Annotated in this window: 68 protein-coding genes and 3 tRNA genes (1 of these 71 running past the window's edge); 30 read left to right on the top strand and 41 right to left on the bottom strand. The window is 40.9% G+C overall.

Annotated features, from left to right (window positions below):
• From QXW63_00355 to QXW63_00340, 4 genes are all read left to right on the top strand, one after another.
• Positions 1–740: the end of an ABC transporter permease subunit gene (locus QXW63_00355; GenBank protein MEM3460352.1), read on the top strand. 943 nt of this gene lie to the left of the window's left edge; only the last 740 of its 1,683 coding nucleotides appear in the window; the start codon falls outside the window, past its left edge; the stop codon is at positions 738–740.
• Positions 741–813: 73 nt separating this feature from the next.
• Positions 814–1,911 (top strand): ABC transporter ATP-binding protein, encoded by a 1,098-nt coding sequence (locus QXW63_00350; GenBank protein MEM3460351.1) that lies wholly within the window; start codon positions 814–816, stop codon positions 1,909–1,911.
• Positions 1,904–2,563 (top strand): DUF47 family protein, encoded by a 660-nt coding sequence (locus tag QXW63_00345; protein MEM3460350.1) that lies wholly within the window; start codon positions 1,904–1,906, stop codon positions 2,561–2,563. Before QXW63_00350 ends, QXW63_00345 begins: the two co-directional genes overlap by 8 nt.
• Before the next feature lie 11 nt (positions 2,564–2,574).
• On the top strand, positions 2,575–2,856 hold the full coding sequence (locus tag QXW63_00340) for a 60S ribosomal protein L22 (protein MEM3460349.1): 282 nt from the start codon (positions 2,575–2,577) through the stop codon (positions 2,854–2,856).
• A 2-nt stretch (positions 2,857–2,858) separates the two neighbouring features.
• Here QXW63_00340 and QXW63_00335 read toward each other — a convergent pair whose 3' ends face one another.
• Both QXW63_00335 and QXW63_00330 read right to left on the bottom strand, forming a co-directional pair.
• A complete protein-coding gene (locus QXW63_00335) occupies positions 2,859–3,254 on the bottom strand; it encodes a hypothetical protein (protein ID MEM3460348.1) in 396 nt (131 codons plus the stop codon).
• Between the two features lie 69 nt (positions 3,255–3,323).
• A complete protein-coding gene (locus QXW63_00330; protein ID MEM3460347.1) occupies positions 3,324–4,226 on the bottom strand; it encodes a DMT family transporter in 903 nt (300 codons plus the stop codon).
• A gap of 144 nt (positions 4,227–4,370) precedes the next feature.
• On the opposite strand from QXW63_00330, the gene QXW63_00325 reads away from it, so the two are divergent.
• Together QXW63_00325 and QXW63_00320 are read left to right on the top strand one after the other, a co-directional pair.
• Complete coding sequence (locus QXW63_00325) at positions 4,371–5,783, top strand: TldD/PmbA family protein (protein ID MEM3460346.1); 1,413 nt, start codon at positions 4,371–4,373, stop codon at positions 5,781–5,783.
• Positions 5,784–5,787: 4 nt separating this feature from the next.
• Positions 5,788–7,125, top strand: a complete 1,338-nt coding sequence (locus tag QXW63_00320; protein ID MEM3460345.1) for a TldD/PmbA family protein — start codon at positions 5,788–5,790, stop codon at positions 7,123–7,125.
• A 38-nt stretch (positions 7,126–7,163) separates the two neighbouring features.
• Here QXW63_00320 and QXW63_00315 read toward each other — a convergent pair whose 3' ends face one another.
• From QXW63_00315 to QXW63_00300, 4 genes are all read right to left on the bottom strand, one after another.
• A complete protein-coding gene (locus QXW63_00315) occupies positions 7,164–9,251 on the bottom strand; it encodes an SMC family ATPase (GenBank protein MEM3460344.1) in 2,088 nt (695 codons plus the stop codon).
• Positions 9,248–10,459, bottom strand: coding sequence for a DNA repair exonuclease (locus QXW63_00310; GenBank protein ID MEM3460343.1), 1,212 nt, complete (start codon positions 10,457–10,459; stop codon positions 9,248–9,250). The genes QXW63_00315 and QXW63_00310 overlap by 4 nt, the downstream gene beginning before the upstream one ends.
• A gap of 308 nt (positions 10,460–10,767) precedes the next feature.
• Positions 10,768–11,451: a DUF3800 domain-containing protein gene (locus QXW63_00305; protein ID MEM3460342.1), complete on the bottom strand. Its 684-nt coding sequence runs from the start codon at positions 11,449–11,451 to the stop codon at positions 10,768–10,770.
• 34 nt (positions 11,452–11,485) lie between these two features.
• On the bottom strand, positions 11,486–14,317 hold the full coding sequence (locus tag QXW63_00300) for an N-6 DNA methylase (protein MEM3460341.1): 2,832 nt from the start codon (positions 14,315–14,317) through the stop codon (positions 11,486–11,488).
• Between the two features lie 438 nt (positions 14,318–14,755).
• Between QXW63_00300 and QXW63_00295 the strand changes: the two genes are divergently transcribed.
• The gene (locus QXW63_00295) at positions 14,756–15,580 is read left to right on the top strand and encodes an AN1-type zinc finger domain-containing protein (GenBank protein ID MEM3460340.1); all 825 of its coding nucleotides are present in this window, start codon (positions 14,756–14,758) and stop codon (positions 15,578–15,580) included.
• Between the two features lie 55 nt (positions 15,581–15,635).
• Positions 15,636–15,908 carry a winged helix-turn-helix domain-containing protein gene (locus tag QXW63_00290; GenBank protein MEM3460339.1) on the top strand — a complete coding sequence of 91 codons (273 nt, stop codon included), beginning with the start codon at positions 15,636–15,638 and terminating at the stop codon, positions 15,906–15,908.
• On the opposite strand, the gene rpsJ is transcribed toward QXW63_00290, so the two are convergent.
• Positions 15,905–16,213 (bottom strand): 30S ribosomal protein S10, encoded by a 309-nt coding sequence (gene rpsJ / locus QXW63_00285; GenBank protein ID MEM3460338.1) that lies wholly within the window; start codon positions 16,211–16,213, stop codon positions 15,905–15,907. The genes QXW63_00290 and rpsJ overlap by 4 nt on opposite strands.
• 129 nt (positions 16,214–16,342) lie before the next feature.
• Between rpsJ and QXW63_00280 the strand changes: the two genes are divergently transcribed.
• Both QXW63_00280 and QXW63_00275 read left to right on the top strand, forming a co-directional pair.
• Positions 16,343–16,987, top strand: a complete 645-nt coding sequence (locus tag QXW63_00280) for an HAD family hydrolase (protein ID MEM3460337.1) — start codon at positions 16,343–16,345, stop codon at positions 16,985–16,987.
• 144 nt (positions 16,988–17,131) lie between these two features.
• Positions 17,132–17,743 carry a hypothetical protein gene (locus QXW63_00275; GenBank protein MEM3460336.1) on the top strand — a complete coding sequence of 204 codons (612 nt, stop codon included), beginning with the start codon at positions 17,132–17,134 and terminating at the stop codon, positions 17,741–17,743.
• 10 nt (positions 17,744–17,753) lie between these two features.
• Here QXW63_00275 and QXW63_00270 read toward each other — a convergent pair whose 3' ends face one another.
• Together QXW63_00270 and QXW63_00265 are read right to left on the bottom strand one after the other, a co-directional pair.
• Positions 17,754–17,942 carry a 50S ribosomal protein L37e gene (locus tag QXW63_00270; GenBank protein ID MEM3460335.1) on the bottom strand — a complete coding sequence of 63 codons (189 nt, stop codon included), beginning with the start codon at positions 17,940–17,942 and terminating at the stop codon, positions 17,754–17,756.
• A gap of 7 nt (positions 17,943–17,949) precedes the next feature.
• Positions 17,950–18,177, bottom strand: a complete 228-nt coding sequence (locus QXW63_00265; protein MEM3460334.1) for an LSm family protein — start codon at positions 18,175–18,177, stop codon at positions 17,950–17,952.
• Positions 18,178–18,257: 80 nt separating this feature from the next.
• On the opposite strand from QXW63_00265, the gene QXW63_00260 reads away from it, so the two are divergent.
• Both QXW63_00260 and sepF read left to right on the top strand, forming a co-directional pair.
• Positions 18,258–18,761: a DUF1947 domain-containing protein gene (locus QXW63_00260; protein ID MEM3460333.1), complete on the top strand. Its 504-nt coding sequence runs from the start codon at positions 18,258–18,260 to the stop codon at positions 18,759–18,761.
• Positions 18,762–18,892: 131 nt separating this feature from the next.
• Positions 18,893–19,252 (top strand): cell division protein SepF, encoded by a 360-nt coding sequence (sepF, locus tag QXW63_00255; GenBank protein MEM3460332.1) that lies wholly within the window; start codon positions 18,893–18,895, stop codon positions 19,250–19,252.
• A 338-nt stretch (positions 19,253–19,590) separates the two neighbouring features.
• On the opposite strand, the gene QXW63_00250 is transcribed toward sepF, so the two are convergent.
• Positions 19,591–19,675, bottom strand: a tRNA-Leu gene (locus QXW63_00250).
• A gap of 172 nt (positions 19,676–19,847) precedes the next feature.
• On the opposite strand from QXW63_00250, the gene QXW63_00245 reads away from it, so the two are divergent.
• The 7 genes from QXW63_00245 (at position 19,848) to QXW63_00215 (ending at position 23,512) form a co-directional block, all read left to right on the top strand.
• Positions 19,848–20,375 carry a winged helix-turn-helix transcriptional regulator gene (locus QXW63_00245; protein ID MEM3460331.1) on the top strand — a complete coding sequence of 176 codons (528 nt, stop codon included), beginning with the start codon at positions 19,848–19,850 and terminating at the stop codon, positions 20,373–20,375.
• A 68-nt stretch (positions 20,376–20,443) separates the two neighbouring features.
• Positions 20,444–20,529 (top strand) — tRNA-Thr (locus QXW63_00240).
• A gap of 145 nt (positions 20,530–20,674) precedes the next feature.
• Positions 20,675–21,001, top strand: coding sequence for a hypothetical protein (locus tag QXW63_00235; GenBank protein MEM3460330.1), 327 nt, complete (start codon positions 20,675–20,677; stop codon positions 20,999–21,001).
• A 309-nt stretch (positions 21,002–21,310) separates the two neighbouring features.
• Entirely contained in the window at positions 21,311–21,874 is a 564-nt protein-coding gene (locus QXW63_00230; protein ID MEM3460329.1) for a class I SAM-dependent methyltransferase, read from the top strand.
• A gap of 57 nt (positions 21,875–21,931) precedes the next feature.
• Entirely contained in the window at positions 21,932–22,639 is a 708-nt protein-coding gene (locus QXW63_00225) for a hypothetical protein (GenBank protein ID MEM3460328.1), read from the top strand.
• On the top strand, positions 22,629–23,333 hold the full coding sequence (gene rpiA, locus QXW63_00220; protein MEM3460327.1) for a ribose 5-phosphate isomerase A: 705 nt from the start codon (positions 22,629–22,631) through the stop codon (positions 23,331–23,333). Before QXW63_00225 ends, rpiA begins: the two co-directional genes overlap by 11 nt.
• Before the next feature lie 71 nt (positions 23,334–23,404).
• Positions 23,405–23,512: transfer RNA gene (locus QXW63_00215), tRNA-Met, on the top strand.
• A 25-nt stretch (positions 23,513–23,537) separates the two neighbouring features.
• Here QXW63_00215 and QXW63_00210 read toward each other — a convergent pair.
• Both QXW63_00210 and QXW63_00205 read right to left on the bottom strand, forming a co-directional pair.
• Positions 23,538–24,245, bottom strand: coding sequence for a flavodoxin family protein (locus QXW63_00210; protein MEM3460326.1), 708 nt, complete (start codon positions 24,243–24,245; stop codon positions 23,538–23,540).
• Between the two features lie 265 nt (positions 24,246–24,510).
• The gene (locus tag QXW63_00205) at positions 24,511–25,671 is read right to left on the bottom strand and encodes an OB-fold nucleic acid binding domain-containing protein (GenBank protein MEM3460325.1); all 1,161 of its coding nucleotides are present in this window, start codon (positions 25,669–25,671) and stop codon (positions 24,511–24,513) included.
• Between the two features lie 100 nt (positions 25,672–25,771).
• Between QXW63_00205 and QXW63_00200 the strand changes: the two genes are divergently transcribed.
• Both QXW63_00200 and QXW63_00195 read left to right on the top strand, forming a co-directional pair.
• A complete protein-coding gene (locus QXW63_00200; protein ID MEM3460324.1) occupies positions 25,772–26,038 on the top strand; it encodes a DUF131 domain-containing protein in 267 nt (88 codons plus the stop codon).
• 6 nt (positions 26,039–26,044) lie between these two features.
• Positions 26,045–26,329, top strand: a complete 285-nt coding sequence (locus QXW63_00195; GenBank protein MEM3460323.1) for a DUF131 domain-containing protein — start codon at positions 26,045–26,047, stop codon at positions 26,327–26,329.
• Between the two features lie 156 nt (positions 26,330–26,485).
• On the opposite strand, the gene QXW63_00190 is transcribed toward QXW63_00195, so the two are convergent.
• The 4 genes from QXW63_00190 to QXW63_00175 are packed head-to-tail and all read right to left on the bottom strand — an operon-like array spanning position 26,486 to position 29,264.
• Positions 26,486–26,905, bottom strand: a complete 420-nt coding sequence (locus tag QXW63_00190) for a hypothetical protein (GenBank protein MEM3460322.1) — start codon at positions 26,903–26,905, stop codon at positions 26,486–26,488.
• A gap of 22 nt (positions 26,906–26,927) precedes the next feature.
• Entirely contained in the window at positions 26,928–27,524 is a 597-nt protein-coding gene (gene hsp20, locus QXW63_00185) for an archaeal heat shock protein Hsp20 (protein MEM3460321.1), read from the bottom strand.
• A gap of 58 nt (positions 27,525–27,582) precedes the next feature.
• Positions 27,583–28,428: a metallophosphoesterase gene (locus tag QXW63_00180; GenBank protein MEM3460320.1), complete on the bottom strand. Its 846-nt coding sequence runs from the start codon at positions 28,426–28,428 to the stop codon at positions 27,583–27,585.
• Positions 28,425–29,264: an inositol monophosphatase family protein gene (locus QXW63_00175; protein MEM3460319.1), complete on the bottom strand. Its 840-nt coding sequence runs from the start codon at positions 29,262–29,264 to the stop codon at positions 28,425–28,427. The genes QXW63_00180 and QXW63_00175 overlap by 4 nt, the downstream gene beginning before the upstream one ends.
• A gap of 157 nt (positions 29,265–29,421) precedes the next feature.
• Between QXW63_00175 and QXW63_00170 the strand changes: the two genes are divergently transcribed.
• Positions 29,422–29,640, top strand: coding sequence for a hypothetical protein (locus QXW63_00170; GenBank protein MEM3460318.1), 219 nt, complete (start codon positions 29,422–29,424; stop codon positions 29,638–29,640).
• Between the two features lie 4 nt (positions 29,641–29,644).
• Here QXW63_00170 and QXW63_00165 read toward each other — a convergent pair whose 3' ends face one another.
• From QXW63_00165 to QXW63_00110, 12 genes are all read right to left on the bottom strand, one after another.
• Complete coding sequence (locus QXW63_00165) at positions 29,645–29,929, bottom strand: winged helix-turn-helix domain-containing protein (GenBank protein MEM3460317.1); 285 nt, start codon at positions 29,927–29,929, stop codon at positions 29,645–29,647.
• Between the two features lie 151 nt (positions 29,930–30,080).
• Entirely contained in the window at positions 30,081–30,476 is a 396-nt protein-coding gene (locus QXW63_00160; GenBank protein ID MEM3460316.1) for a hypothetical protein, read from the bottom strand.
• Between the two features lie 15 nt (positions 30,477–30,491).
• Positions 30,492–31,313, bottom strand: a complete 822-nt coding sequence (locus QXW63_00155; protein ID MEM3460315.1) for a hypothetical protein — start codon at positions 31,311–31,313, stop codon at positions 30,492–30,494.
• Positions 31,314–31,334: 21 nt separating this feature from the next.
• Positions 31,335–31,760: a hypothetical protein gene (locus QXW63_00150; protein ID MEM3460314.1), complete on the bottom strand. Its 426-nt coding sequence runs from the start codon at positions 31,758–31,760 to the stop codon at positions 31,335–31,337.
• 91 nt (positions 31,761–31,851) lie between these two features.
• Positions 31,852–32,295 (bottom strand): archaellin/type IV pilin N-terminal domain-containing protein, encoded by a 444-nt coding sequence (locus QXW63_00145; GenBank protein MEM3460313.1) that lies wholly within the window; start codon positions 32,293–32,295, stop codon positions 31,852–31,854.
• Positions 32,296–32,493: 198 nt separating this feature from the next.
• Positions 32,494–32,829: a hypothetical protein gene (locus QXW63_00140; GenBank protein ID MEM3460312.1), complete on the bottom strand. Its 336-nt coding sequence runs from the start codon at positions 32,827–32,829 to the stop codon at positions 32,494–32,496.
• A 119-nt stretch (positions 32,830–32,948) separates the two neighbouring features.
• On the bottom strand, positions 32,949–34,256 hold the full coding sequence (locus tag QXW63_00135; GenBank protein ID MEM3460311.1) for a tyrosine-type recombinase/integrase: 1,308 nt from the start codon (positions 34,254–34,256) through the stop codon (positions 32,949–32,951).
• Positions 34,257–34,260: 4 nt separating this feature from the next.
• A complete protein-coding gene (locus QXW63_00130) occupies positions 34,261–34,479 on the bottom strand; it encodes a hypothetical protein (GenBank protein MEM3460310.1) in 219 nt (72 codons plus the stop codon).
• Between the two features lie 5 nt (positions 34,480–34,484).
• Entirely contained in the window at positions 34,485–36,263 is a 1,779-nt protein-coding gene (locus QXW63_00125; GenBank protein MEM3460309.1) for a hypothetical protein, read from the bottom strand.
• A complete protein-coding gene (locus tag QXW63_00120; protein ID MEM3460308.1) occupies positions 36,260–37,267 on the bottom strand; it encodes a hypothetical protein in 1,008 nt (335 codons plus the stop codon). Before QXW63_00120 ends, QXW63_00125 begins: the two co-directional genes overlap by 4 nt.
• A gap of 23 nt (positions 37,268–37,290) precedes the next feature.
• Positions 37,291–37,584, bottom strand: a complete 294-nt coding sequence (locus QXW63_00115; GenBank protein ID MEM3460307.1) for a hypothetical protein — start codon at positions 37,582–37,584, stop codon at positions 37,291–37,293.
• 11 nt (positions 37,585–37,595) lie between these two features.
• On the bottom strand, positions 37,596–37,778 hold the full coding sequence (locus tag QXW63_00110) for a hypothetical protein (protein MEM3460306.1): 183 nt from the start codon (positions 37,776–37,778) through the stop codon (positions 37,596–37,598).
• A 95-nt stretch (positions 37,779–37,873) separates the two neighbouring features.
• Here QXW63_00110 and QXW63_00105 point away from each other — a divergent pair, with 95 nt between their 5' ends.
• Positions 37,874–38,584: a helix-turn-helix domain-containing protein gene (locus QXW63_00105; protein ID MEM3460305.1), complete on the top strand. Its 711-nt coding sequence runs from the start codon at positions 37,874–37,876 to the stop codon at positions 38,582–38,584.
• A gap of 169 nt (positions 38,585–38,753) precedes the next feature.
• Entirely contained in the window at positions 38,754–39,020 is a 267-nt protein-coding gene (locus tag QXW63_00100; protein MEM3460304.1) for a hypothetical protein, read from the top strand.
• 422 nt (positions 39,021–39,442) lie between these two features.
• Here the strand turns inward: QXW63_00100 and QXW63_00095 are convergent, their stop codons facing one another.
• The 3 genes from QXW63_00095 to QXW63_00085 all read right to left on the bottom strand — a co-directional run bounded on the left by QXW63_00095 (position 39,443) and on the right by QXW63_00085 (position 41,954).
• Positions 39,443–40,000: an MFS transporter gene (locus QXW63_00095; protein ID MEM3460303.1), complete on the bottom strand. Its 558-nt coding sequence runs from the start codon at positions 39,998–40,000 to the stop codon at positions 39,443–39,445.
• 5 nt (positions 40,001–40,005) lie between these two features.
• Positions 40,006–40,641 (bottom strand): MFS transporter, encoded by a 636-nt coding sequence (locus tag QXW63_00090; GenBank protein MEM3460302.1) that lies wholly within the window; start codon positions 40,639–40,641, stop codon positions 40,006–40,008.
• A 71-nt stretch (positions 40,642–40,712) separates the two neighbouring features.
• The gene (locus QXW63_00085; protein MEM3460301.1) at positions 40,713–41,954 is read right to left on the bottom strand and encodes a glycosyltransferase family 4 protein; all 1,242 of its coding nucleotides are present in this window, start codon (positions 41,952–41,954) and stop codon (positions 40,713–40,715) included.
• Between the two features lie 135 nt (positions 41,955–42,089).
• Between QXW63_00085 and QXW63_00080 the strand changes: the two genes are divergently transcribed.
• Entirely contained in the window at positions 42,090–43,523 is a 1,434-nt protein-coding gene (locus QXW63_00080; protein ID MEM3460300.1) for a phosphoglucomutase/phosphomannomutase family protein, read from the top strand.
• 38 nt (positions 43,524–43,561) lie between these two features.
• Here QXW63_00080 and QXW63_00075 read toward each other — a convergent pair whose 3' ends face one another.
• Together QXW63_00075 and QXW63_00070 are read right to left on the bottom strand one after the other, a co-directional pair.
• Positions 43,562–43,726, bottom strand: a complete 165-nt coding sequence (locus QXW63_00075; GenBank protein ID MEM3460299.1) for a hypothetical protein — start codon at positions 43,724–43,726, stop codon at positions 43,562–43,564.
• 108 nt (positions 43,727–43,834) lie between these two features.
• Entirely contained in the window at positions 43,835–44,251 is a 417-nt protein-coding gene (locus tag QXW63_00070) for an EamA family transporter (GenBank protein ID MEM3460298.1), read from the bottom strand.
• 119 nt (positions 44,252–44,370) lie between these two features.
• Between QXW63_00070 and QXW63_00065 the strand changes: the two genes are divergently transcribed.
• From QXW63_00065 to QXW63_00050, 4 genes are read left to right on the top strand one after another with little or no spacing between them, the layout of a single operon-like run.
• Positions 44,371–45,333 (top strand): hypothetical protein, encoded by a 963-nt coding sequence (locus QXW63_00065; protein ID MEM3460297.1) that lies wholly within the window; start codon positions 44,371–44,373, stop codon positions 45,331–45,333.
• Between the two features lie 21 nt (positions 45,334–45,354).
• Positions 45,355–46,272 (top strand): carbohydrate kinase family protein, encoded by a 918-nt coding sequence (locus tag QXW63_00060; GenBank protein ID MEM3460296.1) that lies wholly within the window; start codon positions 45,355–45,357, stop codon positions 46,270–46,272.
• Positions 46,273–46,309: 37 nt separating this feature from the next.
• Positions 46,310–46,768 (top strand): universal stress protein, encoded by a 459-nt coding sequence (locus QXW63_00055; GenBank protein MEM3460295.1) that lies wholly within the window; start codon positions 46,310–46,312, stop codon positions 46,766–46,768.
• A 9-nt stretch (positions 46,769–46,777) separates the two neighbouring features.
• Complete coding sequence (locus QXW63_00050) at positions 46,778–48,091, top strand: alkaline phosphatase family protein (GenBank protein ID MEM3460294.1); 1,314 nt, start codon at positions 46,778–46,780, stop codon at positions 48,089–48,091.
• Between the two features lie 94 nt (positions 48,092–48,185).
• On the opposite strand, the gene QXW63_00045 is transcribed toward QXW63_00050, so the two are convergent.
• The 5 genes from QXW63_00045 to QXW63_00025 all read right to left on the bottom strand — a co-directional run bounded on the left by QXW63_00045 (position 48,186) and on the right by QXW63_00025 (position 50,822).
• Positions 48,186–48,461 carry a hypothetical protein gene (locus tag QXW63_00045; protein ID MEM3460293.1) on the bottom strand — a complete coding sequence of 92 codons (276 nt, stop codon included), beginning with the start codon at positions 48,459–48,461 and terminating at the stop codon, positions 48,186–48,188.
• A 55-nt stretch (positions 48,462–48,516) separates the two neighbouring features.
• Positions 48,517–49,041 (bottom strand): hypothetical protein, encoded by a 525-nt coding sequence (locus tag QXW63_00040; protein ID MEM3460292.1) that lies wholly within the window; start codon positions 49,039–49,041, stop codon positions 48,517–48,519.
• A 25-nt stretch (positions 49,042–49,066) separates the two neighbouring features.
• On the bottom strand, positions 49,067–49,426 hold the full coding sequence (locus QXW63_00035; GenBank protein ID MEM3460291.1) for a hypothetical protein: 360 nt from the start codon (positions 49,424–49,426) through the stop codon (positions 49,067–49,069).
• A gap of 29 nt (positions 49,427–49,455) precedes the next feature.
• A complete protein-coding gene (locus QXW63_00030; GenBank protein MEM3460290.1) occupies positions 49,456–49,734 on the bottom strand; it encodes a hypothetical protein in 279 nt (92 codons plus the stop codon).
• Positions 49,735–49,997: 263 nt separating this feature from the next.
• Entirely contained in the window at positions 49,998–50,822 is an 825-nt protein-coding gene (locus tag QXW63_00025) for a helix-turn-helix domain-containing protein (GenBank protein ID MEM3460289.1), read from the bottom strand.
• 133 nt (positions 50,823–50,955) lie between these two features.
• Here QXW63_00025 and QXW63_00020 point away from each other — a divergent pair, with 133 nt between their 5' ends.
• The gene (locus QXW63_00020) at positions 50,956–51,570 is read left to right on the top strand and encodes a MarC family protein (GenBank protein ID MEM3460288.1); all 615 of its coding nucleotides are present in this window, start codon (positions 50,956–50,958) and stop codon (positions 51,568–51,570) included.
• An 81-nt stretch (positions 51,571–51,651) separates the two neighbouring features.
• Here QXW63_00020 and QXW63_00015 read toward each other — a convergent pair whose 3' ends face one another.
• The 3 genes from QXW63_00015 to QXW63_00005 form a co-directional block, all read right to left on the bottom strand.
• On the bottom strand, positions 51,652–52,647 hold the full coding sequence (locus QXW63_00015; GenBank protein MEM3460287.1) for a site-2 protease family protein: 996 nt from the start codon (positions 52,645–52,647) through the stop codon (positions 51,652–51,654).
• A gap of 134 nt (positions 52,648–52,781) precedes the next feature.
• The gene (locus QXW63_00010; GenBank protein MEM3460286.1) at positions 52,782–55,202 is read right to left on the bottom strand and encodes a plasma-membrane proton-efflux P-type ATPase; all 2,421 of its coding nucleotides are present in this window, start codon (positions 55,200–55,202) and stop codon (positions 52,782–52,784) included.
• Positions 55,203–55,252: 50 nt separating this feature from the next.
• A partial coding sequence (locus QXW63_00005; GenBank protein MEM3460285.1) for a metal-transporting ATPase occupies positions 55,253–55,823 on the bottom strand: 571 nt, incomplete at its 5' end.

Raw genomic sequence — 55,823 nt, 5'->3', positions numbered from 1 at the left:
TAGTGCTTATTCCATCCCTTTTCGTAGCGTTGCCCGCGCTTCAAGCTATCTTCACTGACACGCTGCCAAAGTCGCTTTCTGGAGGAGGCATTTGGGGAGACTATTGGCAGAGTATTCTCATCTCATATTTTCTGGGTGCAGTAGTCACAATTTTAAATGTTGTGATAGGATTGCCAATGGCGATACTTATTGCACGAAGAAAGTTTGGAAAACTGCTCTCGGGGACGCTGGATGTGCTCGTGAATATTCCGTTAATCGTTCCTTCAATAGCCCTCGGCGTCTCGCTTAAATTTTTCTGGAAAGACACCTTTGCCTTCATGCCTGAAATGCTGCTGCTAATTTTTGCGCACTTAGCAATTACTTACCCATACTTTGTGAGGTCCATGTCCGCAGCCACAGAAAGAATAAGCGCAGACTTGGAAGAAGCCGCGAGAACCCTCGGCGCCAAACCCCTCGGAGTTTTCAGAACAATAATCTTCCCATTAACTAAATACTCCATCCTTTCAGGCGCAATAATGGTGTTCACAAGAAGCGTAAGCGAAACAGGCGCAACAGTAGCCGTAGTAACAACATTAAAAACCGCGCCAGTGGTTCTTGTAGATTGGGTTCCTCGGCTTGGTGTACAGAAAGTGCCAGCTACCCCATTAGAGATTGGTTTAGGCTGTGGATACTTAATTCTGTTCTCATTCATCATTCTACTTGCATTAAGACTCATTGTAAGAGGAAAAGGAAGATACTAGCATGATTAATATACCGCTTAAAATTTATGCAAAGACAACCAAAACAAACGCGGTGGGTGAAGGAGGCTAACAGATGCCAGATGTCCGCATCGTCAACGTAACAAAAAAATTTGGAAAAATCCTTGCGGTAAACAACGTGAGCCTCCACATCCGCGACAAAGAATACTTCTCACTGCTCGGTCCAAGCGGGTGCGGAAAAACAACCTTACTGCGGCTTATTGCTGGATTAATTCAGCCAGACGAAGGCGAAATCTACATTGGAGACAAGCTTGTGAATGATGTTCCACCAGAAGACAGAGACATCGGATTCGTCTTCCAAACCTTCGCACTGTTTCCACACATGAACGCTTGGAACAACGTAACCTACGGTCCGCGCGTGAAAGGCTTCGACATGAAAAAAGCAGAAACAATAGGACACGAAGTGCTTGAAATGGTTAGACTTCATGAGCGGTTAGACGCTTTTCCAAACGAGCTAAGCGGAGGAATGATGCAGAGAATCGCTGTGGCGAGAGCCCTAGCTGCAGGAGCCAAACTGCTACTTTTAGACGAGCCCCTTGGACAGTTAGACGCAAAAGTCAGAAATGAATTAAGATATGAAATAAGGAAAATGTCCAAGGATTTGGGGTTAACAGCCATACACGTGACCCACGACCAATCAGAAGCCATGGCAATCTCAGACAGAATCGCAGTGATGAAAAAAGGAAAAGTGTTACAGGTTGGCACTCCAAACGAGCTTTACATGAACCCGCAGAGCATTTTTGTGGCACATTTCATTGGAGAATCAAACTTTCTAGAAGGCTACATATCCAGCGCGAACGGTAAAAGAGCGACAATAGAGCTTCGAGGCGGAATAAAAGTTCAAGCAATTGACAAGAACATAAAAATTGGCGAGAGAGTCGTCTTAGCCATAAGACCAGAAACTATAATAGTTGAAAAAGGAACAAACAAAAACGCCGTTTCAGGCACAATAGAAAGAGTAACCTTTGAAGGAACAAACGTGCGCTACGAAATAAGGCTTGAAAACCAAGATTTAATAGTTATCGTTAAGCCTTCCCTAACTGAAGAATGGTTTAACGTAAACGAGAAAGTAAATGTGCAGTTTCCACCAGAAAAAACACATGTATTCCAGTATCCAGAAGCAGGATTAAGAGGAGAAATAGCAGTTGAGTGAACTCATAAAATGGTTTGAGAAAAGAAGAGAAACTAAAGCATTAGCAACCATACAACGCCACTTAGCTTTAACAACGGGAATAGTTGAAGACTTGGAAAAAGCAATAAGCGCGGCAGTAAAAGGCAACAAAAGCGAAATGAAAGAATACGTGGAGCGCGTAACGGGAAGCGAAAGAGAAGCAGACGCGTTAAGAAGAAAAGTCATGGATGAAATCTCAAAAGGTGAACTTTCACCCGTGGACAGAGCAGACCTAATGGACCTTGTGAAGAGAGTTGACATGGTTGCAGACTGGAGCAGAGAATCCACACGTGTATTAGGAGCAATACCAATGGAAAAAGTGCCAGACTCGATTAAGGAAGAATTTGTGGAAATGATAAAAAGCGTCAAAGAATGCGCAGTTTCCCTCCAAAAATGCGTAAACAAAATGATGACGAAACCAGAAGAAGCCCTTCAAGCAGCAGACGCTGTGGAACGCGAAGAAGAAAAAGTTGACGACATACATGAAAAAGCTAGAACTCTCTTAGGAAAAGAAGATTTACCAAACGCTGGAGTCGCAGTCTTAATAGGACAGCTCTTCGAAGCTATAGAATTAATAGCAGACGCTTGCGAGGACGCGTGTGACCAAGTAAGAGTCATAATGGTTCGAAAGTGAGGTGAGCATGCATGGCGGAAATGAAAATTGACATATCAGAACTAAAAAGAGAAGGCGCCGACATAATCAAAGAATTAGCTGACTATCTAAAAGAGAAAACCACAGCGGAAATAGCCGCTGGAGCGGATTCAATAACTGTAAAAGGCGAAAAACAAAGTGTTTCGAAAAAGTATCTTCGAGTGCTTCTAAAGAAGTTTCTACACAAAAAAGAACTCAAAGAGTATTACAGAGTGATAGGCGGCGAAGAAAATTCGTTAGTCGTTAAAGAAAAGAAAGTCGCTGAAGAAGAATAATTTCACTGTTTCTTTTTGAACGCTTCACGCTTCTTTTTTGCAAGGTCTTCTTGAGTCTTCAAAAGGTAATGTCTCGCCACGTAAGCGCTTTTGTAAGAGTCTAAAAGTTTCTTACTTGCCATGTGTTTCTCAGCGTCTTCAAGAAGACTATGAGCTTCGGTCAAAAGTGCGCCTGTTTCCATTTTCTTTAAATCCGGGTTTGGCTTCCACTTTGCCGTTTCGTTTTCGTTCGGAAACATTATTGAAAACAGAAACAGTGCGTATTCCAGCTCAGCCGCAGCATGCCAGAGGCTATCAGCAAATGAATTTTCATCTTTCTTTTTCAATGCTGAAACCGAATCGGCCATGTATTTCATCGCAGTTTTTAATGCCTTCAATATTTTATCGTTAGCAGCCATCGTCTCAACCTGTTTTAGCCATTAATACTTCTCGTCCTTTTTTATCTGTTTCGTCAAACTTGAATATCTTCAAACTTTCTCCTTAACTATAAAAATGATTCCCAACAAAACTAGAACAGCGCCCAAAACAAACTGGTAGGCGGGTATTTCTTGAAATAATGCTACTCCTAAAATGGTTGCGCCGACTGGTTCAAGAAGAGCTAAAGTGGCAGTTTCGAAAGATTTGAGGTTGGACAAAGAAGAAAAGTATAGCGTGTGTGCAATTGCTGTTGGCAGTATGCCCAGACCTACTAGCGGGAGAATAATCTCCATATTAAATGGCATCGTAAACGTTGAATTAGTTATGAAAATGTTCAAAACTCCAATTGTGATTGCGGCAAACGCGTAGATGGGCAGCATTAAAGCAAATATTGACATTTGACTTCGCACTTTTCTTCCATAATTAAGATATAAGGCGATAAGCAAAGCGGCTAAAACAGCTTCTAAATCGCCCTTTAAACTTGGAGAAACTCCTACAAACTGATTCTGCGAAGTTACTGTTTCAGCATAACCAATAACACATAAGCCTACAAAAGACAAAGCCAAACCAACCATCGCCAAAACAGAAGGCTTAAGCTTAAACACGAAAGCGGAGATAAAAACTGAAAAAATCGGCGTTGTGTTGACGAGAACCGTTGCGTTTAAAATTGTTGTGTCTTTTAACGCGGAAACGAAGAATATGAAGTGTAGAGCGAGGAAAACGCTGAGGATGAGAAGCTGTTTTATGTTCTTTTTTACGAGATTAAAGGTGAATGATTTTTTAAGCAGAACAGCCATCACGGACAGAGCTAAACAAGCGATTATCAAACGCCAGAACACAATGGAAAAAGTGTCTAAGTTTGGCAGAAATTTTATGAAAATTGCCGCCGTGCCAAAGAGAACCCCTGCAATTGCGCCTTCTATCAACGCCAGCCTTCTTGTTCTTCCACTCATTCCAAAGCCCTTTTTTGCCAAGTATGTATAAGCCCAATTTTAATAATTATTCCATTTCGTGACCAACGAACTGAGCACTTCTAACCATAACAAATAACTATTCTGACCAACCAAAAAGTAGAATATTAGAGGTGCCAAAAAATCTTGAAAGCAGAAAAAGAGCAGATACAAGAATCGGAATTGGAGAAAATTCTTGACAAAGCCGCCAAACTCGGAGTTTCTTATGCGGATGCGCGTTATCAAAACTACGAGTATGAGCTAATAACGGTTGAGAACAAAACTTTGAAAACTTATTCGTCAAGGAGATTAAGCGGTGTAGGCATAAGAGTTGCAATAAAAGGAAATGTGGGTTACGCGTCAACAAGCGACTTAAACCCGAGAAGTCTTGAGAAAACATTAGAAAACGCTGTTAAAGCCGCCAAATCCGTGGGAGGTGAGAAAAAACCGTTTGGAAAGTCTAAGGTTGAAGAGACAAACGTGAAGTTCCCAATAAAGGTTAATCCTTTTGATGTTTCGCCTGAAGAGAAGGTTTCGTTAGCGTTAGACGCGAACAAGTCCGCGTGGATAAGCGATGAAGTAAAGAGTGGCATGACATTGCTTGGTTGCTCCAGAGATGTTAGGCTGTTTATGTCTTCTGAAGGCGCTAAAGTAAATGTTGAAACGGCGCTTGTGGGTCTTTTTCACGAATCAGTCGCTAAAGTTAGCGGAGTCATGGAAAGAGTGCCCTACAGCGAATCCATGTGCGCAGGTTTCGAATTCATAAAAAGCAAGAACTGGAACTCTTTTACAGCAGACATTTCTAAACTTGCAATAGAAGCTACAAAATCGAAAACTCCGCCTCCAGGTACTTACCCGGTGGTTGTGGACCCGAGAGTTTTTGGAATACTGTTGCATGAGGCGTTTGGGCACGCGTCTGAAGGAGATTTGGTGTCTACTGGCGAGTCCGTGCTTCAGAACAAAATTGGCGTCAAGTTGGCAAGCGACTCCGTAACCATAATTGACGAAGGCACGGTTGAAGGAGGATACTTTTATCCCTTTGACGATGAAGGAACAAAAAAGAAGAAAACAGTAATCGTTGAGAATGGAGTTCTGAAAAGTTATATTTTGGATAGGGAATCTGCTTCGCAGTTTGGCTTGGAATCCACGGGCAACGGAAGAGCTCAAGACTTTGAAAACTTGCCCATAGTTAGACAAACAAACTATTACATGCAACCGAAAGATTACGCTTTTGAAGAGCTTATAGAAGATGTGGACTTTGGAGTGTACGTCGGAGGAAGAGGAACCACCGGCGGCGAAGTTGAAGTTGGCATGGGAACCTTCACTTTCGGCGTTGGTCCTTCCAAAATCATAAAAAACGGCGAGTTAACTGAAACCGTTAGAGGCGTGGTAATCAGCGGTTTAATTCTTGAAACATTAAAAACCATAGACGCTGTCGGAAATGACTTGCTCATTCAAACGAGCGCTTTTGGCGGTTGCGGAAAAAATGGACAAAGAGCCTCTGTGGGCTTCGGAGGTCCGCATGTTAGGGTTCGCAAGATGACGGTTGGAGGAAGGTGAAATTATGGAAATAGCTGAATTGGCTGTTAAAAAAGCACTAGAATTAGGCGCAACTGAAGTGGAAGTTTATGCGCAGAAAACAAAGAATGTCCGTGTAGAATTTGACGAAATAATCCAGAGTTTGAAGACAACTGAATCTGTAGGAATAGGCTTGCGAGTTGCGTTAGGCAGAAAAATCGCGACGTGTGCAACCTCAATTTTGGACGAGAAAGAAATCAGCGAAATAGTAGCGAGAACGGTTAAAATTGCCAAGGTAGCACCCGAAGACCCGCACTGGAAGCACATGAACAAAAAATTTGGAAAATCACCAGCACAAGAATATTACGACAAAACCTTAGAAAGCTTAGAACACGAGGAAATCATTGAAAAACTGACCCTTGCGATTGATTTAATGAAAAATTATGATAAAAGAGTCAAGCCCACACGTGGAATTTTGAATGTCTCAACTTCTAATGTTTCCATCATAAACAACTACAACGAAAGTTCGGAAAGAAGAGAATCCAACATAGAAGTTTGGATGAGAACGAAAGCGAAAGAAGCCAGTATGGAGAGCACGGGGAATGAACATCAAGAAACGCGATTCTGGAAAGAGACAAAATTTGAGGAGTTGGCTGAAAAAGCTGCGGAGAAAGCCGTGAAATTCCTTAAAGCCAAGCCTATCAAGAGTGGTCAAATGGCAGTGGTTATTAGAAACCAGATTTTCGCGAACATTTTCGGATGGATTTTGAACGGTCCAATAACTGCAGAATGGGTTCAGAAGGGCAGGTCACCGCTTGCAAACAAGGTTGGAACCCAAATAGCCATGGAAGACCTCAGCATAGTTGATGATGGATTAATGCCTAAGGGTTGGCGAACAAAACCATTCGATGACGAAGGACACCCAACACAGAGAACACCAATCATAGAAAAAGGCATTCTCAAAAACTACATTTACGATAACTACACAGCCACCAGAGACAATGTGGAGTCAACTGGAAACGCCTTCAGAAACTTCTATTGGATAAACCCGCAGCCAGCACCCACAAACTTAATCTTAAAAGCGGGAAAGACAACCATCGAAGAGATTATTCGAGATACAAAGAAAGGAGTCTTTGTGGAAGAAACTATTGGCGAGTGGCTTTCGAATCCCGTAAGCGGTAATTTAAACGCTACAATAAGCCATGGATACCTTATTGAAAACGGCGAGCTTGCGCAGCCAATTAAAGGAGCGGTTATTTCAGGGAACTTCTATGAACTTCTCAAGGATGGAATAGAGATAATAGGCAATGATTTGAGAAACAGTGCGCACTGTTATTCGCCAACAGTGAAGCTTACCAAATTAACGCTTGCTGGACAAGAATAGAAAAACACAATTATGCTTGCTAACCACTCTTTTTCTAATTATTTTTCGACTGACACTCTACTTTCGCCAGCTTCTTTCTCAAGCCTTATCACATGCTCAGCTTTTTCTGCAAAGGCTTCACTGTGCGTCACGGCTATTATTTGTTCTATAGCTTTGAAACGTGATATGGCTTCTGCTAGGCGGTCTATTGAACCGTCTTCTCTTCCGAGACTTTCGGTTGGCTCATCCAGCAATAGCATGCTTAATCCATGCCCTGTCCTCGACTGCATAATCAACTGTCCCAATCCAAGGCGATAGGCAAAAGCAAGCAAGGTTCTTTCGCCGCCGGACAAGTGTGAAACTTCTCTTTCAACGCCGCTTTCGCTTTTAACATACGGCGTGTAAGTCTCGTCGATTAGCACGTTTATTAAGGGTCCTTCGCCGCCAACTAGAGTGTCAAGAACTTGCTGAACAAAGTTTCTTAGGACTTTCACGAATTCAGCTCGCAGTTTGGGTTGAATGCTTCGGTAGGCCTCACGTATGCCGCCGATAATTTCGACAGCTTTGGTTATTTTTTCCATGCGTTCAATTTTATGCTGGGCTTGGTCAATTCTTTCCTTAATCTCATCTAAACATCTAAGGAGTTCTTTTTTGCGATTCTCTTTGGTTCGCAGTTCAGAATCTAAAGAGTAGTATTGTCGGAAGGCTTGTTCTCTTCGGGTTCTTGCAGTTTCCAGTTCAGACATGTCAAACATGCTTATTTCTGCTCTTACAGTTTCCAGTTGCAGCCGCAAGTCTTGCGTTAATCTTTGTTTTTCTTCGAATTCCTTGTAAAATTCGGTTAGTGCGTCTTCTTCTTTGGTAATGTTTGTTCTAATGTTATCTGCTTGCAAGGTTAGTGTTTGAATGTTAGAAAATGCATTGTTGGCTATGGCTTTTATTCGTTGCAGCTGTTCAATTTCGCTTTGAAGCTGCGTTATTGTTTGCTGTCTTTCAGTGTTTTCTGTTTGAATTCTCCGCATTAAATCATTCTTGTATTCTTCGTTTAATGTTTGCAGGCAAAGTGGGCAACGGTTTTCTGTGGAGAGTGAAGAGATTCTTTTTTGGTCTTCGCGTATTCCTTTAAGTGTTGCTTCTTGTTCGCCTTTTAAGGTGGTGATTCGCTCGTCAAAGCTTGTTAACTGTTGCCGTAAGGATTCAGTTGATTGGTTTGGGTCGATGCTTGCTTCTTTGAGTTTAGCCTTGTATGATTCGATTTGTGTTTCTATGGCGGATAGGCGCTGTTTAAAATTGTCTAAGGCGATTTTTTTCTCGTCAATCCTTCTCGTTAACGATAGCAACGCATCTTCAATGTTGGATAGGTTTGTTTGTATTTGTGTTTCTTTTCGTTTGAGTTCTTCGATGCGGTTTTTTACTTCTTCCAGCCTTTTAAGCGTCAGTTCAGTTTCTTCTAAGGCTTTTTTGGCTGAGTTCAGTTTTTTCGCGGCTTCTTCCATTTCGATTTCGACAAGTGAGAATTCTTCGGCTGTTCGGTTGTATTCTTGGCTTATTTTTTCCATTCCAACAATGTCTGGGTCTTTTTCGAGGGCTTTTCTTTCGCCTTCATACTCTTTCTCGTAGCCTAGGAGGTTGCTCCATGCTTCTTCGTAATCTGACAGCCCGAATAGTTCGTCTAAGCGTTTTTGTCTGTCTCTTGATGTGGCGTCTAAGAGTTCTTTTAGGTGTTCTTGTCTAACCCAAACTATTTCGCGGAAAAGTTCTTTGTCTAAGCCCGTTATTGCTTTGAGTTGTTCGGCTATGGCGTCGCTTTTTATGCTTGCTATTAGGTTTTCGCCTTCGAATAGTTTCAGTTCGTCAAAGTCTTGGTTTATGCCTTTTCCGCGTTTTTTTAGTCCGCGGATGATTTTGTAGGTTTTGCCGTTTTGGATGAATTGGACTGTGACTTTTCCGTGGTTTGCTCCTTCGCGCAGCAAGTAATCGTAGCTTCTTCCGATTGGGTCTCCGAACAGGGCGAAGTCTATGGAGTATAGGATGCTGGATTTTCCGCAGCCTAAACCGCCGACTAGGCAGTTGAAGCCTCTTGCGAAGGGCACGGTGGATTTGACGTGGGAGCGGATGTTTTCTAATTGTACGATTTCAATTTTCATTGTAGAAGCTCCTCGATGGTTTGTTTCACTTTTTCTTCTTGTTTTTTGGTTAGTGGTTCAATTAGGCTGAGGGCTACGCGTGCGATTTTTTCGGCTTCTTCTCGGGGGTAGCGTTCAGAGAAGATTTGTAGGAAGTATTCGAATGCTTTCGTTTTTAAGTCTTTGAATTCGCTTTCGAAGATTGAGCGAACGATTTCTTCCGAGACTTCGCTTTCACGCAAGGAAATAATTGGGTGCACAAGTAGAGCCTTTTTAACTGCGCTTCGGATTTTGGCGATGTCAACTTCTGCGCGGCTTGTTTCAACTGGCAGAGTTCCCCTCAAAACTGGAACAATTATGACGCCTTCCTCGTCTGCGTCTTTTACAAGTTGTGTGGCGAGTTCTGTAATTTTTGTGGGGTTCATTCCGGTGAAGTCTTGTTCTAACACGGTAAACTTGCGTTGAGGCTCAAGTTCTATGAACTCTGGCGAAGCTGTGCCTTTCTCGTCTACTTTGACGTGGTAGAAGCCCTTTCTTATTTTGGCTTCTGTGTAGTCAACGGTTTCGATGCATCCGCTGTAAATTAATAGTCCGTTTTTGAATTTTTCCTTGTATGGTTCGTGTACGTGTCCAGCTGCGTAGTAGTTGAAGCCTTCGGGAATAAGTTCTGGCGGAGCTTCAGCTTCCATGTAGGGCGGTTTGACGCTTGGAATGTCTAGAGCCATGTGGAAAACAAAAATGTTGAATAGTGAAGGGTCTGGTGATGGTTTGTTTTGTTCCATGAAAGCTGGAAGGCTTTCTTCGGTTTTGCGTCTGGTTCTATAGTTTGGCACGCCGTAAACATAGCATGAGTCTGGTTTGCGCCAGCAGGCGCCTTCGTGTCTTGGCAAGTGATAGATTAAGCCAGCGCTGTCTAACGGATTTAGAATGCTTCCAGTGATTATGTTGGGTGCTGAATCATGCGAACCGTCAACGGTTAAAACTGGAATTTCAGCTTCACGCAAGCGGCTGAATTGTCTGATGGCGTTTTCCAAAGTGATGTTTGATGGGCGTGCTTGGTGGAATAGGTCTCCAGCAATAATCATAAAATCAGGTTTTAACTCAATGGTTCTGTCGACTAGTTCTTGGAAAGCCTTGTCAAAATCCTCACGCCTAACTTCTAAACCGTACTGGGTATAACCTAAATGCAAATCCGCAGCATGAACAAAACTGAAACTCCTCAAATTCATCTTTCCCTCACTAGTCTTGTTAATAGTTAGATTTAGTCTGCTCGCCTATTTTAAATATTCAACAGCCAATAAACCCATGGCGTCCATAGCTAAACTTAGTGGGATTCCGCTTGGTATGATATTGCAAAAGGATAATAAATGAATTTTTGAGGTTTTTTCTTCGAAACCTTGATTTCCTTTTTATTGAATTATGCGTCGCAAACTTTTTAAGCAGTATAGAACGTTTATTATTATTGCGAGTAAGTCCCGTCCGAGGCTATGATGCCCGTGGACTCGGGATGGGAGCGTCAGGGCGGGGTTCGCATTTTTCATCGTCGCCATAGATAGTTGAAGTATTTTACTTTGTTTTCGATTATTTTGTAATAAGCGTTGTTGTTGTGTTCGTATTTGTGGAAGCATGCGCCTGCTAGAAAGTCGGCTGCTTGCAAGCATGGTTCTTTTTGTGAGTTTTCGTGTTGAACACTTATTTGTCTTATTATCGTGAGGCTTTGGTTTGTCCAAGGTGCTTGGGTTGTGAGCCATGATGCTTTGTTTTTTGCGTATGTGTTGAATGCTTCTATGCTTGAGCGTGGGAGGCTTTTGTCGATTGTTAGGATTAGTTTGCTTGTTGCTGAAAGGGTTGGTAGGATGTTTCGCATGATAGGGTCTACTACGACGTAGTTGTAGAGAATTGTTCGGTTTTTTCTTAGGTCAGGCTTTACTTTGGATTTTTCGAGAACTATAAAGCCTATTTCTATGTTTGTTTGGCTAATTTTTTGTAGAACCTTTTGTTTTATTATGCTCTTTGAGTAGGAGTATTTTAGTTCATTATATCCCCGGGCATATTCTCTTTTTTCGTGGAGTCTTTTGAGCATGCGTTTCATAGTTTTTGCTAGTTTGAATGGGTTTTCTAGGGTAAGGTAAGCGACCACAAAGAATTTAGATGCTTTTGCAGAGAAACCTAGGTCGCCGCTTTCATCCACGTAGGTGTAAAAGTGTCGAGCTTTTGCCATTTCTTTGACTCCGTGGTTGTGTTGGTTGATTGTGTTATTTTACCCATGTGTCTAGTCGTTTGGATGGTTCTAGCTTGAGTTTCTTTTCTTTTTTGGGTTTTTTGTGTGGTTTCCATTTTTCTGCTGTTTGAACGAGAACGTCAACTTCTTTTCTTTGAAGACGCATCCGCCTAAGCAATTCTAAACCTTCATACACTTGTTTACGCTCACTTTCCTTCAGTTTGAGAACATCAAAAACAGCATTATCAAGTTCTACTCTTGCTTCTTGCTCTAGCTTTTCATCACCTTTATTCTGAGCCTCACAAACCTTAGAAAATGCCTCTTCAATTTTTCGTCTTTCTTTTTCTGATAGCTTTTCTGGATTTAGAACTGGTAAATCTTTGCACTCATAAATCTCCAACTCCAAGACTCCGCCACCATAAAACCTTCCATGCAACTCAGCTAAGAGTGCAGTTAATGAAGAGTTGAGTATTCCTGCGAGAACATCGATATGCTTGGCATTTTTAGGTCTAATTTCATAAAAGGCTTTATCCGCTTGGGCTTTAGCTTGGTTCAACACTACGATAAATCTTTCCCAAATCTTGCAGGAAAGCAGGAGTGGAGCTGGTTCTCTTCGGGTTAGAATATACCAAATACTTCGGGATTTCAATGTAGAAAGATTTTGATAGCCCTTGATAGCTTTGCCCTTATCTTTTCCGCCTCTTACTCTTACTTCAACATTTTCTCCATGTTCAATATATTTCAAAATATTCTGGTTAGATAACTCTTCTTTTGATAAATTAACCATTAACAGCCAATCTGAAATGTCCCTGCTTCTCAATTCAATTTTAATGTTTTTCGGAGAAGTAACAATGGGTTCGAGAAACTGTTTCTCTATACCCCATAGCTTAATCTTTTCCTTGTCCAAATAGAAGAACTCGTTTGCTCCTGTTGTGTAACCTCTTTTAATGTCTGCAACCTCTCTAAACTTTATCATTTTTGGATTAGATAAAAGCTTGAAGTATATGGTTGGTGCTCTGAGGAATTTTCCCCATTTGTCCTCGGGTTCAAGCTCTTTCTGTTTCTTGACGGTTATTCCTATACGGTCATCTTCAAAGTCTTCTTTTGCGGTCTCGATTGTTCTAACCAATTCTTCAGTAGGCATGGCTTTCTTAATTCTAACAAACTTGACAAGATTGTCGTCTCTGTCTTCCTTCGATTCGTCCTCTTTTTCAAGAATGGTTATGCATGTTCCGACAAGAGCTTTCTCAAAGGCTCGAACATCATACCATACTATAGCATGAATCTTAAAGTGGTCAAGGAAGAACATTTTCAAGTCTTCCCCAAAGCCTACGTCAAGCCAAGTATCCGAAGTTATCTGTCCCATCATACCATGATTCTTCAGAAACTTCGCACTATGCGTAAAGAAATACGCGTAAATCCCAGCCCGTGCGTCTAACGGAATCTTTGAACCATCTGAATAGGTTAGTGCTTCTTCTCTGATTTGGTCCTTATATTCCATTTCCTCTTGTCTAGTGTAAGGCGGATTAGTCACCACAACATCAAGGTCTTTAGGAATAATACCCACAGAAGGTTTAACCTTAAAGAAGTCGCTAACAACCAAGTTTATGTGCCTACTCGCAACCTGAAGATTCCTAACAGCCAAATTAATACTCGACAACTGAGCAGGAAAAGGATTAATATCCACACCATACAGTTGATTCAAAATTTCCTCATGCAATTTAGCATCATCAGCAAACGGATTCTCCTTCTTCTTCAAATCCCTAAGCTTATGATAAGCCTTAACAAGAAACCCACCACTTCCACAAGCAGGGTCCAAAACCCTATCATTCGCCGACCTAATACACATCTCAGTAATCAACTCAATAATCGGCGGAGGCGTATAATACTGCCCAAGCCTATGCCTCTCCACATCAGGAATCAACTCCTCATAAACCCTACCAATAACATCACTTCGAATCTTAGACAAATCATAAGTCCCAAGCTCCTCAATAAAATCATTCAAAGCAAACATCAACTTTCTAGGCAACAACAACTGGTCAAGAACCATATGAGGCTCAAAAACAGCCTCATAATCCACATCCCTACAAACCTCATCAAAAGTCGCCCTAAGCCTTTCGGAAAACACTTTAGAGTCATCCGTCTCAATCTTCGTCAACTTAGGCAAAGAAGGAATCTGCGTCTCCAAAGTCTTATAAAACGTCAAACGATTCATCAACATATACGCAAGTTGCTCAGCAATCTGCTCATTCATCGCTGGTGAATATTCAAAAAACTGAGACTTAAGCCACCGCACATACTCCTCCTTAAAATTCACATCATCACGCAATTGCCGATTAAGCGACTCCAAAACAAAAGGCGTAATAAAAGTGTGAAAAGTCCTAAGCCTCTGCAAAAACACATCATCAAGCTCAAGCCATTTACCCACACCAATCCTAAACCTGCAAACCTCTTCCAAAAGCGTCTTCGCAAACTCCTCATCAAAAGAAACCCTATAATGTTTCAATTTCCTTTGTGGAAGAGGAACACCAGCAGTAAAGGTATCAAACAAAACAAGAACTTCACCATTACACGTAGCAAAATAAGGAGCACCCAAATCAACTGCGTAACCTGAAGCTTGCCTAATCACATCCTTACTGTAAGGGTCAAACTTACGGTCAACAAAAGGAACTTTACGCTTAGTCTCAATAACAAGAAGAGACAACTTCTTGCCCTTATCAATAGCCTCAACAACAAGGTCAGGTCTACCATTGATTGTAGGTTCAAACCTAACACCAACAAACTCGATATCATTGTAAGAGAACTTCTTAGCAACGAGATTCTGCAACACACGATAAAGCTCAATCTGAATGTTCCGCTCAAGCACCGACGCCAAATCAGCATCCCTTTACTACCCGTATACTTCTTCAAAAGCACATATTAGGTTAATGCAAAAACAAAGCTAAAATTGGACGCTTATCCAGTCTTAGCCAACAAAATCCAACAACCAAAAACCTAGAGGGGTCTATCCGATTGGCTGTTTTCCTCACCAAACAAGCATAAAAAACTACTCTCAATCACGCCACGTAAGCCACTAATCACACTTCTAACACCCCCTTTAAATCCCAGCAAAACCCCAAACTTTTCTTAGAAAACCAAGGAAAAAAGGAGCGTGCAAACCAAACCCTAACCCAAAACTCTAACCACGGTTTCAACCTATATATAAGGGAGGGGCTAGTCACACAAAGCACAACAAAAAAACAGAAACACATAAACGCACAACAAACACCATATCCCTAACCACACCAAAGGCGCGCAAACACACATGAAATGCCAAAAATGCCAACAAGAAACCTTCCTACCCTTCAAATGCCCATACTGCGGAAACTACTACTGCGCAGAACACCGCCTACCAGAAAACCATCAATGCCAACAAATAGAACTAGCACGGACACCAAAACAAGAAACCACACAACCAATAACCTTCCAAACACAAACACAAAAACCCTACGAAGAATACACAGTCACCTACATCCCAACCCAACCGCCAAAAACAAAAATACACTTCAGCAAAACAGAAACCAAACACCTAACAATAGCCGCACTACTCGTCATCGGCATCGCACTATCAATAGGCATATTCCCATACCAAACAATAAACGACCCCGCAAGCCTAACAATATTCACACTAATCCTAACCACATCCTTCTTCACCCACGAAATAGCCCACAAAATAACCGCACAAAAACACAACCTATGGGCAGAATTCAGACTAACATTCACAGGCGCAATCCTAACACTAATCAGCATAATATCACCACTATTCAAAATCATATCACCAGGCGCAGTATTCATATCCGGCATCACAAGCACAAAAAACATAGGAAAAATCTCCATAGCAGGACCAACGACAAACATACTATTATCAACCATACTCCTAACAACAGCACCCTTCATACCACAATACTACACGATATTGATATTCGGCGCAGCCATCAACACATGGATAGCACTCTTCAACCTCATACCCCTCGGCATACTCGACGGCTTCAAAATCTTTCTATGGAACAAAAAAATCTGGACGACCGCCTTCGCAATCAGCCTAACACTAACAATAATATCATACAAACTTCTATTCGACACACTATAACCACAAAAACAGAAACTTTTACATAACCAACACAACAACTTCTAACAGAACAAAAATGGTCAACAGAGACAGACACGAAATCGTCATAGACATACTAACAAAAGCAAAAAACGGAAAAAGAAAAACAGAACTAATGCGAGACGCAGGACTCTCATACCTCCAAACCAAACAATACCTCACCACCCTAATAGAGAAAGGACTACTAGAAATAGACAAAAACCACAACCTAAAAACAACAAAAAAAGGCCAAGAATTCCTACAAAAATGCGGCGAATGCCTCCTCACAAACTGGCACAAACAAAAAGAAACCAAAACAAAAAATAACTAAAGAAGCTCTATAGTCACATGCACTTCCTCAGGAACACGAATCCGCATAATACGCCGCATAACACGCTCTTCAGCATCAACATCAATCAAACGCTTATGAATACGCATCTCCCACCTATCCCACGTAGCAGTTCCCTCACCACAAGGCGACTTCAAAACAGGAACCCGCAAACGCTTCGTAGGCAAAGGAAGAGGACCAGTCATCTTAACCCCAGTTTTCAAGGCGATGGCTTTCAGTTCCTCACATACCTCTTCCAACTTCTTGTAATCCGTACTCGTCAACCGTATACGCGCTTTCCTAACCATCACCCATCATTCCTAACGCTTACTACTCCACAGAGCATTAAGTATTTACCTTTAGACAAATAACCGTGAATAAAAACTTATCGAAACAAATAACAACATTAAACACTTAAACAATAATAATGATAAGAAATGAAAGTTAAAGGAATAATCCTAGACTTAGACGGCACAATAGTAGATTCAAAAGAGGCATACTTGGAAGCCGCAGAAACCGCTTTTGCAAAAATGGGACGAAAAAAATTCAACAAAGCCACAGTGACAGAAATCCCCAGAAGACTTGAACAGAGCCTTCCAATACACGATTTAATAGAAGGAATTGACACAAGAAAATTCTTGGAAGCATACATTAACGCATATTATCAAGCAACCGCCACAAAAGCAAAACCATTACCCAACGTTTCAGACACGCTAGCGCAACTTTCAGAAAAAACAAAATTGGCATTACTCACCATGCGTTATGTACCCAAAAGAGAAATCATCAACGAACTAGAAAGCTTCGGTTTAGCAAAATACTTCAGATACGTAATGACCGCTTTAGACACACACCAGCCGAAACCTTCTCCAGAAGCACTAAAGAAATGTGCAAGACAATTAAGCGCAAAAGCATACGATTGCGTAGTCGTTGGAGATTCAATAGCAGACATAAAGGCTGGAAAAGCCGCTGGAACCAAAACAGTTGCAGTTTTAACAGGTATTTTCTCTCGAAAAGAGTTAGAAAACGAAAAACCAGACTTAATCCTAGAAAACGTCAACCAACTTCCAGATTTCATCGAATAACCCACAAAAAAGGCTTTAAGAATATTTCTATAACGGAAATATAGCTGAAAATTACCGAAAACAGTTATAGAACTAACCATAAATAAAGCTTAATTAAAAGAGCAAACTCTAGTTTAAGGTGAGAAGGCTTCGAGTGGATAAAACATGAACTTCATAGAAACGTTGCTGTCAGAAAAACTCAAAGATAGAAACCCCATGCTGGACGTTTACGGTTCAGACCGCAAAGTACTGCAAATAGCATGCCAAGATTTCACAAATTACCTTAAGATTCACTGGGACCTTGTGGGAAAAGAAGCAAACGAATGCGAAATAGTTGAGCGATTAGAAAAGTTTTTCAGCGAAAACCCCAACGAACTGGAAGAATTCTTGACTATTTGGACTGGAATATGGTTTAACAAATGGAAAGAACGTGTAAAATTGCTAATAGGCAATGATAACTCCAAAAGATGGGACAGAGTTTCAAAAGTTCTCAGCAACGCAGAGCCTTTGTGGAGAAAGCTGTCAAACCGCCAAGAAATGCAAGAAATAGTGACATCCACGCTCATTAGGAATGGAGAAATCTGCGGCACTTCAATTCTCGCGGAAAACCTTCTAAAAATGGAGTTAGGCGAGAAAAACAGAGATTTCAACAAAGAAGAAGTGCAAGTAGTCAACGTAGTCAATAACGCTTTGAGAAAAGCAAGAGAACTAGCCAGAAGCAAAGGCCCATTAATATATGTTAAAATCGATAAAGGCTATTATCAACCGTCACAGTAAACAAATTCGCCTAGCGTAATCTTTCTCTGTGAATGTTTTTTGTTCGCCAAGAATATGTCTTAATGACCGTTGTTTCTCCATAACCACAGGCAGCACAACGCTTCTTTGCCACATTATATGCTCTTCTTCCACATCGCCTACAACGTATGTGCGATTTTCTCCCAGAGCGTTTGCCAAAAGAGGGTGTTCCTTTTCCCAAAGAGTTGTCACCTTGGAGGTGGCGAAATCAGAATCACGTTGTCTCCGCGAACAATTATTAATCCCAGTTTTCTCACGTTCTCGGAGTTTGTGTTGTCTTCTGTTTCTTCTAGGACTAGGTTTAGATGTTGGTCGAATCCTTTCAGTCTTCCTCGTAGGCTTTTTCCACCTTTCAGTCTTACGAGTACTATTTTTCCGAGGTTTTGTTCGAGGATTTCTGTTGTCATTTCGCTCATTTTTGCGCCCTCATGCCTATAGTTTATGTCTTTTATACTTAAACTTATACCATTTAAACCTATCTAAGAGAAGATGCCTAATGTCAGAAAAAATTAGAAGGTATTTCTTGAAAGCTAAGGAAGCAAGAGACCTTTTGAGTGTGGTTTCTGAAAGGCTTAAGATAAGTTTGGAGCAAATCTCAGAAGGTAAGGTTAATATTGAGGTCATTAGGACAGAGTTTGCGGAAATCTTTCTTTTAAATGGCAAGCCCATTCTTGGTAAAGTAGGCGAAATTGTTTTTCCAATTTTGGTTTTCAAAGAATTTTTGGCTTCGGCACCAAAGGTTGTTGTGGACATGGGTGCTGTTCCACACGTTTGTAATGGTGCGAATATTATGGCGCCTGGAATTGTCCGTTTCGAAGGCAACTTTGGAAAGGGCGATTTTGTTGTTGTTGTGGATGAGAAGCATGGTAAGCCCATAGCAATTGGCGAAGCATTGCAGAATAGTGAAGAAATAAAAAAGGTTAAGCAAGGCGTAGTTGTCAGAAATTTGCATTTCGTTAGTGACAAAATATGGGTTTTGATAAAGAAATATGGCGCTTAGCTTAGTGAAGATTTAATCTTGATTTTGGATTCATAAAATACTTTTATAGTTAATTTTTATTAGTGATTCAGACGCAGAATTAGGAAACGCTTAAACTGTAGAAGCGTAAATAAAATTAAGAGAGGAGAAAATTGCCAGGCTTAAGCGGTTTAATCCGCAAACCCAAAAAAGCCGAGAAAGAAACTGAGGTTAAAGGCGTTTCTGGCAAGACGTATCTTAAGGCTATGCCTTTGCGTGATTTGGCAGATTTGGATGCCATTAAAAGCGAGGTTAAGTCGGGGAACATTTTGATTCTTAGAATAACTCCTCTTGCAAGCAAAAGCATTGATGATGTTAAGCGTGCAGTGAATGAGTTGTGCGATTTTGCTGGGTCTATTGGTGGGGACATTGCAAGGTTAGGTGAAGAACGCGTGGTTATTTGTCCTCCGAATGTGAGGATTTGGAGAGAGAAGATTCCCGTCTCGAATGAGCCTATACCTACAGCAGCTTAGTTGTGTGCATGTGAAATTGTTTATAGCCCCCTTATTTATACTCTGATATGACGTGTTGAGATTCTCGGATTTTCTGTATAAATGAGTGTGGCTTGGGATCATTCCTTTTGTGAACTGTTAGATTTCTCAACGTTAGTGGTTTTATGGTGTGTTTCTTTATGTGGTACTTTCCTTGAAAAACGCCAAGGTTGCGAAAAAGCTGTGGTGATTAAGTAGAGCTAGTCGCCATTAGCAGCGATAACACAATCGCCAAAAAAATAACATAAACTCAAAGCGCAACCCAGGACCATGAACACATGTGAAAAACCAAAAATCTAAACGTCAGTCGCGGTCTCAAGTGCGGGGGGTGGGATTTGAACCCACGAACCCCTGCGGGACAAGGTCCTAAGCCTTGCGCCTTTGACCAGGCTTGGCGACCCCCGCTGTGAGTTTAGAAGTGAAGTTTGTGCCTTTTATATTTACTTAACTCTGGAAGAGGCACGTAAGAATATTTAGCATGAATTGAAAAGTAGAGTGGAACCTTATCCTTAATAAGCTCAAGTTTTAAATGGAATATTTCTAACTGGGCAGATGTAAAAGTTGAGGGAACAGAGTCTTGAAAGAAGCTGAATTGAGGATAATTGCAGAACTAATGAAAAACTCGCGCAGAAGCGACAGAGAATTGGCAAAAGCAACGGGACTCTCACAGCCAACCGTAAGCAGATTGAGAACTAAGCTTGAAAAGGAAGGATACATAAAAGAATACACGGCAATACCAGATTTTGAAAGGCTCGGCTACGAACTCATGGGAATCACCTTCCTCAAACTTCGCAAAACACTTGAACCTGAACAAGTTGAAGAAGCAAGACAAATCGCAAGAGAAAAACTGGAAAAAAGCCGCTTTGGAATAATAATGCTTGAGAGAGGATTAGGGTTGAAGTACGATGGCGTTGTTATAGCATTATACCATGACTACGCAAATTATCTGGAACACGTGAACGCACTAAAGCAATTTCCCTATTTCGACATCTCAGCAATCGAAAGTTTCCTAATAAACCTAAGAGACACCATTCATTACCGCCCACTGACCTTCAAAGCTTTAGCAGAACACATATTAACAAAAAATAAACCAGCCGACACTTAACTACACAAGGCATACTTCTAATCGAAAGCCCTAAATTACATTATGAACGTTTTCTCTTGTTGCAGAGCGCCTCGGTAGCCTAGCCCGGTGGGGCATCGCCTTGGTAAACCTTCCAGAAAGGCGGTGGTCGCGGGTTCAAATCCCGCCCGAGGCTTTGCATCACCAGAAAGACGGTGAGGCAGTAATGTGTTTTGATGTTAGAAACTATTTACGAATAGCCGTTAAGTATATATAACAAGTTTTTTATATATACTATAAGTAAAGGGGCATGCTTAAGCTTAGATAGAGAGGGTTAAATTTTGGCGCCAGACTTAACTGAAGTAATGATAAAAAGAATCGAAGAAAACGCCAAACAACGCATCCAAGAAGAATGCAGAGAAGTTGTCCAACGCTCCGAAGATTTGAAATCCTACTTAATCAACATCGCAAAAATTGGCAAATGGAGTCTTCCACTCAACATTAGAGGAATGGAAATCCGCCATCCAGAACATGAAAAAAATTTGGACTTGCTTGAAAGATGTGGTCTCGTCAAAAGTAGAATAAAATACACCGAACACAACACATACCGCGAATATTCACTCACCGAAGAAGGGACCGAACTAATCCAAAAAGAATGCTTATTCTAACCAAAAATAGCAAAATATAAACAGCGTTTTCAAGCATTCATATATTCTACGTTAATTTATTCTATTAGTGAGCAGCATATCAATAAAAATAACAGAGGAAGGATTAACATAACACCCAGTTTTGAAAAGTACATTAAAAATTTACCTCTTGAACAGTTTTTCCTGAAACTCGGCGCTTCCAACCCAAAAACACTTGCAAAAGAAGCACAATACTTCACTCAAAAAGAAGCAGAAAAAAGAGACAACATAATCCTCAACTATTTCGGAGAAGTTGGAGTAAACCGCATAGTCGAGACTATTACTCAATTTTTGCTTTCACCGCCAAAACTTCCAAAAAACGCTGTGGTGCTTGATGTTGGCGCTGGTTCAGGGTTCTTTACAGCAAAAATTGCGCAAAAAATACACGTTACAAATCCAAACGCTGCTTTTTACGCTTTAGACATAACGCCTGCAATGTTGCTTTCGTTAGAAAAGAAAAACGTTAACATAACGCCTTTCCTCGGTATAGCCGAAAACATCAAAGACAGCATAAAGGAAGCACGAAAACACTTTACGATTCCATACAAATTTGACGCAGTCTTTTCTACACTAATGCTTCACCACAGCACACGACCAGAAAAAGTTTTCAAAAACATACAAGCCGTGCTAAAGAAAAAGGGAAAAGCCATAGTTGTCGACCTATGCGAACACTGCTTTGAAGAATTCAGAACAGAAATGGGCGACATACACTTGGGTTTCAAGCCTGAAAAAATCTACCAAATAGCCCAAAAACATTTTCCAACAGTGAAAGTTAAAAAAATGCCCGGAATATGCTGCGAATGCTCCGGTCGCTCTGCAGAAATCTTTTTTGTCACCATGCAGAATCGCCCATAAAACCAATTATATAATTTATATATGCATAAAGAACAATGAAAGTAGAGAGGGAAAATCTTGCTCTTTAATGACCCCCTTACCATAACATTAATAGTATTAGGGGTCATTATCGCTTGCGCAATAGTCATTTTCGCTATGAGAAAAAGATGGAGAAAAGAAAAAAAGATTTCAGCAACAGAAGAAGAAAAATCAATTGCGAAAGCGCAGGGCTTACCATTCAAAATTGTCAAGAGCGTTCCCCCAGAAGAGGCTGCACGCGCTAAAGAAGAGCTTAGAATTTTGGATTTGGAAAGAGAGATACTAAGCGATGCCATCCGGCGTTTATATGAGGCTCATGCAGAAGGAAAAATAACCGAAGAAGAAAGAGAAAGACTGGCTCAGACCTACAAGTCGCGAATGATGACTGTGAAAGACGCAATCTCAAAAGACGAAAATCTAGTCGCGCTGCATGAACTTGAAGCCATGCAAGAAGACCTAATAAAACTATTCAGCGAACGCTTCGACGAAATAAGCACAAAAGTTGAAGAATTACGCACCAAAGTGGAAGCAAAACCCATAAAAGAAATAACAATACAGCCCACAAAGGCACCAGCAATCGAACAGCCAGAAGAAAAACCCACAACAGAAGAAAAAGCAAAAAGAAAGAAAAAAACGCCTTCCGCCAAGCCAAGCCCAAGAACAGAAGCGGAAAAGAGAATAGAAGAAATCCGGGCTGAAGTGGAAAAGGTTCTGGATAGATTGGGGCAGATGGAAATTGAAAACTAAAAGTGAATGGATTGAAAGGGCAAAAAGAAACGCTGCTTTAGAAGCCGTTAAGCACGTTAAGGATGGTTTTGTCGTCGGTTTAGGAAGCGGAAGCACAGCAGCGTACGCTATCGAGGCGATTGGCGACAGAATAAAAAAGGAAGAACTGCGTATCTACGGGGTTCCCACGTCATATCAAGCTTTCACACTAGCAGTTAAGCACAAAATTCCCATAACAACTCTGGAAGAACACCCAATCCTAGACTTAACAATAGATGGGGCAGACCAAATAGACGAAAAACTAAACCTAATAAAAGGCATGGGCGGGGCGTTAGCACGAGAGAAAATAGTGGCTTCTGCGTCAAAAAAACTCATAATTGTAGCAGATGAAAGCAAGAAAGCAAATACTCTGGGAGAAAAAAATCATCCAGTTCCAATTGAAGTCTTACCTTTTGCGGTGCCATTTGTAACGCGTAAAATAAAAGAGATTGGCGGAAGCTCACTTTTGAGAGAAGGAATAAAAAAGGTTGGACCGGTAATCAGTGACAACGGCAATGTTATCATTGATGCATATTTTGGGCTTATACAGAAACCAAAAGAATTAGAACAAAAATTAAGGTTTATTCCGGGAATTGTCGAAACTGGACTGTTTATTAAAATGGCAAATGTAGCGTACATTGGGAAACGTTCTGGCATAGAAAAAATGACAACGTAACTTGCGGATTACTGTAAATTTTAACTTTATATGCAAGGGTTTTTAAATTCTGAATAGACTTAAGCAGCAGAGCCGGGGTAGCCTAGCCTGGTTTGGGCGCCAGACTCATAATCTGGAGACGAAGGGGGCAAAACGCTCAACGCCAGAGGTCGCGGGCTCGAATCCCGCCCCCGGCACCACATCCCACCCCTGGGATTCTCTATTTTAGCTGGGTGTTTGTCCACGTTTTACTTTCATGTATGATTCGTTGTACCTTCGCCTAAGTTCCTCTTCAGATATGAGCGGTTGACTGATTGTCTCAAGGATGTCATCAGTCATTTTTCCGTCTTTTATAAGTTGAAAACCAGCTTGTTTTAATGCATCTACGATGATCTTAGCTTTTTCTTTATTCTCTTCCATGAGGGATGCATGAGGTCGCAGAATAGCACCTGTAAATTCGGTGCTCGCGTCTTTTGCGAGTTCTTCAGCGATGCGAAGCACGGTTCCGAAGTTGCCCAACTCCCACCAACCAGATGCAGATACCAGCACAATCTTTCTTATCCTAACATTCTCATGAAATCTGGCTCGCGTACGACCTTCACGCCATTCCAAAATGGGCTCCAAAAGAGGGCAAAGCCTATTGAGGAAGTTTTGCATCTCGCCTGGAAGAGGAATATACACAGGCGTAGCCAGCACGAGAATATCTGCGCTACGTAACTTGGGATAAAGCATCTGCATATCGTCAGAAATGATGCACTCGCCTGGTTTTATGTTCCAGCAATGAAAATCTCCGATGCAAGGCATAATGTTTAGACGTTTTACATAGAACACCTCGACAGACGCACCAGCCTCTCTCATGCCTTCAAGAAACGGTTCCATAAGCATCGTTGTATCACTCTTTTCCATGCGAACGCTTCCATTTATAGCCACCACTTTTGTCAAGATAGCCCTCCAAAGACTACATTAGAGCACATTCTTTATAGCAATTTGCATTTTAAGCGCATAACTGTTCAGAGGTCGCGGGCTCGAAACCTAAAAGCGAGATTCCCGTCCCCGGCAACAAGCCTTTTTCCTTGGTGAAACAAAATACGCTGTTTTGCTTGCATAAGACAGGTTCAATCAGCATTTCAAGGTATATATAAGGGAGGGCTAGACATTTCAGAAAGCCTACACTAAACATCATTTCTCATTAGCAATCTCAACTTACAATCGTTATTCTTGTGCTTTCTCTTGTTGATAGCTCAAGCTGATTTCCAAAACCCTTTCTCACGTAAACGTTCCTTGCAACAATTTTACTGCCAACATTAACATTGCTAAAGGCTTCTGCATGAGTGCGCCATGCCGAGAACCATATTTTGCCAGTTTCATCCTTCAACTCAAAAACAGCGAGCTTGACAAGTTCGCCTTTGGATGTTTTCACTTCTCTCAGAACAGGTTTTGTAGCAACTTCTCCCCTAACATTAACGTGATCCAAACCTTCCTTCAAAGCAGCTATTTCCAAAAACTCCTCTTTCTGCTCAGATACTTCCACGTAAGTTCCCATGTTAACGTGAAGCTCCACCGCTCCGTTCATTGCCTTCTTAACCACAGCATTCACAAGCTGCACTTTCACGCCTTTCTTCAACGTTTTCTCAAGAAACTCCGCCTTCTCATCCCAAGCAACAACCGAAATCTCACCCGTCTCATCAGCCAAAGTGAAACGCATGACCTTTCCAGAACTCGAATCCTGCCGCTTAAACGTAGACGCTGAATATAATTCTTTAACCGTGCCAACAACGTTCACTCTTTTATTCCTATGTGCATGTGCGAGTTCTCTAATTTTTGTTGAAAACATACTAGCCGTCGGATAATCTTTTGCCTCCACGTTTTTCGGATTAATTTCAACCGTGCCTTTCTCTCCAACATGCAACTCAACTTGTCCATTATTATCTTCACGTGTATAGCCATGAGAAAAACGAACTAATTGCCCAGCCTTTATCTTGTCAGATTCTACAAGCCCCGCTTTATCATTCCACATGACAACCCGCAAAACGCCACTCTTATCTGCAACTAGTAAACTTGCAAATTTTCCATTCTTTTTACTCTTGAAAGTTTTAGGAGAAAAAACTGCAATAACCCGTCCAGTCAAGGCAACATTGTTCAAGCCAGGAACCAAGTCTTTTACCAAAAGTGAAAATGACGAAACTTCATCTTTCTTGATTTCCACACCAAATTCAGCAGCAATCATCCGCATTAGAGCCTCATCAGAAATGAAGCCGCCCGCTTTCTTTTTCTCTTTCTCTAGTTTTTCCAGAATTTCTTTTTTAGAAACTTCCGGATGCTTCGAAAGTATTTGCTCAATTATTTTATCACTCGTCATTCCAGATTCAATACCGCTAAAGATGAAAATGCCCAGAAGCTATAAAGTTTATTAAAAGGCTTTTATCGACTTTAAATTCGTGTTAAAAGGAAGCTGAATAATGGTGAGCGCAGAGACGCTTTATAGTTTAGGCATAGCGTTAATATTTGTCGGCATGCTCATTGTCTTAGTCGCAATTGTTCTGCTTTTTGTTTCAAACATCCGAAAAAGGGGAAAAATTAGAGGTGGCGGAGCTATAATAATTGGGCCTTTTCCAATAATTTTTGGAACAGATAAAGAATCAGTGAAAACTGTTCTGTTGCTTTCGTTAGTGCTTACGATACTTCTTGTTGTAGCAGCGGTGATATTTTATTTTGTGTTAAGGTGAGAAGGCATGGCGACAACAAACGAATCAATTGATAACCATAAATTTCTGCTTCTGCTTGTTGCCGGGTTTTTCATAATCTTTCTAGGCATCATAATTCTGTCAATTGCCACAATTTTTCACGGCGCTGGCGCGGTGAATTTTGGAACAATCATATTCATAGGACCGTTCCCTATCGTTATAGGTGCTGGTCCAGAAGCTATATGGATGATTTTGGTTGCAATTGTTATTGCAGCATTAAGCATCATCATGTTTTGGATAATGCGTAGGGAAATGAAGAAGACAAGCGCTTAAGTGCCTTTTAGCTTTGCTTTTCTTCTTTTCCATAAAGAACATGTAAGAAAATTAGAATTAACGCTACAAACGTTGCAGTCATGAGCGTGTATTTGAGTATTTCAAAGTATGCTCCTATATCCATGAAACTCTTCCTTCACCCTTCATATTTTGAGTTTAAATATTTAAGGTGTTAGTTTTTTTCCACTCGTTCATTAATGAATCGTAAAGTTCGTCATGCTCTTCTATGGTTTCGTACCAATCCAAAATTTTAGCTAGTTTCTGTGCAATTAAGTGGTAACACAAGTGAACTTCTCTGTCTAATACGCGAAAGTAAAAATCGTCGCACGTGCAAAAATCAGCTTCCGGCATTATGAGGTAATCACGTTCCTTTCCAACAACCACCCAGACCGTTCGGCCGCTGGGTTTGAAGATGTACTTTTTGACTCTGTTTTCTTTCAAAGCTTCGAAGGCTCTTGTAAAACGTGAACCGAAGATTTCATAGAGCTTTGTGAGATTTTTGCCGGTTAATTTGCCCTCGGCTTTTGCTTCTTGGCAGATGGCATTTAGCATGTCAGTTTCTGAATTTTCATCCATGCAAACACAGGCTATGTGAGCGTCAGTCTATGCTTATGGGCTCGCCTTTTGGTTTCTTTTCCTCTTTGGTTTTCGGCAGTGTGACTTCTAAAACTCCATTTTTGTACTCTGTTTTGGCTTCTTTCACTTTCACCTTTGCAGGTAATGCAACTTCTTTGTAGTATTTGCGTTGTGGAGTGTCAACGGATATCGTCAGTGTGTTTTCTGTGCCGTGAAGTTTTATGTCTTTTTTCTCTACGCCGGGAAGCTCAACAACAACATGGACTTCTCCGTTAGTTTCAATGATGTCCACAAGCGGTTCGCGTTCTTCTTTAACTTGTGGTCCCATGCGGCCTGGTTTAACGTTCCCGAATTCTCGAATTTCCGGTTTTCCATCTGGACCTATTTTCACGCTGTAGCCATACACGAATGGTCCTAGTTCGCGCACTGTTGAGCCGTCTGGAAGTTTGCGTTCCCTAACGTAGTCTTTTGGAACGCGGGAAGTGAAAGTTTTGAATTCTTCTTCCATCATTTTTTCCATTTCATGAAACATTTTGTCGATGTCTTCAAAGAACCAGCCTCTAAAGAACGGTGAGCGTCTTCTTCTGAACCAATCTGGGTAATCTTCATCTGACGGCATATTTTTCACCTTGTTAGTGTGAATTATGCCGTTGGTATAAATTTTGTGCTAATCTACTTTAGCTTAGAATCTTAAGCTGGTTTAAGGTTCCAAGAAATGTTCCATCGAGAAGATATGTTTCTGCGTTTTCCATGTCAACAGCTTCGGAACGAAGAACTGGACCAACAATTCTTTCAGATTCTGTTTTTCCATAAAGTTTTCTTTCATTCAGCGGTCTGCCTCCTAAGAAATCATTAAATGAAGGCATTATGAAAAGCTGGATAGTTTTGGGTTTGATATTATAATGTTTCCGTAATGTTTCTTCTGGGCTTTTTTCAATTTTTATTTTGTTTTTTTGCAGCAAAATCTGAGTCAACTGGGTTTTATTGCAGTCTGCTTTTATCCAAACTTGTCTCGTAATTCTGAACCCTGCTGGGTCGCGAAGAGCTACAACTGGATGGACATGCGCCATTACTAATGTTTTGCACTTCAACAAAGTAGGTGATGGCCATCGGTGACCATGGAAAAAGCCGACGTCGTCCAACATTATTCCGGTGGCAGGCAATATTTTTATGTTTTCAGACAATAATGGCTCTAGGTTTCCATCGTGGTTGCCACGGATTACAAGTATTTCTGGTATTTGCTTTTTTATTTCATCAAAAAAGTTGGGGATGTCATGCCATTCGCCTATTTCTGCTGTAGCAATAGTGTGTTTAACATCGCCCAAAATTACTAGTTTTTTTGGTTGGTATGCAGAGATGAGGTTTTTCAGTTTCTGTATGAGTTTTGGAGTCTGCGTTGGGACATGTATCCCTTTTTCTGAGAGTGCCATTTCCCATCCTATGTGTAAGTCAGCGATTACCATTGTTCGTGTTTTTTGCGTTTTTACTAATGCTGCTGGATGCGGTAATAATGGAGTTATCATTTTGCTTCCTTTTCAAGTTTTATCAAGTCAAGTATTGTTGCGTGGATTTTAGGATTTGCAGCTGCGATAAAGGCGATTTTCTGTTTTGGGTGAAGCTTGATGTTTAAGGGTTTTCCAGTAGGAGTTGTCATTTTTGCTCCCGCTTCTTCTACTATTAACCATGCTGCAGACATGTCTGTTGCACGGAGTTTTCCGCGTATGTCTATAAAGGCGTCTGTTGTGCCATCTGCAACGTAGCATAGTTCTAAGGCGTTGGCTCCGAAGTGGCGTATGTGTTTTGTTTTGTGTATCAAGCCAGAAAGTTGTGGAGCTATCTTTGACACTTTGTAAGTGTTTAGGTCCACGCCTATAACTGCTTCTTCCAACATGTAGTTTCTTGACGGTGTTATTCTTTTAGCATTGCGGTAAGCGCCTTTTCCTTTTTGCGCAGTATACGTTATGTCATGAAAAAGGTCTGCTACAAGGGCCGTGTGTACTGTGCGCAGATTTGGTTGTGTGGAAACAGCAATGGAAGTTGCATAGAAAGGTATTCCTCGCATAAGGTTTGTTGTACCATCTATGGGGTCAGTGGTCACAAAACATTCGTTTGGTTTTTCTCCATACTTTTTTATGCCTGATTCTTCGCTGATTAGAGTAAAGGAGATTTCATGTTCTTTAAGCGGAGTGATTATGGCGTTTTCTGCTGCAAGGTCTATCTGTTTTATGGGGTCTCCGCCAGCTCCTAATCCCAAGTTTGGTTGTGGCTGATTTAACGTTTTAAGAAGCGGAGTTATCTGCTGTTTTACTTTCTTTTGGCATTCAACAAGAATTTGTAGCCAATCTGTTTGTTTCGTCATCCATGCGTTTCTCCAATTGTTTATTGTGGCTGCTTTTGATAAAGCATTTGCTGAAATGAACAGTAGGCCTTTTGAAATATAATCTTCTAGAAAAAAATTCTGAAATAAAACCTCATAAGGCATTTAAACAAAAGGGACTGTAACCAAATAGTATCCGTTGGGGGACATATCGCTGACATCGAAAATTTCGAGAATTCTTGAGATACTCAGCGATGGAGAATGCCACCAGCTGAAAGAGATACAACAAGAAGTGAACCTAAATAAAAAACAACTGCAACAAATAATTGCGTTTCTTATAAAATACAGTTTTATAATAGCAGATGAAGAAAGTGGAAAAGTAAAGCTTGAAAAGACTGTTCAGCAATTTTTAACATAAGCAGCTACTTCATGAGAGCTTTCAAGCCTTTGTATGCCTTCAAAAATTCTTTGCCCTTATCAGTTATCTTGAACAGGTCAGATTGAGGATGATGCACTTCGTTAGCCGTGTTAAGAAGCCCTTTCTTCTGCAAAAAACTCAAATAATATTTTAGTTGTTTAAAACTTAGATTGCATCGATACATAAAATAGGTTTTGCGAGTTCCATTTTGGGAAGCCTCTAGGATATCCGCGATAATATCTAAACGTCCTCGATGATTATTACTACGCTGTTTTCTATTTTGAACCAACAAGTTTTACCCACTCAGTCCTAGAAAGGCTGAGAAGGCCTCCCTTCCCCAGAATATTTCTACTAAAAACGGAAATTTAAACGTTCTGAAAATAACGGGTTTGTTTGCGGAGATTTACGTAAAGAAAAATGAAAGAAAGATTTGACCTATTTTAAAGTGAAGATAGCTTTTTTACAATTGTCTCGTAGTCAGCGCCTTTTTCCATAAAAATGCTTATCTTGTTTTCATCAATGGTCAAGGAAAGCACTTTGATTTCCTTTCCTTCAATGAGTATGTTTTTGACTTCGCCTAGGTTAAAAAGTTCTGAAAGTTCTTTGCCGGCATCGATGGCAGAAGATGAGAGAATAGCGTAGTCGATGATTTTGGTTGGGTCTTTAAGGTCTATCGCCGCTGAAGTAGAGTTTCTTAGGATGTAGCCTACAACTCCATCATAGGATTTGATTTCTTCAAGACATGCGCGTATGCCGTGTGCTGATGTTGTTTCTTCAACAGTCACTGGTTCGGCTACTTCGGTGATTTCTTGAAAGCTCCTTTTTTTCTTAACCATGACATTTAGCCTCCATTACTCAACTATTGGTTTAGCCCGTACAAGCTCTCCTTTCTTTATTTCAAGGGCGAGTTGTATTTTTTCGGGCATTTGTATGATGCCTTTTCCTTCGTATTTTGAATCTTTGATTGGTTTGACTTTGCATCGTGTTGTTTTTCCGTCGATGGTTTCTATTTCAACTTCCTCGATTGTTTTGTTTTCATAGAGTTCTTCCCATTCTGAAAGTATTTTGTTGTCGATGCGCACGGTGTCGGAGGGAACCAGTAAGCCGCCTAAATTCTCAACAATTAACTGGTTTACGGGAGCTTCTGGAAGCAAGGGTTCAGATTTAATTTCGGGTTTTACAACTTCTTTGGATTCTTCCAGAGCGGTTTCTTCAACAAGGTCTTCTGTTGGCTCTTCAGGTTCCGTGAGTGTTGGAGTTATAGGCGTTTTTTTAGTTAAGGGTGGATTGTTTTTGAGGGGGGCAGGGCTGATTTTGTCTATTAGCTTTAGAATTGTTGGAATTAAGACCCGTGTTACCGTGTTAACATAGGTCATGTCGGCTTTTCTTGATGTAACCATGACGAAATAGAGATTGTTCATGTGGAAAACATTTAATCTACCATTATCTCCTTCAAGGGTTATGCCTTCAACATCACCGATGGCTTCAGCCTTTTCTAATATGCTGTCAAAGGAGTCGACAACGCGCACTATGGTTTTTTCAGGCGTGCCTTCGTCTCCTGCTATTACTTCACCGTCTTCTTTAAACATGAAAGCGTTGGTTATTTCTGGACATATATTTCGGACTTCATCCAGCGTGTTTTTTAGGGCAAATGAATATAGTTCGTCATCCATGTGTGTTCACTTCCATTTGTTTTAGGATATTTTGAAGAGTATGCGTTCTGGGACGCCGTCGTCTTCCACTACAAGGTACTTTAGACCTTCAGTGTCTCCGAGTTGGTCTAGCCATTTGAGTGCTTCGCGGGCTTTTTGCAGGACTAGTAGTCTTTCTTGGTGGCTGCGCACGACTTCTTCTATTACTGTTAGTTCATGGAATGGGTTGGCATCTAAAACGATGTTTAGGTTGCCTATTGTGATTTCGCCTAGGCTTTCTGTTGCAGCTTTTTTGCCTGCTAGTTTTAATACGACTTCGCGGATTTTCTTTGATTTTTCAGCCAAAGCGCGTATGTCGTCTAGCCTGCGAAGGTATTCGCCTAGTGTGCTTTTGGTTTCGGTTATTTCTTTTTCGAGTGTGTCAGCTATTTCTTCTGCTGAAGCATATTCTTTTATTTTTACGACCATTCTGTTTTTGCACCTCCAAATTGGAAACAATAGAGGAAGTTAAGAGAGGTTTCTATTACACCCTACCCCCAATCTCAACAAAGCTTGGAAGTTATGGTGCTGGCAGTGTGTAAGGACCGAATTCGTGGCCTTTCGATGTTGTCACATAGAAGTTGTATTGTTCTCCGCGGTTGAAAGGCTTTATAATAGTGATCTGGACTTCGGTGCCTTTCGGTAGCGAGTACGGGAGTGTTTGTTGTGCTCCATCAAACCTGAGATTGGTTGCAGTTATTACGTCACTGTCAACTTTGATTTCTGCGATTGATAAGTCCGTGGCTCCTGTGTTTTTAACTTTGATTGTTATGTTTGCGATTTGTGTGCCTGATGGTGATGCCCATGTGTATCCTGTGAAGGTTATTCCTTCTGTTTGCATTTGTCCTGTGGTGAGTGAGCCCATCCATGCGGCTACGGCGATAGAAACAGCGACTGTTACTGCGATGAGTATGATTGATGCGACTACGGGGCTTAGGGCTTTCTTGCTCTTCAATATTTTCATTTTTCTTTCTATCCCTCCTTTTGGGGTTAACGTGTAGTTTAGGGGAGACAAGGAATTTAAATCTTACGACTTAATACACCATATTAATCATTTGTAAAACAAAACTACAAAAAACCAAAAGAAGCATTTAGCATAACGTTTAAAAAATCATCAATTAGGGAAGTGTACAACAACAATCGAATGTTATGCGTTAATGGCTTAAAGTTCCAGTTTGTCAAAAAATTCTAACAGTAACTTTGCAATTTTTTCGCCAAGCTCAGTTTTTATATAGTATTTCTTTAATGGGTCGATGCGTTCGCCTTTTGCTAAGCCTAAGTCTTCAATTTCTATCATTCTGGCGCGGAATGTGCCGTCGCTGAGTGTTAAGCCGTTGTTGCGCATGAATTCTTTGGCTTCTTTCCATTTTCCGCGGTTCATGTAGAGTAGGAATATGCAGTCGATGGCGTGGTCTTTTTCGAGCATGGCTTTGATTGCTGCGTATTTTTGGTCTGTTAGAATTTTTTTAATCTTCTCCTCTTCTCCACTCTTCACCATTTTTGTTCAGCCTTCTTATGGTTTCTGCTTTCTGATTATAGCTTATACCCTTTAAAAGATTTAACCTATATTACGATTTATGACTTATTATAGGATAATATAGGTTAGTTTTTAGTGCGCTATTTTCTTCTCCGATATATGTGAATGCCGTCTATAGTGTCAAAGTATTCGAATCCAACCTCTGCCAATTTGCACGCTTCTTCCACTGTTCTAGCAGTTTTCACATGAAACTCGTCATTCGATGTGTTGCTGAATAAACCTTGCTCAATTGTTATGTATACCATTGTAGATTTTATGTCGACATGGCCTAGCAGTTGCTGTACATAGATTAAATCCTTGGTTTTGTGATATTCCATTGTAGCCTTCCAGTGTCTGAAAGTATGCAAGCTTATCTTCAAGATTCTTGGGTTGTTTAGCTTTCTTGCCAAAGTTTTCCTTTGCATATAGAAGTTGGAGGTCATACTCCAACGAGTTGCCGCAAAGATATATTCGGATTTCTTTGGTAATGTTTGGAGCATTCCGAGAACTTTTTCGGAAAGTGGAAGTATCCTTGGTTTGCTCCCCTTTTCGGGTGTAATGTTGACTATTTTGCGCTGAAAGTCCACATCCGTCCATTTGAGCCTTAGGGCCTCTCCAAGACGCATGCCAGTTTCCTTGAGAATCTGAAGAAGCGGTGCTAATCTTTTTCCAGCTCGCGCAATCATTTGGTCTAATTCTTCTTCTGCAGGTATGAAAGGCAATCTCTTGGCAGGCTTATATTTTGGGGACTCCCAAGGAAGCCTGAGAAAATTTAAGAAGTCGTTGTAGATTGCAACAACTATCGCTTTAGTCCTCTCACTCCACTTGTCTTTCCTAGCTAGGAAGTTTTTAACTTCTTCAGGTTGCATCAGGTTAACGCCATCTTTGAGCAGCCGAGTAAGCATTTCACCGTAATGCCTTACAGTTATTTCTTTCAATCCCTTCTTTTTCAGATGCCAGATGTAGTCAACGATTTTTCCATGGATATCAACCGTCTGCTCTGTGGCTCCCGCTTGCCCGCTTTTTGCATTGTTTTCTACTGTGGCCAAGGTTAACGCCGCCTTTCTAGCGGTGGGCACTCTCCCATTCGGGTCATTGTTCCCTTGGCAGGAATAGTATAAGGCAGAAGGCGAATTTAAGCCGGATGGAGGATTCTTCCATTCGGTTTTGGCTTTTTGGTTGGGGTCTGTGAATCTGTAGCCGCAGTTTCTGCAAAGCCAACGCTGAACGCTACTGCCATTGCTGAGATATCTTAGTCCATCTTTGTAAAGGCTTGTGGAGCTGCATTGTGGGCATTTGAGCTGGGGCTGTTTCGGCGTTTGGTTCTGTTGAAAATCATGTCCGAGGTCAATAACACTGTTCTGCTCTGCGCTTTCTGAAGCGCAAGTCTTCTCTCCAGCCCCAGCCATAAGATTACCTTCTAGTTTCCTCTACGATAACAAGTTTGAAGCTTGCATCCTTGCGCTTCTTCCTTCGTTCACGTTTCAATAGCTGCCTTGCAAGCTCTCGGCATTTACGCGCAAGCAGTTTTTCTTTAAGAGATGGAAGCGGATCAACCAATGGCAGGTCTTTAATTTTGCCTTTATCATTCGCTTGCTTTTTATAGCGGTAATCGTGCCAATTGCGATCCAAAGTTTTCACTTCACTCCTAGCTTGCCAACCTGGTTGACTTCGAAAAGAACTCCGTCGTTCTTCATGATGTCGATGATTCGGGTTGGCTGCTCAGTTAAGCCTGAGAGAAACTCTGTCAAGCTGAGCAAGTCAACGATGTTTTCGTCATCCTTGTTTTGTTCACACCACTCTCTCGCTTTAACAAGAATTTCCTGCAGAGACTTCTCGTCTTGCCACTCCTCTTCAATGCCAAGCTTTCTCAAGACACGTTCTGTGAAAATGTTGCATAGCCTGGATTTTTTCTCTGGATCCCCAGGAACGGGCACTTCAAGCTTTGTTCTGTTTAAAGCATCTGAAAAGCCAAACTCTAACATGAACTCTTTAAATTTGGCCGGAGAAACTCCTTGCCCATACTCCTTTTTCAAAACTTGATTGTATTTGTCATAGATTTCCTTGTTGCTGATTTTAACGAGTCCATCTTCAGTAATGTAATCCTTATTTTCTTTCTTCTCGTTCCATAAATCTGTTAAAACTTGTCTCAAAACGCCAATTAAGCCAATTTCTGTTCTTTCACTTTCTTCTAACAGCTTTTGCTGGAAGGTCTTAACAATGTCGTCGTCACATTGAATTTTCAAGAGGTTCGATAGGGCAAAGCATAGAAACATTAGCTCTGTGTTTCTACCGCTGACTTGACTAACTTGATTAACTTGACCTTCTAACAAGAGAGTTTTCTTATTCTCAAACAATAATTGCCTCAGTTTTTCGGCTTGAATGTCAATATTGCAGTCGCTGATTTTTAGGTCAAGTGTGTCAAGTATGTCAAGTTGAGAGCCATTTATAGCGTGCAAATCGTTTCTTTTAAAGGTTAAAGCATTGTCCAAATACCAAAGGAAGTTCTCCGTGTAAACGTATTCTGCAAAGCTTGCCTTATCCAAGTTCACGATTGGATATTGAGGATTGCTTGTCTCTCTCACATGAATTGGAACTGTTCTTGTCTGTAGGGCTTCTTCTATTTCAGAGTGAACAGTGAAAAGCTTGGGTCCAAAAACCATGTAGCTTTCTGTTTCAAGCTTTTCCGGGTTAACTCTACTATATTTTAAGCCTCGTCTATATCCTTGTCTAAAAATACAGTTGAGGTCAGAGTCCTTTGTGCCTGCAACAGCGTCAAGTTCATCAACCATCAAAGTTATCTTATGTTCTTGAACTGCCCTAGCCACAAATGGCGGGCTAAGATTGCCAGTCAAATAGCCATGCTTGCAGACTAGCACAATGGTTTCGCCAGTAACAGTTTTGCCTCCGCCGAACTCGCCCTTAACGCCAAGATAAAACACAACTGGCAAAAGCTCAACAAGCCATGTTTGCTGGATAAAAAGCTGAGTTACGCTGAACTCGAAGGGTCTTGGAAAATCAAGAAACGTTCTCAGATAGACTCCGTTGAGTTTCCAAAGTTGTTCCATGGAGAAGCTTTGTTTTTCGCCTCTAACCCACTTCTGAACTTTCTCATAAACTGGAAAACCGAAAAGAAACTCTCGAGGCGGCTTCTCTTTGAAATAATATTGCTCACCTTCAACCTCAATAAACCAATGAGGCTTTCTTTGCTCCTCTTCATCTTCAAACTCGATCTTTAACGGTGCAAACCCTTTTTTGCCTTCTACTGTTTTGTAAACATATTTGCCTACAGCCACAGGTTCATAGACAAACTTTTCAGTTATACCACCAGCCGGATGCAGAATATGAGGCGCCTCTCTAAGTTTCTTAGCCCTTTCTTCTGCTTCGAGTTTTTCAAGCTCTTCGCCTATGCTCACTTTAAAGCCTCCCTCACAATTTCGCGCAAACCAGAAACAGCAACCAGCCTACAGCCAAGATTCCGCCTATTCTGATAGTGATAGCCCACAAGCCTAAGCCTTGACACCTTTTCTTCATCACTTGTTAGGTCACAAACTTGCGCTATAATCCGCCTTGCAGATTCGTGGCTTACACCACGTTTAAGGCAGTAGCCCAAAAAGGCTAACTCAAGCTGGTTCCGTTGACCTTTCCGCCAATATTTGACCAAAAACTTGACAACCTTCTCCTCTTCCCTGCATCTTAAAGGTTTATTGCCCCGGGGCAAATCAAAAGTTGCCTGAACATGCCTCTTATCCTCGAAATTCAAGATTTTCGCTACATCTGCCTCTGAAAGGCCTAAACCCCACTTTTCAAGCAAAACATGGCTCGGTAACGGCTCGAAACTTTCAAAGTCAAGCGCCCTGCTCCATTTACGCTCGACTTGGTGAAAACCAAAGGGCAGTTTAACCAGGTTGCCGTATGGCTGCTCTCTTGTTATTTCACTCTGCTTGGGAAAAACTTCGACTTGTTTAGGGCTTAGACTCGCAAGCTCAAGAATGCGCAATCCAAGCCAACGTGCCACTTTAGCAGGCACCGGGATGGCGAAAAATATCCAAATGTGATAGCTTGGATCTGGAAAGCGGCTTGCCTCAAGCAAAACGCTATGCTGCCAAATCCTCGGTCTTTCAACCTTGTCCTCTTCCATTTTTCTCTCAAAGCACACTTGCAATAACTTTTGCGCTGACCCTTTAGGATCTTCTAGCCTTTCTGGGTCTAAATCAAAACAAAGCCACTTAACCATGCTCTGCGTGTTGAGTTGGTAAACGCCAACAGTTATATCGCCTTCTAGATGTCGTTGAACAATTTTGCTTGCCAAAGGCTGCTCTATCTTCATATACCCGCCTTTGGGCAGCTGAACTGCATAGACTTCTTCGCGACTAACGAACTTGGTAAACATAGCATCGACGAGCTGCTGTTCAGCCATAGAGTTTCAGCCTCTGCTTTTCCTCATTTACGACCTAAAACTGCACCATTTCTGAAGCACCAGACAAAATAGTCGCCAACAGACATCTTGCCGCCATGCGCCTGCACATCTCTTAACAAGGCTTTGAAGTCTGAGCTGTTTACATCTTCAGAACGCTCATATTCGCCGCTTGCTCCCTGCGCCTTCTCCCACCTTATAGCCTCAATATTGTAGACCTGCCTAGTTTCTTTGACACGTTGCTTAACAGCCACTATTCCAGCCTCAACAGCGTTGATGAACTCAAGTAGTGCTTCAAGCGCCAACTCGTCACTAGCCATTTTCTCAGCTCCTATCTTGTTGCCTGTTTGTCATGCACGTTTGCGGACATCACGCTCAACTCTTGCAAAGTTTTCAGAATGCAGTATTGGATGAATCGGCTGCGGTTCATGCCAAGCTTAGCCCGCGTTGACTCAATCATTTGGTTCAAGCCGTTAGGCAGGTATATTGCGGTTGGTTTTCCTTTTTCCTCCATTTATGTCACACCTCTTTATATGTCATTCTTAGTAACATAGGACAAACCTTTTATATAGGTTTTTTGTCACGATAAATCAAAAAACGTGACATATCATGAACGAAGAATTTCTGGAAAAAACCACAGAAGACCAACTTATACAAAGGATACTACGCGTTTTAACAGAGGTCAGTGAGGCAACACCATACCAAATTGAAAAGAGAACAGAAATGCCCCACGCCACGGTACATAAGAAAATTGACCAGGCGTTAAAGGCGAATCTTATACGGGTCAAAAAGGAAGGCAAATTTCGCACAGGACTACAAACTAGGATTTATGAGTTAACGCCTTACGGCTTGATAGTCTACCTCAACAACTACTTCAAGGATTGTTTCCTTAACAAACGCAAGCCGGAAATCACGAAAGAAATTTCGGAAAAGATAAACGCGCTATTATTCAATAAGTGGAAAGCTTTCTTGCGTTATGTGCCTGAGGGCTATGCCCTAGCCCTGTTAAGCCGCATCGTTGATGCGCTTTGCCTACGGGCATACAAAAATACAGAAATGTTGTTCTTGGAAGAGTTCATCGCTTGGTTAGGTGTGCCAACCATCCGAGAACCATTAATTTGGGAAGAAGGATATTTTCCGACTGATGAAGTAATAGCCTTCTTAAACAGCGAACCCGAACTGAAAGAAGCCTTTGCCGGACAAATTAACGAAGAAATTGAAGGATTAAGAGCAACATTGGCCCATTGGCAAGGAATCAAAGAAAAAATCCATAAGCCCGTTAGGAAAGCTGCGAAAAAGCCAACTAAACAAGGAACCTAACTAGAATGCAAAAGGGCTAAGCTGTTTTTTATTAAGATATTTTCCTAACTTGCCAAAAACTGCAAACGCTGAAGACACAAGCACATTTTTTATTATGATACATTAGGGCTTTAGAGGCGTATATTCGAATTCTCTGGTTATTTATTATTTTTCTTACGGGGAAACCTTTATGCCGAGACCCAGAAAATACGCAGAGGTAGTTGTCAAATCGTTCAGCATTGAACGTGAAGTGTATATGCGGTTGAAGGCTGTATTGGATGGGCAGGGGAAATCGATGAGCGAGGAAGTTAACGAGTTGTTGAAGAGGCGCCTCGCAGAGCTTGAAGGCCCACAAGCCTATCCCACTCCTACCGAAGCCAAAGCTATGTTCTGTATGAACGTAAGGGGCCTCATCTTCCTCAAGAAGGACAAAATAAGCTTACTAACACATCAATAAGACAGACTTCATTGGAAAACTAATGCAAATAAAGAAGGAACTCACCATTCTAGGCTTTTTGGACAAGGACATGGTGTTTCCTGTTAAACTGTTAGAAAATAGAAAACCCCCCACCCCTCCACCATAGTATATATATTTATACTCTCATTGCATTTTCACTCGCGCAATTTCTCTTGTATTTCCTATTAGAAAAATCCTCCACCCGCCCAAAAACCCATGATAACGGATGTTCTGTTAATTCACGTTAACAGACAACACCCAAAAATAAATATTAGAAAATTTTGAAAAACTTCAAACCGCGCCTTATATAGTAGGTTTTTCGCACTACATCAAAACCAAGATTTCGCCAGTCTTCAATTAAACGTTACTAACAGAAGAATTAGCAAGGCATTTGTGAAAGAATCATTGTGTTTTGCTTTTGCTTACTTGCGAATTATTAGGATCGCCGTTGCCATTAGGGCGAGTGTCGCTCCGAAGGTGAAAGATGCGCTGGCGGATATGAGTGTCCATAAGATTCCGGCGGTGATGCTTGATGTGAAGTCTCCTATGCCATTTATTGTGCTGAGGATTACGAAGCCTGTTCCTCTTCTGTTTCCTTTTAGCAGTTCAGCGGCATACGATCTTTCAGTTGCGTCTATGGCTCCTGTTTCTACGCCCGCTAAAAGGAAGAGGAAGGCGTAGATCCAAATGTTTGGTGGTGAGAAAATGAAGCCGATGCAGTATATGCTGAAGTTTAGGTATCCTAATGCTAATAGATCCTTTTTGCTGACTTTGTCTCCCAATACGCCGAATATGTAGGCGAAAAATGCAGCGCCCACATTAAGCAACACGTAAAGGAATGCGCTGGTGCTGCTGGCAATTACAACTCCGAAACTTGGCGTTAAAGCTTCTGTAGCTCTTAACACTAGAAATGTGTTGGCGAAATTTCCGACACCAAATATGCCTACAGCTAACAGGTAATGTTTGAATTTAGTTGGCAACCCTCTTATGTCGCTAACAATTTTCTCTCCCCTTCAACCTTTTGCCTACAAACTTTTTCCCTCGTGAAAAGCGCGAACACCAATATCGCTAAGATGCCTGGCAAAAACGCAACCAGAAAAACGTTTCTAAACCCGATGATAAGAAGTAGAATAAAAGCTATGCTTGGGCCTATGATGGCGCCTAACGTGTCCATCATGCGATGGAAACCAAACGCGTGACCGTAGCTTTCAGGCTCAACTGAATCGGCTAGAAGGGCGTCTCTCGGCGGTTCTCTTATGCCTCTTCCAATCCATCCAACTGTTCTATAGAACAGTACTTGAAGAAAGTTAAATGCAAAGGCAAATAGAGATATAAATATTCCTGTAAGCGTATAGCCTAATGTCGCAAGGGGCTTTCTCTTGCCCAACTTATCGCTTAGCCAACCAGAATATGTCTTAATAAAACTTGAGGAGAAGTCCGCCAGTCCCTCTATTAAGCCCAAGATTTCAGCTGAACCATGCAACTCGATTGTTAAGAATTGAGCAAGAATAGAAGTAGCCATCTCATGGCTTGCGTCACTGAACAGGCTCGTGAAACCCATCGCCGCCACATTTCTGTTCAGCCATTTTCTACTGTTTTGATTGTTCGATTTATTTTTCATTTTTAATAAACCTCTTGACTTCAACTACTTCTAAGTGGAAAGGAAGCCTTTCTAACTTTTTTATTACAAATTTACTGGACGAGTGTTTGATATATTCCAAGTGTTTGGTCTGCTGTTTTTCTCCATGTAAAGTATTGTAAGACTCTTTTTCGTCCGTTTTCTCCCCATGTTTTGGCATTTTGTGGGTCTTTAAGGGTTTCTTTTATTCCCCATGCTATGTCGGCTGGGTCTTCGCCGTTTACGTGGATGCCGTTTTGTTCTGGACTTGAAGGAACTACTTGTTCTCTGAAGCCTACTACTCCATGAGCGCCGACGACTACGGGTTTTGCCATTGCCATGGCTTCTAGGCTTACTATGCCGAATGGTTCGTATACCGACGGGAAGACGCAGACGTCTGCAGCGGCATAATGTAGAATTCGTTCTTCTTCTGGGACAAAATCAAAACGACAAATAACGTTATCTTTTATTCCGAGTCTAGTGGCTGTTTCTGCTATATCCCTTTCTTCTTCGCCTTTGCCTAAGATCACCAGTTTCGTGCGCGGATAATCTCTCAAAACTGTTGGCATTGCTTGTATTAGATTTTTAACACCCTTTACCCACGTTAATCTTCCAAGGAAGAGGAGCATTTTCCAATCGTTTGGAATATTATACTTCTCTCGGATCTTCTTAACATCTTCAGGTTTACAGTTTTGTGGATTATAGCGTATAGGGTCCACGCCATTCCATACAACGCTTATTTTTTGTTGCGGCCAACCGTGACGTGCCAAATCGTCCTTCATTGCATGACTGACGGTTATTATTTTGTCAGCAGCTTGGGCAGTTGCCCATTCGAGATGTGAAACAACCTCTGAGCCTTGCCCGCCGCTTCTTCCCCATTCTGTGCTGTGAACGTGAAAAACAACTGGGATTTTGGTTTCGTTCTTGATTATTAAGCCAGCTATGCTGCTTAACCAGTCGTGCACACATACAATGTCAAATTTATAACCTTCCTTTCTGATTAGCCCATTAATGAATTTGGTTGCGCTTAGAACGTTGTAAATGAAGATGTCGTTAAAGAAGCGGATGTTTGTTCCCCATTTTCTCAAGTCATCCGCAACAAACATTGGAAAAACGTTGCTTGCGTCAGCAATAAGTGGTCTGTGAACTTCCACTCCCTTTAAAATCTCTCGTGTATTCAAATCTCCAGGATTAAGGGTAAAAACCGCAACATCGTGGCCTAACTCAACAAACTCGTGAGTTATATATTCTGCGTATGTTCCTAAACCGCCTACAAGCTTAGGCGGGTATTCCCAAACGAAGAACCCTATCCGCATTTTACTCTCCCACTCCAAGTTATAATATCATAAGTTTGATAAAGGATGCTTATATTTTTCCCTTTAGTTATAGTGCAGTAGAAAAAACCAGAATTGAACGGTTAATAAAAGTTGGGATACGTTGAGGGGTTTTCGGTGAAAATTAGTTTCGGCACAGACGGTTGGCGCGGCGTCATAGGCAGAGAGTTTACTTTTGATAATGTAAAAGTCGTGGCTCAAGGCATAGCTGACTATGTTCAGTCTCACGGCTTAAAGGAAAGACGCATTATAGTTGGATATGACACGCGCAAATGGTCACGACACTTTGCAGAAAGTGCATGCAAAATAATGTTAGGTAATGACATCCCAACATACATCACAAAAAGAGATGTGCCCACTCCAGTCGCAGCCTTTGAGGTTTTACATAGGAAAGCTGCTGGCGCAATAATGATTACAGCCTCGCATAACCCGCCAGAATGGAACGGTATTAAGTACATCCCAGAATATGCGGGTCCCGCATTGCCAGAAACAACTGAAGAGATCACTAATAATATTAGCAGAATTTTTAGGGAACGTAAAATAAAGGAAATCTCGATCGAGACTGGGATGCAACGTGGGTTATTGAAGTGGATTGATCCGACAGGGCCCTACATAAGGTTTGTTAAAAAACAGTTAGATTTGGAAGCTTTCAGAAAAATGAGGCTCAAAGTGGTTTTTGATGTAATGTATGGAACTGCAAGAGGCTATTTGGATCGTATTTTGCGAAGTCTTAGTTGCAAAGTTGTAGTTATCCATAATGAAGTTGATCCCAACTTTGGCGGAGGACGCCCCGAACCGCTTCCAGAGTTTCTAACAGATCTTAAAAATATGGTTATTAGCCTTGGGGCAGACTTGGGGTTGGCAACTGATGGCGATGCTGATCGTCTGGCGGTATATGATAGTAATGGCGCTTATTTTGCTGCAGATCAGCTTCTTCCGCTACTATTTGACTACACCGTCAAAAGTGGAAAGTTGGGAGGTGTTGTACGGACTGTAGCTACAACTCATCTTCTCGACCGAATAGCTGAAAAGCATAGGCTTCCAGTGTATGAGGTGCCTGTAGGGTTCAAATATGTGGGACAATATTTACGTGAGAAAGATGTAGTTTTAGGAGGGGAAGAAAGCGGCGGCATAAGTTTTAAAGGACATATTCCCGATAAGGATGGCATTTTTACAGGCGTTAAGATAGCGGAAATGGTGGCCAAAACGGGAAAAAGTTTGTCGGAACTGCTTAAGGATTTAGAAAAAGAGTATGGGGTACTGTTTAATGGACGTAGCGACGTATCATGCCCGGATGAACTAAAACAGACAGTTATGGAAAAGCTTTCATCCAACATCCCAAATAGAATTGCTGGCATAGAGATATCAAATGTTAACAGAATGGACGGATTAAAGTTTCTGCTAAAAGATGATGGATGGTTGCTTATTCGCCCTTCTGGGACAGAACCGCTTTTCAGGATATACGGAGAGTCAACTACCAGGGAGAAATTAGAAGAAATGCTGGAAGAAGGAAAAAAGCTTGTTACTAAAGCATTAAGTAAACAGGCTTAGTGCCCTGGTTCACAAACGTCTTTTGTAAAATGAGTAATCTATTCTGTTTCTTGCTCCTTTTTTATTATTTCTACTTCGGCGTAAATGAATATTCCTTTGTGTTTCCTCTCAAAGTCTTTTAGAATGTCGATGATCTTTTTCTCTAATTCGTCTAAATCACGTTTTGGCAGGAACTCAACTCTAGTTAGCGAAACATCGGGCATATCGATCACACATCAAATGTAAGTGTTTGAAGTAGTTAAAATTTATCAACAGCGGGACTGTGAAGGCATTAACGTGTGCTGCGAAACATGGCTCTGCATCTATGCTTTTTAAATTGCAAGCAATAGAACCCCAATGAAAATGAGGACCCCAGCCATCGCCGTTTTAAGTGTTATTTTTTCGCCTAGAATAAGGGCGGATAAGACTAACACGAATAATACGCTTGCTCTGTCTATTGGCGCAACTTTCGAAGCGTCAGTCAATTTTAAAGCGGCAAAATAGAGCAGCCAAGATATAGCGCCAGCTATTCCGGAAAGCACTATGAAAAACACATCCTTACTAGTTAGTTGCGTTAGTTGAGGACCCTTACCTATGGCTATTACGAAGCCTAGCGTAAAAACCATCATAACAATGGTTCTTATTGCAGTGGCAACATTGGAATCAACGCCTTGCAACCCAACCTTTGCAAAAATCGCCACAAGTGCAGCAAAAAATGCGTCCAGAATCGCTAAGACAAGCCAATCCATCACTTATCACCAATCCTAAATTGTGTGTGCAGTATATTATTTTTATCCAACGTTTACAAAGAACAGCAAACCTTTTTGTGACTATATGATTTAATGTAAAATGAAAGGCAGGTTTCAGTATGGAATTTGGAACACGGTATTCTATTCAATTAATCGGTCCAGAAGAGAAGGATGAACTCTATCAACAATATGAAGGGAGATTCTTATACACGGCAAAGGCAGAGATATATGGTTGTTGTATAAAACTGCTTACAGAAGCAGAGTATGTAAAAGATCGATGGGAAGATAACTTTTACACAATGAGCGAAGATGTAAGGTCTCACGGAAGACTAATAGTCCTTGAAGAGCCTGGGCAACAGATGACGGTAAAATATGATCCTTATACCAAAACGGCCTTTTTGGTAAATGTTGACTATTATGGATGGATAAAAAGCATAGCTTTGGCTGTAGCTGGAGACGTTTTGGAAGATGAACATAGGATTTATTCTGTTCATGGCGCCGCTATCGACATCGGAGGTCATGGTGTATCGCTGATAGCGCCTTCTGGAACTGGTAAAACAACACATTCTTGGGGGCTGCTGCGTCTTGAAGATGCGCGGCTTGTTTCTGATGATTGGTATTTCGTGAGGTTGTCTAGTAGAGAACCACTTGCGTTTGGTTCTGAAAAGAATTGTTACATTGAGGCAGACATTGGAAAAATTTGGAACGAGTATGAACGGCTTGTAGATAAGGCTCATTTCGATAAGGAAGGCAGAGCGGTAGTGAACGTCAGATGGATTGTCGGGAGCGGAGGCGTTATACCCCTAACTACAATGAGGGATATAATTTTGTTGAAGAGAGACCCGGCAGACAAAAGAATTGTCACTAAATTAAGTGTGGATGAAGCCTTACAGTACATGATTGCAAACGACTTCTGCAACCCTCATCAACTTGTGAAAGATCAAAGAAAACTTGAGTTAAGAAAGGATTTCTTCCATAGATATTTTAAGCAGACAAATGTCTATATGGTCAATACCATTATGCCACCACGAGAGACTCAACAGAGAATTAGAGAAATACTAAATGTAAGCAGTAAACTATGATGTAGAGAGGAAGTGTTTGTCTTGCCTGATCTTGTTGCTATTGGTCATGTTTTGATGGATATTCGCATTTTTGTGGACGAATTTCCCGAAGCTGATGGGGAAGCAAAAACTGACAAGTTAAGTCTAGGTGGTGGAGGTTCTGCTGCAAATGTGGCTGTGGGCGCATCACGACTTGGCGTGAAATCCGGATTTATAGGATCTATTGGTTTTGACACGTTTGGACGAGTGCTTTTAGAAGAACTTGAGCATGACGGAGTTGACGTAGCTCATGTTAAAGTTGATACTGCAACAAGTTCAGGGTTAACAGTAATCGCCATTAACAAGAAGGGGCAAGTAATTATGTTTGGATATACTGGAGCAAGCGATAAGCTATTTCCATCTGATTTGGATAAGGACTACATTTCATCAAGCGAACATGTTCATATTACTGGGCTTTCATTTGACACGGCTCTAGCTGCCGCAAAAATAGCAAAGAAAGCAAATGTTACAGTTTCCTTTGATCCTGGAAGACTCATGTCGAGGATGGGACTGAAAAGGCTGTTGCCCCTCTTACATCATGTTGACCAGATTCTTCTGAATCAAGAGGAATCCCAAGAGCTCACAGGCGTAATCGAACTTGAAAAAGCAGCGAAGACTCTTCTTGCATCTGGACCAAAAATGGTCATAATTAAAAGGGGTCCAGATGGCGTATTTGCAATAGATCACTCCAAAAGTTTTAGCGTTCCCGCTTATCCAGTTAAGGTTGTTGACACTACTGGAGCAGGTGACGCATTTTCAGCTGGTTTTATCACCGCTCAATTGGAGGGTAAAAATTTGGAAGATTCTGTTGAGTTTGCTAATGCTACAGCTAATTTAAAGATAACAAGAGTTGGAGCCAGAGCCTTGCCAAATCGGAAAGCTGTTGAACGATTTTTAAAGGAGCATGCGCAAAATCTATGAGTTAGAAAAGTGAAAAGATTGAATAGATGGGATGGATTTGATTAAAAAAATTTTGGTGGCAATTGATGGCTCTGAACACGCTGATAAGGCGTTGGATTTTGCACTTGATATAGCGGAAAAATATTCTGCGACCGTTACAATAATAAATGTTTTTCAGGTACCGAGGGTCATCTATCCAATGATCGAGTATCCAGGAGAGCCGTTTGCTTATCCTGCTAATTGGGACGAGTTTACTAAAGAAGTGAAAGATATTCATGAAAAAATATTATCCAATGCTTTTAAAAGGGCTAAGGATCTGAAGCCTAACTTAAAAATTTCAACCGTGCTAAAGGAAGGTCGACCGGCAGACAAGATTGTTGAAACTGCCAAAGAAGAAAACTTTGACCTCATAGTAATGGGGCATAGGGGATTAGGCAGAGTTAAAGAGTTTTTCTTAGGAAGCGTCGCTGACCGGGTTGCAGACGAAGCACATTGTCCAGTGATAATAGTGAAATAGCTCTGTACATTGGTTTCGAGTTATAAAGAGGCGAGCAAAATTCTAAAACTGATTTACGTTGTTATTGATGGAATGGGCGACTTGCCAATCGCAGAATTAGGCAATAAGACACCGCTTGAGGCTGCAGACACGCCTAATATGGACTTTCTTGCTGCACATGGAAAAACGGGGTTAATGTACACCGTTAGGAAAGGCATAGCTCCAGAAAGCGACGTAGCTGTAATTTCAATTTTGGGATATGACCCATTCAAGTATGGCACAGGCAGAGGAATCCTTGAAGCGGTTGGCGCTGGCATTGAAGTGAAAGATGGCGATCTTGCTTTAAGATGTAACTTTGCAACCTCAGGCGAAAATGGTGAGCTCATTGATAGGCGCGTGGGAAGAGACTTAACCACTAAAGAGGCTACGGAGTTATGTAAAGCTATTAATGAAAATGTGAAGCTTGAATCTCACTCTGCAGACTTTGAGTTTAAGAATACTGTTGGTTACAGAGGAGTTTTAGTCATAAGAAGCCGTCAGAAATCGCTTTCAAGCAAAATAACAAATACGGATCCAGGCTACGCAAGGATAAAGGAGCTTGGAATAGCGGAAGCAAAAATTAGTATGTTCCTGAAAAAATGTGAGCCTACAGATGGCAGTGAAGAGGCAAAAATTTCTGCAGAGCTCGTGAGCGAATTTGTCGAAAAAAGTCATGAAGTTCTAGATAAACATGAGGTCAACAAGAAACGCGAAGCGGAGGGTAAACTTAAGGCAAACATTATAATCACAAGGGATGCTGGTCATAAACTGCCAAAATTCTTTAACATTAATGAACACTATGGAGTTCGTTTTGTTTCTTTAACTGATATGCCAGTTGAAAGGGGGATCTCTAAATTGGCAGGCATGGATACTGTAATTCTTCCACCGCCTTCGAAGGATATTAAGAAGGACTGCGTAATTAGGGTTAAGAAACTAATTGAGCACTTACCAGCTTATGATTGCTTTTACATACACATTAAGGGTCCAGACGAGCCCGGACATGATGGAAATTTTGACGCTAAAAAACATATCATTTCCATGATAGACAAATACTTTTTTGCAAAATTGTTACAAACGATAAAACTAGAAGATTTTATAATTTGTGTTACTGCCGATCATTCGACACCCTGCAAACTAAAAGCTCACAGCGATGATCCTGTTCCACTACTTATATCAGGCAACAAAATCAAAGGCGACAACATCTTAAAATTTTCTGAGAGAGAATGCAAAAAGGGAAGCTTGGACATTTTAAATAGTGGTACTGAACTCATGCCAAAACTAATTAGTTTCCTTAAACAAGCATAAAAATTTGCGTACAGCTTGGTAATTCTTACCAGATTAAAATAATGCAGATGTTTTATTAACTAAAAATACTCGGAAAAAATTGCGGATAGAAAAATCACGGCTTTAAGCTTAGCCATAACACAATGGCAAAGAGAATTGTAAAGACAAGTTCAAATATTAAGAGTACTGCAAAGAGCCTTTGATGTCTGGTTCCAGTAACATATATGAACTGCTCAACATCAGTATCATCAAGTGGAAGCTGATTTTCTTGTAGGAACTTGTTGAATTGTCTGAGATCTTCAGTTGTTGCTTCAATTAATACATAAGATGGGAGTGCTAAAGCTATTGCAAGAAAGATCCCTGCAAGTGTAACTGTTACCTTTTTATTCATTCAATTTCACTTCTTTTATTCACCCGCCAGTCACTATTTAACCAAGAAAACAAGGTTACCGTTGTTCTTCTTCAATTATCTTCTTCTCTGCTTCCTTTATTTTCTCCCGCGTGCCTGGAGGCTCAGAAATTGGCATTTGTGCACCGCCCATTGGCATGATTTCTTCTTCTTTTTCCATTAGTTGCTCCTCTTCTACAATCCTTTGAAGTTTATGCTCTTTAATAATGCGTTCTAGCTCATCCTCTTTTGCCTCTGGAATCAATTCATTCAGTTTGTTTATGAGCCTCTTTGCTTCTTTTGGCTCAAGTGAAATGACTACGTCCCTGTGATGAGGAAGATGTATTCTGACGGTCCCCATCTTATCCATGTTTACCGAGTCTATATCACTCAGACGTATATGTAATGGCGCAAATATGCCAAGAATGTGACCCAAAGTCTCTCTAAGAATCGGCTTATTTTCAAGGGCTTCCTCAATTTCATCTTTGAGTGTTCCTTTTACGTCTATTACGAGAAAGCGCTCATAAAGTCTGACTGTAAAATGAGGCTTATCAATCTCAATTAATACGCTTTTTTCTGACATTTTAAGTCACCTCCTTTTGCTTAATCTATATCATCTCGTGTTCTTTAAGCTCATAGTTGTTTTGTTGCGCCCAAAGCTTGACCCTATCTAGGATTAACCACACGTCTTCGGCAGCCTTAGCAAGCTTCCATTCTTTATGTTCTTCTGCAATGAAATCTATTCTTTCCACATCCTTAATGGTTTCCTCTTTCAGATGTACATCTTGTTCGGTTGAGAAAACATCGTAAAAAACTTCATGCGCATTATCGTCTATGGCGAATTTGGTGGTTAAAGATCCTTCTGGACTCTCGAGCCAAAATTCTGAATCACTAATTTTCTTTAATCTCATTTTGATTTTTTCCGTTTTCATAAAATTCAACAAGTTTGAAATTAAACTGGTGTTCATTCGACCTTCCTTCAAACATTTAGTTTCTGTCAAAGATGCGTAAAGTACCAAGGAGCTTGTTCCTCGCGCTTCATCATGGTTACTGAAAACTCTTTCTGAAGCTTTGGAGTAATCAGAATGGATTCTCCCTGTTGCAAATGGCGCATTAAATCTTGAAAGTTGATTCTTCTAACTTCCACCTGGTGAATGCTTTTGTTTCCATTTAGAAACAATAATTTAAAGCCTTGTATAACGCTTATTTTCTCTATTACTTTTTCTGAAAGTTCTGGTTCCATTTCATCTTCTTCATATTTTAACGCTTTTTTCATCATTCGCACCACGGAAGAAGTGTATGGCGATGGGTTTCATAAATGTATGTCAGTCAGTCGACAATCTTACAGAGGTCTTTTTCATTGCTGAGTTAGTAAAATATGTCAATTTTTCTGCTGAAGCCGGCAATAATTAGGGGAGAAAGGAGAGTGAAGAAATATTTTGCTTGTCGACTTCAGCAATATTTTGAATGGGCATTTCCCGATTTAAATGTATGTCAGTCAGCAGACAATATGACAAACCGACCGTTTTGCCAATTTGATTACAACTTTGCGGGAATAGCGCTGCTCCAGACTTTTTCAAAAAAATCCCTCATAACAGTAATATGGCTTAAGTCGTTAGTCCACAGTTTATGCCTTAATTCATCACTGTTTAAACTTTCGCTGACATGCAAAGCTGAACCTATAATGAGTTCCTTATCATCAACAATAGTAATCGTAGATGTCACGTTTTGGGCATGTCTTATCTCGCAAAATTTGCTCAGTTTGACCACGTCATCCACATTTTTCTCGTCCACTTCCGTTATTATTCTTATTTTCACTTTTCTATGTGCACATCGGCGAAGTATTTCATCTCTGCCGTAAATAATGGCAACTTTAATTTCGAGCTTTGGAGCCATCCAGAGCACTTCATTTTTTGCTTTCTGCAGCATTTCCTGAATTTTTTCGTTTACCAAACGTTGTCCAGAGATGAGAATGTAGTGTGCTGGTTCGCGCGGCGTTAATCTGGCAGATTTGCCCTGTATTTTTTCCAATTCGTTTACTAACACATCCTTTTCTCGGCGGAGCTCAGAAATCCTACTTTTAAAAATTTCTTGTTGGTATTTAATCAATTCAGATAGAGCTTCTTCGGGGTTTATTGCAAGAAATTTGGTTGGTTTGCCGATAATTACTTCCGCTATGCCTAATTTTTCAAGACGAGGCAACACACGATAGACTTCTTGGCGTGGAACACTAGACAACTTCGCTATTTCAGTGGCGCCTGCGCGTTTAAGCTGCAATAATGCAATATAGACCTTCGCTTCATTCTTACTTAAACCAAAAAGCATCAGTCTTTTAACCAAATCCTCTGAAATTAATGGAAACATGCAATGTCACCTTGTCATCTGACTTACATGGTAAATTCTATTAAGGTTTTTGAATTTCTGAACAGAAAGAATCCTTATTTTCAGTAATTTTATATGTAAGATGACCATCTGAATCACGTGCTGGCTGAAATGATTGGGAACATTGGAATATGCACTAATAGCAGTCACATCTATCATCGCTGTGATAGAACCGTTCAGCACCATAGCAGTTTATATAACTTTAACAAAGGATATGGAGCCGAAAAAACGGCATAAAATCGCCGCAAAATCTATGAAGATATCTTTCATCGCATTAACATTTTTTGTGCTAACAGGCCATCTTCTTTTCTTAGTATTTAATATCACAGATTATGCCTTCAAAATTGCCGGAGGCATTCTTCTTATTGCAGTTGCCTTAAGAATGCTGTATCCTGGAAAACAGGAGTACTCTTCGGATGAGCGTGAAGATGTTGCTATTGTTCCTCTTGCTTTTCCCCTTACGGCAGGGCCTGGGGCTATTACAACTGTGATGCTTCTTGTTTCCGAAGCAAACAATGTTTTGGAAGTTTCTTTTGTTTTTACGGGAATTATTTTAGGGATTCTAATATCATATGCGGGAATGATATACTCCGCTAAGCTGCTTAGATTGTTAGGCGACGAGGGTCTTCGTGTTGTCACGGCAATAATGTCTATAATAATATTAGCCATAGCAATTCAATTTATAATCAATGGAGTTGCGGAAGCTGCGTCACAAGTTTTCAGCAAATAACAAAAATGATCTTGTTCGTTAACCACAGCAACTTGCACTATTCTTTAGAATGGTAGTCAGCGATCACTTCAAGCTTCTTATCTAGCGAAGAGCTTTAGCTTTCTCGTATGCATATGCCACTCCTTCAGCGGTCAAAACGCCTACAACCTTCATAGGGGCTTCCTTACTAACAACGGGAACGAGATCTATTTTTTCTCGCATCATGATTTTGTATGCTTCAAGTATTGATTCGTCTGGAGATACTGAAACATTCTTTATGGGTAGCTGGCTTACCTTTAGTTCGCCTCTCTGTTCGGGTTTTATCTTCATAATTTCATTCCATGTTACGACGCCTTGAAAGGCGCCGTCCTTTTCAATTAGAGCATCATGATATCTTGCTTTGAACATTACTTCTAAAGCTTCTGAGAGGGTGCTTTCCGGTGTAACTGATGCCGCCTCAGGGTACATGACATCCTTAACTCGAACCCTTGCCAGAGTCGTGGAGACAATTGTCTGTTCCGTTTCTTCGCTTGCTCCGATGTAAATAAACATGCCAATTATTATTAACCAAAGGTTGTAGAAAATTCCAACAACCATCATTAATATGCCAAAGAGTTTGCCAATAAACGCAGCATACTTCGTTGCATCAGAAAACTTCATTCTCTCAGCGAGAAGGGCGCGAAAAACTCTTCCACCGTCCATTGGAAAAGCCGGAATCAGATTAAATGCTCCGAGGAAAAAATTAAGCATCGCTAAATCAAGCATGAGGCTTCCAGCAGTACTAAGCGTAGGTGCAAGTGGCGTCGGTTGCGTTTCTATTAAAATGACTTGATCTAGAGCAAGGAGAATAGCACCAATGGCAAAGCTTGTAAGCGGACCAGCAATAGCCATACGCCATTCTATGCTTGGTTTCTCTGGAATCTCCTCAATTTCCGACACTCCACCGATTGGATATAGCACAATTTTGCGCACCTTAATCTTGTAATGTCTCGCAACTACTGAATGCGCTAATTCATGAATAACGACGAAAACGAATAGAAAAAGGATGAGGATGAAAAGGTAAAGCTGAGGGTAGGACAAGATGAATATGGCAGCCATTAGGAGTACGAACGTTATATGAAGTTCGATAGGAATGCCCCATACAGAACCAATTTTGAATGAATATTTCATAAAGATATAGTTATTGAACACAAAGGCTTTTTAGACTTTCGATAACATATTTAACCTTAAGTTCAAAGTTGGAATTTTTTAAAGGCTAAATATTTAAAGGGGTCGACGATTCCAACGGTGAATAATGCTGAAAAGCCTAGGGCGAAAAGAACTTGATATAGCGAGAGTGAAGGAATTATTATGCCGTATATGCCTAACAACGTGAATCCAATTATTATGGCTGTAATGGATGCTATCAATCCCTTGCCGGGTTTTGAAGACCAAAAGTGTCTTCTTTCTCTTACAATGTACACTCTAAATTGACTATTAAAGACAAGTACCAGCATTATAAGGGTGCGCAGTTTTTCCCATTCTAGTTGAAAATAATTTTTTCCTATTACCATTGCGGTTACGCTTTCAACAACCAAGAGTAAACCAACTACAAGAGATGCTAATGTAATGTTTTTGACATTCCACTTGTTTGGATTACTTGTATGTTTTACGTTATCAGTTGCCAATGACATTGTTGAAAAATCGTTTGCAAAAATTAGCAGCGTCATACCTAATAGGCTGAGAACAATGTCATGTAACCAGAAAAATCCAAGCGTCAATAAAGTGACAAATTCTATCACTTTAGCAACCTTATTTATAACCCACGTTAGCATTCGTTGGTATATCTGTCTGCTCATTTTTATTGCGCTAACAATCACTTTCACGCCTTGTTCGGTTAAAACCACACTGGCGGAGGCTTTCGCCACATCTGTCGAGTTACTCACAGCTATTCCCATTTCCGCTTGTTTAAGTGCAGGCGCATCGTTGACTCCGTCACCAGTCATTCCCACCATATGACCGTTTAACTGCAAAAGTTTCACTATTTCATATTTATCTTCAGGATATACCTCGGCGAAACCATCATACTTTTCGACAATTTTTGCTCTCTCTGCTTCGTTTAGAGCTTTAAGTTCAGCTATTGGAATAATCCTATCGCCGATTGAGGCTTGAGAAGCTATTTCTTTGGCAATGCTAATATTGTCGCCTGTAAGCATCATGGGCTTTATGCCAAGCGCTTTAATCTCCTCCACCATCATTTTTGAATCTGGTCTTATAGGGTCAGCTAAAGCTAAAAGTCCCATAAACATGAGTTTGTCTAAATCTTTGCCATTCGATTTTGCCACCGCTAAAGTTCTGTATCCCTTGTGGGATAACTCTTCTAGCACCTTGCTTACTTCTTGTTGGATTTCACTTGTGTTCTTGCAGAGGTCTAAAATTATTTGGGGTGCACCTTTAACGGCTTTAAAACGTATTTCTTTGCTCTCAATAACGGCTTCGGACCTTTTAATGGTTGGGTTGAAAGGTGTGTAGGAGACTCGTTTATATGAATTGAGATCAATGCCTAACGATTTTGCGTAGTTTATAACTGCTAAATCTATTATGTCTCCGCCTTCCTCTTCAGACGCTAAACTCGCTATTAACATTACATCTTCTTTTGTATACTTGAAAAAGGGTATGACTTCAGCAACTGAGAGCTTGTTCTGTGTTATTGTGCCCGTTTTATCCAAACAGACTACGTCTATGGAAGCTGCATCTTCAATAGAATCGAGACGAGTTACTAGAACTTCTTCTTTTGCAAGTTCCATAGCGCCAACAGCTTGAACAATGGTGAGCACGGCTGGTAATGCCACCGGAATGGCGCCCATTAGAAAGATAACTGCAAACGTCAATATCGATAGAATACCCATATTCAACAGCAAAGCATATGCCGAAGTTAAAATCAACGCCACTATGCCAACGTACATCATATACTTAGTAATAGACATCATTATCTCTTCTTGATGAGATTTCGGTTTAGCCTTTTTAACTAGCTCAGCAGTTCTTCCGAAATACGTATTCACCCCAGTATTGACCACAACACACTTGGCTTCACCTCTCGTCACTATAGAACTCGAGTAGACGATGTCGGAAGGGTTCAAATTAACTGGTAAAGATTCTCCTGTCAAAGCTGATTGGTCAACAGAAAGTTCACCGCTCACTATTTTGGCATCTGCAGGCACCAGGTCGCCAAGTCCTACGAGTATAATGTCTCCTGGAACAATCTCTTTAGCGTCTTTCACTATCCATTTTCCTTCACACAGCACCTTCGCTTTTATTGCCAGCCTCTTTTTTAAAAACTCCAGCACTTTTTGCGAGCGATGCGAATGTATGAAGCCTATAACAACATTTATGGTGAGTAAAACAAAAATTATGATTGCTTCAAGGTAATGACCGAGAATACATGAGAGGATGATGGCTAGTTCCAGTAACCAAGGCATTGGACCCCAATAACGTTTAAAAAAATCTATGAAGGGATTTTTCTTTTCTTCCGTTATCTCATTGTATCCAAACTTTTCTATTCGATTTTTTGCTTCGGCCTCTGTAAGCCCTTGCATAGATGTCTCTAGTATCTTGAACGTTTCTTCGATGGAAAGCTGCTTAAACTCAGATGTACTCTTTATATTAGTAGTCATATTCCCTGAAATCAGTAAGCGATAGTTGCATTATAAACGTTTAATGTCTCTTATCTGTGAAAGATTATTCCCCCATGATTCAACAGCTTATAGAAACGGACCTTAAGAAAATCTGTTACCAGAAATAACGCTAAAGCGTAACCCCAAACAAGACCTGCAAGGATCCAACCCATCGCTGGAAGCAATACCCCATAAACGGTGATTAATGTCGCAGTAAGTTGTGTAAGTATGACGGTGAGAAGCAGGATTTTTGCTGGCTTAACAGACCAAAAAGGTCCTTTTGTTCTTGCCACAAATAAGGCAAAATGCCCAGCAACTGACAACTTGAGGTATATGAAAGACTGAAGTATTTCAGTATTTAAATGCAGTATTTCACGCCCTATGTAAAGTAATCCAAAAGATGAGAAAACCCCTATGATGCCTAGAAAAGTGGCTATCCCTAATAAAATTCGCATGTTCCATCTTTCTGGCTTATCAGAATATTTTACATTGTCATAAGCGATTGTCATGATTGGTATATCATTTAGAATCGCCAACAAGACTATCATTAGCGGAGTGACTGGATAAAAATTGAATATGATTATTGACGCTGTGATGAAGAATAGAACTCTGATAGTTTCG

This window comes from Candidatus Bathyarchaeia archaeon (assembly GCA_038873195.1).
Lineage (GTDB): Archaea > Thermoproteota > Bathyarchaeia > Bathyarchaeales > Bathycorpusculaceae > DSLH01.
The sequence above is the reverse complement of the archived record's forward strand: the minus strand, read 5'-3'. Positions and strand labels throughout refer to the sequence as shown.

Bases quoted from the DNA above. Each gene is read 5' to 3' on its own strand.
- QXW63_00350 (MEM3460351.1), top strand. From the start codon at position 814: ATGCCAGATGTCCGCATCGTCAACGTAACAAAAAAATTTGGAAAAATC.
- QXW63_00340 (MEM3460349.1), top strand. From the start codon at position 2,575: ATGGCGGAAATGAAAATTGACATATCAGAACTAAAAAGAGAAGGCGCC.
- QXW63_00335 (MEM3460348.1), bottom strand. From the start codon at position 3,254: ATGGCTGCTAACGATAAAATATTGAAGGCATTAAAAACTGCGATGAAA.
- QXW63_00330 (MEM3460347.1), bottom strand. From the start codon at position 4,226: ATGAGTGGAAGAACAAGAAGGCTGGCGTTGATAGAAGGCGCAATTGCA.
- QXW63_00320 (MEM3460345.1), top strand. From the start codon at position 5,788: ATGGAAATAGCTGAATTGGCTGTTAAAAAAGCACTAGAATTAGGCGCA.
- QXW63_00315 (MEM3460344.1), bottom strand. From the start codon at position 9,251: ATGAAAATTGAAATCGTACAATTAGAAAACATCCGCTCCCACGTCAAA.
- QXW63_00310 (MEM3460343.1), bottom strand. From the start codon at position 10,459: ATGAATTTGAGGAGTTTCAGTTTTGTTCATGCTGCGGATTTGCATTTA.
- QXW63_00305 (MEM3460342.1), bottom strand. From the start codon at position 11,451: ATGGCAAAAGCTCGACACTTTTACACCTACGTGGATGAAAGCGGCGAC.
- QXW63_00295 (MEM3460340.1), top strand. From the start codon at position 14,756: ATGAAATGCCAAAAATGCCAACAAGAAACCTTCCTACCCTTCAAATGC.
- QXW63_00290 (MEM3460339.1), top strand. From the start codon at position 15,636: ATGGTCAACAGAGACAGACACGAAATCGTCATAGACATACTAACAAAA.
- rpsJ (MEM3460338.1), bottom strand. From the start codon at position 16,213: ATGGTTAGGAAAGCGCGTATACGGTTGACGAGTACGGATTACAAGAAG.
- QXW63_00280 (MEM3460337.1), top strand. From the start codon at position 16,343: ATGAAAGTTAAAGGAATAATCCTAGACTTAGACGGCACAATAGTAGAT.
- QXW63_00275 (MEM3460336.1), top strand. From the start codon at position 17,132: ATGAACTTCATAGAAACGTTGCTGTCAGAAAAACTCAAAGATAGAAAC.
- QXW63_00265 (MEM3460334.1), bottom strand. From the start codon at position 18,177: ATGAGCGAAATGACAACAGAAATCCTCGAACAAAACCTCGGAAAAATA.
- QXW63_00260 (MEM3460333.1), top strand. From the start codon at position 18,258: ATGTCAGAAAAAATTAGAAGGTATTTCTTGAAAGCTAAGGAAGCAAGA.
- QXW63_00205 (MEM3460325.1), bottom strand. From the start codon at position 25,671: ATGACGAGTGATAAAATAATTGAGCAAATACTTTCGAAGCATCCGGAA.
- QXW63_00200 (MEM3460324.1), top strand. From the start codon at position 25,772: ATGGTGAGCGCAGAGACGCTTTATAGTTTAGGCATAGCGTTAATATTT.
- QXW63_00195 (MEM3460323.1), top strand. From the start codon at position 26,045: ATGGCGACAACAAACGAATCAATTGATAACCATAAATTTCTGCTTCTG.
- QXW63_00190 (MEM3460322.1), bottom strand. From the start codon at position 26,905: ATGGATGAAAATTCAGAAACTGACATGCTAAATGCCATCTGCCAAGAA.
- hsp20 (MEM3460321.1), bottom strand. From the start codon at position 27,524: ATGCCGTCAGATGAAGATTACCCAGATTGGTTCAGAAGAAGACGCTCA.
- QXW63_00180 (MEM3460320.1), bottom strand. From the start codon at position 28,428: ATGATAACTCCATTATTACCGCATCCAGCAGCATTAGTAAAAACGCAA.
- QXW63_00175 (MEM3460319.1), bottom strand. From the start codon at position 29,264: ATGACGAAACAAACAGATTGGCTACAAATTCTTGTTGAATGCCAAAAG.
- QXW63_00160 (MEM3460316.1), bottom strand. From the start codon at position 30,476: ATGGTTAAGAAAAAAAGGAGCTTTCAAGAAATCACCGAAGTAGCCGAA.
- QXW63_00155 (MEM3460315.1), bottom strand. From the start codon at position 31,313: ATGGATGACGAACTATATTCATTTGCCCTAAAAAACACGCTGGATGAA.
- QXW63_00150 (MEM3460314.1), bottom strand. From the start codon at position 31,760: ATGGTCGTAAAAATAAAAGAATATGCTTCAGCAGAAGAAATAGCTGAC.
- QXW63_00145 (MEM3460313.1), bottom strand. From the start codon at position 32,295: ATGAAAATATTGAAGAGCAAGAAAGCCCTAAGCCCCGTAGTCGCATCA.
- QXW63_00140 (MEM3460312.1), bottom strand. From the start codon at position 32,829: ATGGTGAAGAGTGGAGAAGAGGAGAAGATTAAAAAAATTCTAACAGAC.
- QXW63_00135 (MEM3460311.1), bottom strand. From the start codon at position 34,256: ATGGCTGGGGCTGGAGAGAAGACTTGCGCTTCAGAAAGCGCAGAGCAG.
- QXW63_00120 (MEM3460308.1), bottom strand. From the start codon at position 37,267: ATGGCTGAACAGCAGCTCGTCGATGCTATGTTTACCAAGTTCGTTAGT.
- QXW63_00115 (MEM3460307.1), bottom strand. From the start codon at position 37,584: ATGGCTAGTGACGAGTTGGCGCTTGAAGCACTACTTGAGTTCATCAAC.
- QXW63_00110 (MEM3460306.1), bottom strand. From the start codon at position 37,778: ATGGAGGAAAAAGGAAAACCAACCGCAATATACCTGCCTAACGGCTTG.
- QXW63_00105 (MEM3460305.1), top strand. From the start codon at position 37,874: ATGAACGAAGAATTTCTGGAAAAAACCACAGAAGACCAACTTATACAA.
- QXW63_00100 (MEM3460304.1), top strand. From the start codon at position 38,754: ATGCCGAGACCCAGAAAATACGCAGAGGTAGTTGTCAAATCGTTCAGC.
- QXW63_00090 (MEM3460302.1), bottom strand. From the start codon at position 40,641: ATGAAAAATAAATCGAACAATCAAAACAGTAGAAAATGGCTGAACAGA.
- QXW63_00085 (MEM3460301.1), bottom strand. From the start codon at position 41,954: ATGCGGATAGGGTTCTTCGTTTGGGAATACCCGCCTAAGCTTGTAGGC.
- QXW63_00075 (MEM3460299.1), bottom strand. From the start codon at position 43,726: ATGCCCGATGTTTCGCTAACTAGAGTTGAGTTCCTGCCAAAACGTGAT.
- QXW63_00070 (MEM3460298.1), bottom strand. From the start codon at position 44,251: ATGGATTGGCTTGTCTTAGCGATTCTGGACGCATTTTTTGCTGCACTT.
- QXW63_00065 (MEM3460297.1), top strand. From the start codon at position 44,371: ATGGAATTTGGAACACGGTATTCTATTCAATTAATCGGTCCAGAAGAG.
- QXW63_00045 (MEM3460293.1), bottom strand. From the start codon at position 48,461: ATGAATAAAAAGGTAACAGTTACACTTGCAGGGATCTTTCTTGCAATA.
- QXW63_00040 (MEM3460292.1), bottom strand. From the start codon at position 49,041: ATGTCAGAAAAAAGCGTATTAATTGAGATTGATAAGCCTCATTTTACA.
- QXW63_00035 (MEM3460291.1), bottom strand. From the start codon at position 49,426: ATGAACACCAGTTTAATTTCAAACTTGTTGAATTTTATGAAAACGGAA.
- QXW63_00030 (MEM3460290.1), bottom strand. From the start codon at position 49,734: ATGAAAAAAGCGTTAAAATATGAAGAAGATGAAATGGAACCAGAACTT.
- QXW63_00025 (MEM3460289.1), bottom strand. From the start codon at position 50,822: ATGTTTCCATTAATTTCAGAGGATTTGGTTAAAAGACTGATGCTTTTT.
- QXW63_00015 (MEM3460287.1), bottom strand. From the start codon at position 52,647: ATGGCTGCCATATTCATCTTGTCCTACCCTCAGCTTTACCTTTTCATC.
- QXW63_00010 (MEM3460286.1), bottom strand. From the start codon at position 55,202: ATGACTACTAATATAAAGAGTACATCTGAGTTTAAGCAGCTTTCCATC.